Annotated in this window: 33 protein-coding genes; 1 reads left to right on the forward strand and 32 read right to left on the reverse strand. The window is 58.3% G+C overall.

All coding sequences use genetic code 11. From position 1 onward, the window contains the following. Window positions 1-82: 82 nt before the first annotated feature. The 12 genes from prmC to QGH30_08290 form a co-directional block, all read right to left on the reverse strand. Entirely contained in the window at window positions 83-940 is an 858-nt protein-coding gene (gene prmC, locus QGH30_08235) for a peptide chain release factor N(5)-glutamine methyltransferase (protein ID MDP7022324.1), read from the reverse strand. Further along, complete coding sequence (prfA, locus tag QGH30_08240; GenBank protein ID MDP7022325.1) at window positions 937-2,013, reverse strand: peptide chain release factor 1; 1,077 nt, start codon at window positions 2,011-2,013, stop codon at window positions 937-939. Before prfA ends, prmC begins: the two co-directional genes overlap by 4 nt. After that, window positions 2,010-2,957 carry a DUF1385 domain-containing protein gene (locus QGH30_08245; protein MDP7022326.1) on the reverse strand — a complete coding sequence of 316 codons (948 nt, stop codon included), beginning with the start codon at window positions 2,955-2,957 and terminating at the stop codon, window positions 2,010-2,012. The genes prfA and QGH30_08245 overlap by 4 nt, the downstream gene beginning before the upstream one ends. Before the next feature lie 86 nt (window positions 2,958-3,043). After that, entirely contained in the window at window positions 3,044-3,262 is a 219-nt protein-coding gene (gene rpmE, locus QGH30_08250; GenBank protein ID MDP7022327.1) for a 50S ribosomal protein L31, read from the reverse strand. Window positions 3,263-3,306: 44 nt separating this feature from the next. After that, entirely contained in the window at window positions 3,307-4,587 is a 1,281-nt protein-coding gene (rho, locus tag QGH30_08255) for a transcription termination factor Rho (GenBank protein ID MDP7022328.1), read from the reverse strand. Window positions 4,588-4,925: 338 nt separating this feature from the next. Continuing rightward, window positions 4,926-6,410 carry an FxLYD domain-containing protein gene (locus QGH30_08260; protein ID MDP7022329.1) on the reverse strand — a complete coding sequence of 495 codons (1,485 nt, stop codon included), beginning with the start codon at window positions 6,408-6,410 and terminating at the stop codon, window positions 4,926-4,928. 151 nt (window positions 6,411-6,561) lie between these two features. Continuing rightward, on the reverse strand, window positions 6,562-8,604 hold the full coding sequence (priA, locus tag QGH30_08265; GenBank protein MDP7022330.1) for a primosomal protein N': 2,043 nt from the start codon (window positions 8,602-8,604) through the stop codon (window positions 6,562-6,564). 131 nt (window positions 8,605-8,735) lie between these two features. Then, on the reverse strand, window positions 8,736-9,170 hold the full coding sequence (locus QGH30_08270) for a response regulator (protein MDP7022331.1): 435 nt from the start codon (window positions 9,168-9,170) through the stop codon (window positions 8,736-8,738). Next, complete coding sequence (locus tag QGH30_08275) at window positions 9,130-10,125, reverse strand: response regulator (GenBank protein ID MDP7022332.1); 996 nt, start codon at window positions 10,123-10,125, stop codon at window positions 9,130-9,132. Before QGH30_08275 ends, QGH30_08270 begins: the two co-directional genes overlap by 41 nt. A gap of 176 nt (window positions 10,126-10,301) precedes the next feature. Then, a complete protein-coding gene (tsaD, locus tag QGH30_08280; GenBank protein MDP7022333.1) occupies window positions 10,302-11,303 on the reverse strand; it encodes a tRNA (adenosine(37)-N6)-threonylcarbamoyltransferase complex transferase subunit TsaD in 1,002 nt (333 codons plus the stop codon). After that, window positions 11,300-12,862: an NAD(P)H-hydrate dehydratase gene (locus QGH30_08285; protein MDP7022334.1), complete on the reverse strand. Its 1,563-nt coding sequence runs from the start codon at window positions 12,860-12,862 to the stop codon at window positions 11,300-11,302. Before QGH30_08285 ends, tsaD begins: the two co-directional genes overlap by 4 nt. 6 nt (window positions 12,863-12,868) lie before the next feature. Beyond that, window positions 12,869-13,744, reverse strand: a complete 876-nt coding sequence (locus QGH30_08290) for a prohibitin family protein (GenBank protein ID MDP7022335.1) — start codon at window positions 13,742-13,744, stop codon at window positions 12,869-12,871. Window positions 13,745-13,853: 109 nt separating this feature from the next. Between QGH30_08290 and QGH30_08295 the strand changes: the two genes are divergently transcribed. After that, entirely contained in the window at window positions 13,854-14,651 is a 798-nt protein-coding gene (locus tag QGH30_08295; GenBank protein MDP7022336.1) for a type II CAAX endopeptidase family protein, read from the forward strand. 40 nt (window positions 14,652-14,691) lie between these two features. On the opposite strand, the gene QGH30_08300 is transcribed toward QGH30_08295, so the two are convergent. The 20 genes from QGH30_08300 to QGH30_08395 all read right to left on the reverse strand — a co-directional run bounded on the left by QGH30_08300 (window position 14,692) and on the right by QGH30_08395 (window position 41,365). Beyond that, the gene (locus tag QGH30_08300; GenBank protein MDP7022337.1) at window positions 14,692-14,880 is read right to left on the reverse strand and encodes a hypothetical protein; all 189 of its coding nucleotides are present in this window, start codon (window positions 14,878-14,880) and stop codon (window positions 14,692-14,694) included. Between the two features lie 231 nt (window positions 14,881-15,111). Then, on the reverse strand, window positions 15,112-16,845 hold the full coding sequence (locus QGH30_08305; protein MDP7022338.1) for an agmatine deiminase family protein: 1,734 nt from the start codon (window positions 16,843-16,845) through the stop codon (window positions 15,112-15,114). A 79-nt stretch (window positions 16,846-16,924) separates the two neighbouring features. Further along, window positions 16,925-18,169, reverse strand: a complete 1,245-nt coding sequence (locus tag QGH30_08310; GenBank protein ID MDP7022339.1) for an asparagine synthetase B — start codon at window positions 18,167-18,169, stop codon at window positions 16,925-16,927. Continuing rightward, window positions 18,166-20,004: a hypothetical protein gene (locus tag QGH30_08315; protein ID MDP7022340.1), complete on the reverse strand. Its 1,839-nt coding sequence runs from the start codon at window positions 20,002-20,004 to the stop codon at window positions 18,166-18,168. Before QGH30_08315 ends, QGH30_08310 begins: the two co-directional genes overlap by 4 nt. Beyond that, window positions 20,001-23,306, reverse strand: a complete 3,306-nt coding sequence (locus tag QGH30_08320; GenBank protein ID MDP7022341.1) for a hypothetical protein — start codon at window positions 23,304-23,306, stop codon at window positions 20,001-20,003. Before QGH30_08320 ends, QGH30_08315 begins: the two co-directional genes overlap by 4 nt. A 4-nt stretch (window positions 23,307-23,310) precedes the next feature. Continuing rightward, the gene (locus tag QGH30_08325; protein MDP7022342.1) at window positions 23,311-23,952 is read right to left on the reverse strand and encodes a DUF4159 domain-containing protein; all 642 of its coding nucleotides are present in this window, start codon (window positions 23,950-23,952) and stop codon (window positions 23,311-23,313) included. A 1-nt stretch (window position 23,953) separates the two neighbouring features. After that, window positions 23,954-27,358 (reverse strand): ATP-binding protein, encoded by a 3,405-nt coding sequence (locus QGH30_08330; protein ID MDP7022343.1) that lies wholly within the window; start codon window positions 27,356-27,358, stop codon window positions 23,954-23,956. A gap of 106 nt (window positions 27,359-27,464) precedes the next feature. Further along, window positions 27,465-28,415 carry a protein translocase subunit SecF gene (gene secF, locus QGH30_08335; protein ID MDP7022344.1) on the reverse strand — a complete coding sequence of 317 codons (951 nt, stop codon included), beginning with the start codon at window positions 28,413-28,415 and terminating at the stop codon, window positions 27,465-27,467. Window positions 28,416-28,422: 7 nt separating this feature from the next. Beyond that, window positions 28,423-30,060: a protein translocase subunit SecD gene (gene secD, locus QGH30_08340; GenBank protein MDP7022345.1), complete on the reverse strand. Its 1,638-nt coding sequence runs from the start codon at window positions 30,058-30,060 to the stop codon at window positions 28,423-28,425. A 51-nt stretch (window positions 30,061-30,111) separates the two neighbouring features. Further along, window positions 30,112-31,107, reverse strand: a complete 996-nt coding sequence (locus tag QGH30_08345) for a hypothetical protein (protein ID MDP7022346.1) — start codon at window positions 31,105-31,107, stop codon at window positions 30,112-30,114. Between the two features lie 100 nt (window positions 31,108-31,207). Continuing rightward, window positions 31,208-32,389 (reverse strand): divergent polysaccharide deacetylase family protein, encoded by a 1,182-nt coding sequence (locus QGH30_08350; GenBank protein MDP7022347.1) that lies wholly within the window; start codon window positions 32,387-32,389, stop codon window positions 31,208-31,210. Window positions 32,390-32,514: 125 nt separating this feature from the next. Further along, window positions 32,515-33,156 (reverse strand): hypothetical protein, encoded by a 642-nt coding sequence (locus tag QGH30_08355; protein MDP7022348.1) that lies wholly within the window; start codon window positions 33,154-33,156, stop codon window positions 32,515-32,517. 70 nt (window positions 33,157-33,226) lie between these two features. Then, on the reverse strand, window positions 33,227-33,793 hold the full coding sequence (locus QGH30_08360; GenBank protein ID MDP7022349.1) for a hypothetical protein: 567 nt from the start codon (window positions 33,791-33,793) through the stop codon (window positions 33,227-33,229). Window positions 33,794-33,843: 50 nt separating this feature from the next. Then, a complete protein-coding gene (locus QGH30_08365) occupies window positions 33,844-35,817 on the reverse strand; it encodes a hypothetical protein (GenBank protein ID MDP7022350.1) in 1,974 nt (657 codons plus the stop codon). Continuing rightward, window positions 35,805-36,623 carry a 16S rRNA (adenine(1518)-N(6)/adenine(1519)-N(6))-dimethyltransferase RsmA gene (gene rsmA, locus QGH30_08370; GenBank protein ID MDP7022351.1) on the reverse strand — a complete coding sequence of 273 codons (819 nt, stop codon included), beginning with the start codon at window positions 36,621-36,623 and terminating at the stop codon, window positions 35,805-35,807. The genes QGH30_08365 and rsmA overlap by 13 nt, the downstream gene beginning before the upstream one ends. After that, a complete protein-coding gene (locus QGH30_08375) occupies window positions 36,620-37,378 on the reverse strand; it encodes a TatD family hydrolase (protein MDP7022352.1) in 759 nt (252 codons plus the stop codon). Before QGH30_08375 ends, rsmA begins: the two co-directional genes overlap by 4 nt. Beyond that, a complete protein-coding gene (locus QGH30_08380; protein ID MDP7022353.1) occupies window positions 37,371-38,498 on the reverse strand; it encodes a hypothetical protein in 1,128 nt (375 codons plus the stop codon). The genes QGH30_08375 and QGH30_08380 overlap by 8 nt, the downstream gene beginning before the upstream one ends. Before the next feature lie 32 nt (window positions 38,499-38,530). Next, window positions 38,531-39,766 (reverse strand): dicarboxylate/amino acid:cation symporter, encoded by a 1,236-nt coding sequence (locus QGH30_08385; GenBank protein MDP7022354.1) that lies wholly within the window; start codon window positions 39,764-39,766, stop codon window positions 38,531-38,533. Window positions 39,767-39,857: 91 nt separating this feature from the next. Further along, window positions 39,858-40,730 carry a nucleotidyl transferase AbiEii/AbiGii toxin family protein gene (locus QGH30_08390; GenBank protein MDP7022355.1) on the reverse strand — a complete coding sequence of 291 codons (873 nt, stop codon included), beginning with the start codon at window positions 40,728-40,730 and terminating at the stop codon, window positions 39,858-39,860. Continuing rightward, window positions 40,730-41,365: a hypothetical protein gene (locus QGH30_08395; protein ID MDP7022356.1), complete on the reverse strand. Its 636-nt coding sequence runs from the start codon at window positions 41,363-41,365 to the stop codon at window positions 40,730-40,732. Before QGH30_08395 ends, QGH30_08390 begins: the two co-directional genes overlap by 1 nt. Window positions 41,366-41,770: the final 405 nt, after the last annotated feature.

Genomic DNA, 41,770 nt, shown 5'->3' on the forward strand with positions numbered 1-41,770 from the left:
AAGAAGGTATCTGCAGAGGTCTCCATGCCCGGAGGAAGGCAAAGAGGGAGCCAGGAACAATTTCCCGGCCAGAACTTACTTCTCAAACGCGGATGATCACAATCCGGTCCCGGCCAGCGTAGTCAGGCAAAAGCTCGGCACTTCCACTCAGGGAACTACGAAAGATGTTCAGAACCTCTTCGCCCTGATCTGCACCGATTTCCACGGCAAGAATCCCCCCCTGTTTCAGACGATCCGGAGCGACATCAGCCAGATAGCGATAGGCCTCCAGTCCGTCCTCTCCGCCGAAGAGGGCATCCCGGGGTTCATAATCAATGACCTCGGGCTCCAGGGTCTCGCTTTCTTCAAGGCGGATGTAGGGCGGGTTGCTCACGATGAGGTCTACGGCTTCGCCCTCTCCTGCGGGAAGCCCCCTGCACTCCTCAAAGTGGATTCGCTCAAGTAGGCCATGCCTCTCTGCGTTCTTTCTGCTGACCTGGAGTGCTTCCTGAGAGAGGTCGCTGGCCCAGATCTCCAGATCCTCTCGCTCTGCAGCAAGAGTCACAGAAATCACGCCACTACCGGAGCCCATCTCAAGAACAGAACGGGGGCCTTTCGGGAGCCGTTTCAGAACTTCTTCACAGAGGATTTCGGTTTCGGGGCGGGGAATAAAGACACCAGGCTCCATGAAAAAGGGGCGGGAGAAAAACTCCGTCTCGCCAAGAATGAGTTGAAGGGGTTCGCGGTCGCGTCTTCGGCGCAAGAACTGGCGGTAGGAGTCCAGAATCCCGGGAGACAGATCCTCCTCAAAGCGGAGGTAGAGATCGATTCTGCTCGATCCAAGAAGGTGGGCCAAAAGGAGTTCCGCCTGAAGGCGGGGGCTTTCCACTCCCGCAGCCTTCAGGTACTCCGTTGCCAGAGGAATCAACTGCAGGGTTCTTCTCGAAGATGAGGGCTTCAAGGGGAATCTACCGCAAGCAGACTCTCGCGGTAGTCGAGGATCAGGGCATCGATCATCTCGTTGATCTCGCCTTCCATGAAGCCGGCCAGACTGTAAAGGGTCATACTGATGCGGTGATCCGTGATGCGCCCTTGAGGAAAATTGTAAGTACGGATCTTGGCGGAGCGGTCTCCGGTACCGACCATGCTCTTTCGCTGGGCGCTGATTTCCGCTTCCTGTTCGGACTTCTTCAGGTCGTAAAGACGGGATGCCAGAATCTTCAGGGCCTTCGACTTGTTTTTGTGCTGGCTCTTTTCATCCTGACAGCTTACGACAAGCCCCGTGGGTTCGTGGGTGATGCGAACAGCGCTGTCGGTGGTATTGACACTCTGTCCCCCAGGCCCGGAGGAACGATAGACATCGATGCGAAGTTCATTCTCGTCGATATCGAACTCGACTTCCTCCACTTCCGGCATGACGACAACCGAGGCAGCGCTCGTGTGTATGCGTCCGCTGGACTCCGTAGCGGGGATTCTCTGGACACGATGCACACCGGACTCAAACTTCAGACGCCCATAAGCGCCTTCGCCGCTGATTCCGATGATGATTTCCTTGAGCCCCCCGGATGAGCCTTCCGTGGAAGAGAGAACCTCCATCTTCCAGCCCTGTTTCTCTGTGTGTCGTTGATACATCCGGTGCAAGTCTCCGGCGAAAAGAGCGGCCTCGTCGCCGCCTGTCCCCGCGCGAACTTCCAGAATGAGGTTGCGATCGTCGTCGGGATCCTTGGGAACCAGAAGGAGTTCCAGTTCCTTCTCCATGACGGGAAGAAGTTCCTCTACTTCGGCGATATCCTGCTGGGCCAGTTCGGCCAGTTCATCATCTCCGGCTTCCAGAAGCTCTCTGGCTTCTGCCAGTGAATTCCAGGACTGAAGCCAGCGGCGGCCCACTTCGGCCACAGCCTTCAGATGCTTGTACTCGCCCCCCACTTCCTTGGCCCTGCGGCGATCACTGAGAACGGCAGGATCCACCATATGCTTCTCCACCTCTTCGAGGCGATTCAGCACCTTGTCCACCTTCCCGCTCAGATCCTTCATTCCTCACCCTTCTCCATTTCGCCGTCGGCAGGAATCCACTCTTCTGCGATTTTTTCTTCTAGCTCATCAGGGGGCAGACAGGCGGCCAGAGAACAGAGGGCAACCTCGCACTGATCCAGGTCCGGCTCCTTCGTGGTCATCAACTGAAGACCGAGTCCCGGGTAGACCAGAGGTGCCAGCCAGTACTTCCAGCTTCCTTTCGCACTCAACTTGATCAGCTCATAGGAGATTCCCCCGATCAGGGGGATAAAGGCAAGGCGAATCAGGCGGTCACCAATTGTTTCCGGGCGACCAAGAAAGAGAAAAACCAGGATGGAGACCAGCATCACCAGAAGAAGGAAGCTCGTACCACAACGGGGGTGAAGGCGGCTGTAGCTCTGGATTACTTCGGGGCTGAGTTTTTCTCCGGCTTCAAAGGCGTTGATCGTCTTGTGCTCGGCACCATGATACTGAAAGACACGGCGCATGTCTTTCCAGAGACTGATAACCCAGATGTAGGCAAGAAAGATCAGCAGTCGAAAGAGACCGTCAACCAGATTGAAAGCCAGAGAACTCTCCGTGCCGGGAACCAGATCAGTGAGAATCAGCGGGATGTAGAAAAAGAGACCCAGGCCGGCCACAAAGGCAAAGATCAGGGTCAGGATCATCCAGAGGCGGTCCAGCCAGGCCCTACCCTCTTTCTTCTCCTCTTCCGGCATGGCGACTTCTGCGGAATAGGTCAACATGCGCATGCCGACGATCATGCTTTCGATCAGACCGATCCCTCCCCGGAGAATCGGAATCTTGTGAAGGCGGAACCGGACGAGAAAACTGCGAAAGGGTTCCTTCTTCAGAACCACCTCGCCTTCAGGACTCCGCACGGCACAGGCGATGTAGTCCTTTGCGCGCATCATCACGCCCTCGATGACCGCCTGACCCCCGACTGCATAGGATTCCCTGGACATGGCAGCAGACCTCTTTCTACAAGCTGAATTGGAGGACACAAGAAAAGGCGCGCCAATCCTGACGCGCCCCGTTCAATCGCAGGAATTTAACCCTGGCTTTTTTTCTTGTAGTCGCCGTAACGCTTCTGGAACCGCTCCACGCGGCCGGCCGTGTCGACCAGCTTCTGCTTGCCCGTGTAGAAGGGATGGCAACTGGAGCAGATTTCCACATGAATCTCCGGAAGGGTCGAGCGGGTCTCGATCACATTGCCGCAGAGACAGGTAATCTTGCTTTCAACATATTTCGGGTGGATTCCCTTTTTCATTTTACTCCTTTTCCTGCCCCCGAAAGCTGCGTGCTTCCGAATGGTCAGGCGTTCATGGATTCCAGGAACTTGGTGTTTGTTTTTGCCTTGGTCAATTTCTCCAGAAGGAACTCCATGGCTTCACCAATGGGCTTCTCGCTGAGGAAGCGACGCAGAATGTAGGACTTGCCGAGGACGGTTTCCCCGAGCAGTAACTCTTCCTTTCGCGTTCCGCTGCGGAAGATGTCGATGGCCGGGTAGATACGCTTGTCGCTGAGGCGACGGTCGAGAACGATCTCCGAGTTACCGGTTCCCTTGAACTCCTCGAAGATCACCTCGTCCATACGACTTCCGGTTTCAATCAGGGCCGTTGCAATGATCGTCAGGCTGCCGCCCTGCTCAATGTTTCTCGCAGCACCGAAGAAACGCTTGGGGCGCTGTAGCGCATTGCTGTCCACACCGCCGGACAGGATTTTGCCCGAATGGGGAACCACGGAGTTGTGAGCGCGGGCAAGGCGGGTAATGGAATCAAGAAGAATCACCACGTCGCGACCCGCCTCCACCAGACGCTTCGCCTTCTCCATGACCATGTCGGAAACGGCCACGTGACGGTCGGCCGGCTCATCGAAGGTTGAACTGACGACCTCGCCGTTTACCGATCGCTGCATGTCGGTCACTTCTTCTGGACGCTCGTCAATGAGCAGAACGATAAGGGCCACATCCTCGTGGTTCGTGGCAATCGCATTGGCGATGTTCTTCAACAGAACCGTTTTTCCCGTTCTCGGAGGAGCCACGATCAGGGCGCGCTGGCCGAGACCAATGGGCATGAGCAGATCCACCACACGAGTCGTAAGATCCTTGGGATCGTACTCCAGTTCCAGCTTCTGCTCGGGGTAAAGGGGGGTCAGGTTATCGAAGAAGATCTTGCCCTTGCCCAGAACAGGAGCCTCATGATTGATGGCCTCCACTCGCAGAAGCGCAAAATAACGCTCGTTGTCCTTGGGTGGGCGAACCTGGCCGGTAATCGTATCTCCGGTACGCAGGTCGAACTTCTTGATCTGGCTGGGGCTGATGTAAATGTCATCGGGCCCGGGAAGGTAGTTGTAGTCGGGGGAACGAAGGAAGCCATAGCCCTCGCCCAGGATCTGCAGCACCCCTTCGGCAAAGATAAAACCCTTGGCCTGAATCTGCGCTTCGATGATGCGGAAGATCAGTTCCTGCATCCTCATGGAACTGGCGCCCTCGATTTCGAGCTCGGCGGCCTTTTCGGAAAGCTCCTGAATCGTCTGCTTTTTCAGGTCTGCAATGTCCGTGACCTGCCCATTGGCCCCGTCGCGTGTGACGATATCCGGATCGGCGTCTTCGCCATTGGGATGTTCCCCGAGAGACTGGGGAGTGCGGGGAGAATGTCTGCGGGAGGGTCGCTTGGACGGGCGTCGCCGGGGGCGGCTTGTCTTTTCTTCGATATCGCTTTTCAAATTGTGTTGCTCCGGAAATGGTGCGTGCGAAAGCGGTTTGCTTTCGTAATCATGGATCTTGATTTGGAATCCAGGGAGCCGGAAAGGGCCCCTTCAGTACAAATCTACCGTATTCTGTGGTTCCTGTCAAGATCCGACAGTGCAAGGCCTTGTAAAGTCATTGTTTAGAAAAGCCCCCTGGGGAAGGCCTGCCCCGGGGGGTATTCCTATTCGATCAGGAGGTCGGTGACCTCAAAGCCGGCCACTTCTTCGGGATCGGCCGAGAAGAAGGCGGAAATCTCCACTTCCTGCTCGGACTCGATTTCCTCGACCTCGGCATAGGCGTTGTCGATGACCTCGCCCATCTCATCAAGAATGTCGATGGTAACTTCCACATATTCCACGAGATCTTCCCGCTTGTTCAGCAGGGTTCCCTTGATGAAGCGACCCTCGATTTCCGCGTCCAGAATGGCAACTTCATCCTTCTCATAGAGCGCGTTCTCACGACGCTCCTGCTCGGCAAGTTCCGCCTGGGAAAGGAGCAGGGGAGGAGTGTCATCGGCCAGACCCTTGTAGGTCGCAAAGGCCCGGTAGGAGTCTTCATACAGGGTGCGGTTGGCGAGGAAACCCTCATTGTCTCCGCCCTCGTCCGCGGCTACGGCGAGATCCTTGTAGCAGAGGAAGAGAATCTTGAAGACTTCCGGATCCGCACTCTTGAAGCTGTCCTGGAGCATCTTTGCCGCACGAATCGCTTCCTGGAAATTCAGGTTCTTGTAGTCGCAGAACTCCTTGTAGTACCAGAGCTGCTGGTCATTCGGATTGATTCCGAGAGCGATGTCGAAGTTGACAGAAGCCTGCTCGAAAAGCTGGGCTGTCATGAAGGCGACACCGGCGAACATGGCCACTTCACCTTCGGGATCCTGAGCCTTCTCACGAAGCTTGGCGGCCTGGGCAAGAGCCTGTCCCGCGAAGGGGTAGAAGGTCTTGTTCCTCTGTCCCTCTTCATAGAGGATGTAGCCGAAGGCCTCGTGAGTGCTGTAGTAATCGGGATACTCTCCGGTCACCTCACGGTAACGGGTGAGGAAGGGATCGCGATCCCCGTCGGAACTGTTCACATACAGGTTGCCGAGAACGGTGCAAAGCAGGCGTGCGGTTCCCTCACGGGCCTCTTCTTCGGTTTCCAGAGGAAGGGCCAGTTCCAGGTTCTCCAAGGAAGCCTGCAGGAGGGAGAGATACTCGAAGCGGTCGAGCTTCCGGATCTTCTCCGCCTTGGACCAGTAGGCCTTCGACAGGTTGCTGTAACCCTTGGGGTTCTCGGGATTCGCCTCCGTGGCCAGCGTGAAGAACTCGATGGCAACATCGAAGTTCTCATCGCGGGTGTAGCTCACCCCTTCATTATAAACATCGCGCCAGTTCTTCTCGATGTTCGCTTCGGCCAATTCCAGGCGCTCGGGCTTCATTTCGGAAGCCTTGCGGAAGTTGTCATAGGCGCTGCGGTAATCCTGAAGCTCGGATTGCGCGAGAGCCATATAGAAGAATGCCTCTCCGTCCTCGGAGTTCACCTTCAGGGCCTCCACGCAAAGGCTCTCGGCCATCTCGAACTCGCCCTGCTGATAGCGAAGAATCGCACTGGAGGTCTGCATGGAGTTGCAGCCCATCAGGAGAGCGAGGAGAGCCAGAATACCTGTCGTGAATAGGTTCGCGTACTTCATTCCAGACCAATCCTCCTTGGACCTTCGAAGAGTGCCGGCTGGCGGGAGGGAATCGAGCAATGCCAGTCCGTTTCAAGAATCCCTATCTTGGGGAACCATTGGACGGTACTTCGCAAGTGATGAAAAGTCAAGGCATCCGGAGGGGAAAGAGCTAGAGGAGAGCCTCCGGGTCCACATCGATTTCCAGTTGCAGGGCGCCACTTCTTCGCAGTTCTTTCTGGATCCCGGAGAAGGTCTCGGGGAACCAGGCTTTCTGCTCCCGACTGAGGTTTCCCTTGAAGAGAATCTGCTGCCGGAAACGCCCCTTCAGGCGGGGAAGAAGGGCTTCCACCGGCCCGAGAATGTCCAGACGATGTCGTGGCCACTGCTCATAGAAGCGTTGAATCAGGAGTTCTGCCGCCCTCAGTGCCAATGTCTCTTGCGGTGCGGAAACCAGCAGGCTGCTCAGCTTTTTCCAGGGTGGATAGGCCAGTTGCCGCCTTTCCTGAAGCTCTTCCTCCAGAAAAGAGGAGGCATCATCGCGGGAGAGGCTCCCGAGAACCCGGTGCTCGGGGTGCCAGGTCTGGATCATGACCCGACCAGGGAGATCCCCCCGGCCACTGCGCCCGGAAACCTGTTCAAGCAACTGCCAGCTTCGCTCCGCCGCCCGGAAGTCGGGAAGAAATAGACCCGTGTCCGCAGAGATCACGCCGACGAGGGTCACTTCCGGAATGTGGTGTCCCTTGGCGATCATCTGGGTGCCGAGAAGAAGGGAGGGCCCGGGCTGGGAAAACTCAGCGAGGATCGTAGCATGAGCTCCTTTCTTCCGGGTGCTGTCGAAGTCCATCCGCAAGACGGGATAGCCCGGGAAGCGCATCTTCAGATCCATCTCCACCTGTTCGATTCCCAGACCCGAAAGATTCCACTTCGTCTTGCCGCACTCCGGGCAGGCCTTCGGGAGAGCCCTCTCCTGTCCGCAGTAGTGGCAAAGCAGGCGATTGCGCCCCGAATGGTAGGTCAGGCTGATATCGCAACGACTGCACTTGAGTACCTCTCCGCAGGAAGCACAGAGACGAAGGCGGCTGTGTCCCCGGCGATTGAGAAGAAGCATGGCCTTCTCCCCCCTTGCGAGGCACTCCTCGAGAGCGCTCGCAAGGGGAAGTGAGAAAAGTCCATCCTCCTCGCCACAGAGATCCACAATTTCGATCCGGGGGCGGTGACCGCCGGCGACCCGGTGGGGAAGCTCCAGAAGGCGGAACTTGCCCTTGTCCACATTGTGCAGGCTTTCCAGACTCGGCGTGGCAGAGCCGAGGATCACCGGAACTCCCGCACGGCGGGCTCGCATCAGGGCAACGCTGCGTGCATGGTAGCGTGGCTTCTCGCTCTGTTTATAAGAAGAGTCGTGTTCCTCATCGAGAATCACCAGACCCAAATTGGAAAAGGGAGCGAAAACCGCAGACCGGGGGCCGAGAACCACCGACAAGTCCCCCTTGCGGGCCGCAGTCCAGACCCCGAATCGTTCGCTTGCACTCAGGCCACTGTGGAAGATGCCTACACGAGTTCCCAGCCGCTCCCGAAAGCGGCGAGCCATCTGCGGGGTCAGGCTGATCTCGGGAACCAGGACGATGGCCTGCTTCCCCCTGGCAATCACTTTCTCGATGGATCTCAGGTAAATCTCCGTCTTCCCACTTCCCGTGGTTCCATGAAGCAGAAAGGAGGCATAAGCAGCCTTGTCGAGAAAGGGATGAAGCTCGTCCATGGCAAGGGATTGCTCCCGGGTCAGGCGGGGAATCTTCGCCGCTTCTGGTTCGGGTATTTCCGGAACTGCGCGTGGCCGGATCAGCGGGCGCACCGGAACCATGGCACGAAGAGCCTCTCCCAGAGAACTTCCATAGTAGTCGGCAATCCAGCGGCCCAGAGACAGAAGTGATGCGTCCAGCCAGGGAAACGGATCCAGCACCTCTCCGATTTCACGAATGCGGTTCGGCTGGCGACGCAGCGCAGGATCCAGACTTCCGGCACTGCGAACGGAAATTACAAAACCTGTTTCTGTTCCGGATCCGAAGGGAATCCTTACCCGGCTGCCTGCTGCCGGGGTTTCCACACCCCCGGGAACCCGATAGCTGAAAACGCGACGCAGGGGAAGCACCGGCGCTATGTCCAAATAGCGAGGCTCCGGCTTGCTTTTCTTCGGGGTCGCGGCGGCCCGTGTCATGATCCTCCAGAGAAGGGGAAGTATGCATTCTAGCGGATTCCGGCAGGGGAAGGAAGGGGCGGGAAATCAGAAAATGCAATCCCCCCGGACTTTGTTCCGGGGGGATCGCGCAGGCCCGAGTAAGACCGGTACTAGCTCTTGATGCCCAGAATTCCACTGACCCGGCGGATCAGCTTGTTCGGGCTGAAAGGTTTCGTAATGTAGTCATCTGCGCCACAGTCAATACCCTTCTGCCGGTCTTCCTCGCGTCCCCGGGCAGTCAGAAGCAAGACCGGGATCTCGCGGGTTTCCGGATAGCTCTTCAGGCGGCGGCAGGTTTCATAGCCGTCGAGACGGGGCATCATGATGTCCATCACGATCAGGTCCGGTCTTTCGGCGCGAGCCTTGGCCAGGGCCTGCTCGCCATCGGCGGCGGTAATTACCTCAAAGCCCTCTGCACCAAGGCTGAAGTCAAGGATGTGGAGAATGTAGACCTCGTCGTCAACGACCAGTACTTTTCCCTGAAACACGATGGCTCCCTTCCGATCAGGTTCCTGCCCGAAGGTCCGGGCTTGCGTGGGTTTCACTCGATTCACTGTCCTGCGAATCCCTCTCGCCCCGGCGCTCGCATACCACGATGCTCTCGGCGAAACTCTTTCCGAACTTTTTCAATTCAAAGGCTGCATCACTCAACTGCCCGACATGCTGGAACTTGTCGTCCTGGTTCCTGAGCAGTGCGATGGTCAGCGTCATCAAGGGCACACGACGCTCCACTCCCTGTCGATCGAGAACCGAAAGGAAGCCGCGCTTGAGGTCGGCCATGCGGAAGAGTTCTTTCTTCCGCAGGTCGAAACGCTCGACAATCTCCTCGGCGATCTTCCCGCCGCTCTCCCTGTGGGCAATCATGACGAAATCATCGCCACCGACATGGCCCGTGAAGATGTCCTCTCCCTCGCGCTCCTGACTTTGCTCGCTGAGGATTTCCGCCAGGATCTTGATGGCCTGATCTCCCTTGGCGTAGCCGTAGGTGTCGTTGAAGCCCTTGAAGTTGTCGATGTCGATGTAGAGGAAAGCGAAGTCCTCTCCGGCCTGCATCCTGCGCGTCAGTTCCGACTCGATGGCCGGATTGCCGGGAAGGCCGGTCAGGGGATTGGCTTCCCGCTGGTTTCGGGCCAGCGCCAGGAGGTTGCGAATCCGGGCCAGGATTTCCACCTGATCATAGGGCTTGGAAATGTAATCGTTCGCGCCCTGCTCGAGCCCGGAAATCCGGTCCCGCAACTCACTGCGAGCCGTCAGCATGATGATCGGTGTCTGGGAGATCTTGAAGTCCCTGCGAATCTGGCGACAAACCTCATGGCCGTCCATGCGGGGAAGCATGACATCGAGAAGCAGCAGATCCGGCTGAAGGGATCGTGCGATCTCAAGACCTTCCTCGCCATTGTCGGTCGCGACAACACGGTATCCGGCGCGCTGGAGTTGAAACTCCATGATGCGCCGGATTGCAGCGTCGTCCTCGATTACCAGAATCGTTGGAGCTTCCATGCTTGTCTCCGGATTTGGCGGGAACCTCCCCGCCCTTTGCCACTGCAAAGCAAGGGATGTGCCCGCAGAATCCATATCGGCCTATCGGACAAGACCTTGAGGGCTTTCCCCTTCGAGGCGGCAAAAGAAAGGATGAGGCTTTTGGAGAAAGAAACGGGAAGGAAGGACCGGGAAGCCTAGGGAGCCCAGCTCTCAATGAGCCCCCGGCTGAATGGCTCCAGGTTTTCGGAGGCGGTAATCCCGGCTTCATGCCGGAAAAATCCTGCACAGGCAACCATCAGGCCATTGTCCGTACACCAGGCCGGGCGGGGGGCATAGACAGGAATATCCAGAGGGGCGAAACGTGATTCCGCTTCTTCCAGAAGGCGGCGATTTGCAGCCACGCCGCCTGCCAGATAGAAGGCTCGAAGCAAACGGCCCCGGGCCAATTCCAGAGAGCGGTCCATCAGTTGCCCGATCACGGCCGCCTGAAAGGAGGCAGCGAAATCGGCCATGCTCCCCTCCGAAGCTCCCCCCTCCCAGGCCAGGCGGGCCGCGGTCTTCAGTCCCGAGAAACTGAAATCCTGGCTTCTGTCCTTCATGCGAACGCGGGGAAAGGGAAGAGCGGCGGGATCTCCGCTGTGGGCAAGTTTCTCGATCTTAGGGCCCCCGGGAAATTTCAAACCCATCACCTTGGCCACCTTGTCGAAGGCCTCTCCGGCGGCATCATCACGAGTCGTGGCAAGAAGCTGGTACTGTCCCGGAGCCTTGGCGAGGATCACCTGGCTGTGCCCTCCGGAAACCAGAAGAGCCAGGGAAGGAAACTCCATGTCCCTTTCCAGATGGTTAGCCAGAAGGTGGGCTTCAATGTGATGAACATCGAGAACGGGAAGACCCAGGTTCTCGCCCAGGGCCCGGGCAAAGGAGACCCCCACCAGAAGAGAGCCCAGAAGACCGGGACCGCGGGTCACCGCAATGGCGTCGATGTCGGAGAGCTCCAGATGGGCATCTTCCAGACAGGCTCCCAGAACGGGAGGCAGGTTTTTCAGGTGGGCGCGGCTTGCGATCTCCGGGACAATTCCCCCGAACTCGCGGTGCTCCAGCTGCGTTGCCATGAGCATGGCAAGACCCTTGCGCTCGCTGCAATAGAGACCCACCGAGCTGTCATCACAACTGGTTTCGATGCCGAGAAAGATCATTCATCGTCCCAGGTGACCGAAAGAGGATTCTCCAGTTGATGCCAGGCAGCGGCGAACTCCGGAATCAGGTCTTCCGACTGCGCAGCTCTTCCCCGGCTGATTCCGGCTCGTCTTCCTGCCTCTCCGTGGATCCAGGCCGCAAGAAGTGTTGCATCAAGAGGCTCGGAACCCTGGGCCAGGATACCGGCGATCAGTCCCGTCAGAAGATCGCCGCTTCCCCCGCGTGCCATGGAGGGGTGTCCGCTGAGAAGTCCGTAAATCTCCGCCCCCCCGCCTCGAATCATCGTGGCGGCCCCCTTGTGCAGAAGCACCCGGTTCCCGGGATCCAGGGAACGCAGAATCTTCATCCGCTGCCGGTTCACTTTCTGGCTGCTTTTCCCCAGAAGGGCTCCCAGTTCTCCGCTGTGGGGAGTGAGAACCCGGGGGGCAGGATGCAGGGAGAGGGCATCGAAGTCCTCTTTCCAGGCAAAAAGGGCATCGGCATCAATGACTGCGGGAATCTCCACCGCTTCCAGCCACTGGCGAAGGGACAAGAGAGTTTCCGGAGAACGCCCGAGACCGGGACCGATGCCAAGAGCGTCCCAGCGAGGTTCCAGTCGGGACAGTTCCTCGAAGGCGGCTTCGCCAAGACTGCCATCCTCTTCTTCGGGAAGCGAATGGGCAATCACCGAAGGCAGGCGAGCCTGAAGAAGCGGAACCAGGGAAGCTGGCAGAGCCAATCGAACCATGCCTGCGCCACTGCGAAGCGCCGCTGAGGCCGTGAGCAGAGGAGCGCCGCCATAGGCAGTCGAACCCGCAACAATGAGTACAGACCCTCGCTGATACTTGTGTTCCCGGGAAGAGACCAGCGGCAGCCGCTTCCGGGCTTCCTCTGCATCGAGTGCCCGAAGATCCCCGGCTGTTTTTGCGGACAGGTCCGGCGGGAAACCGATGTCCACACGCAGGATTTCCCCGCAGCGAGGCTCTCCGCAAAGCCCCGTCTTTGCAAAGCCGATCGTGGCCGTCAGGTCGGCTTCCACACAGACCTCGACGCTCTCATCGTCCCCGGATAGCCCGCTGGGAAGATCCACGGACAGGACACGGGGGGCATGGCGGTTCAGGATGTTCACCGCAGAAAGACCCGGCTCCCGCAGGCCCCCCTTCAGGCCCGTGCCAAAGAGAGCATCTATGGCCAGATCGCATGCCTCCAGCTGTTGAGCGCAGAGGCTGCGGCCGGCATCGTCTGAAAGCGGGAAGATCTCGGGCTGAAGGGGAAGCAGTTTTTCAAAGGCATCCCTGGCATCTCCCTGAAGCTCCGCAGGGGGGGCGAGCAGGAAGAGCGTCACAAGGGCACCGGCCTCCATAAGGTGGCGGGCGATGACAAAGCCATCGCCCGCGTTGTTTCCCTTGCCGCAAAGCAGCACAATGCGACGGCGCTCCAGTCGCGATGAAAAACGCTGGCGGATGATGTCATAGACTCCCCGCCCCGCGCGCTCCATCAATTCCGTCCCGGAAACATGGCCGCCCTCGATCGTCTTCCGATCCAGTTCCCTCATTTCTGAGGCAGTCAGAAGAAACATGGCAGGCTATTTCCCCGTGTTGAAGATCAGGGGAAGACCGTCCTCGCCACCCACCACGACGATCTTCGCATTGGGACTGTTGGACAGTTTCTCCGTGGCCTCGATGCCCTTCCAGCGAAGAAGGTTCTCATTGATCCCCTCGCTGACGATCCGCTGGAAGTCCCGGATTCCCTTGGCCTCGATGCGCTTTCTCTCGGCTTCGCGACCTTCCCGATCAAGAACGAACTTCATGCGCTCGGCTTCCTGCTCGGCCTGAAGTTTCTGCTCGATCGCCTGGGCCACGGTGGTCGGCAAGGTGACTGAACGAAGCAGCACCTTTTCGAGAACAACCCCGCGGGCCTCAAAGACCGGGATCAGTTCCCCCAGAATGGAGGACGCGATCGCCTCGCGCTGAGAAGTGTAGAGTGCCTTGGCCTCGAAATTGGTCGTCGCACCTCTAACCTTTGCACGAAGCTGTGGAATGATGAAGACTTGGGCATAATCCATTCCGATGCCGCGATACACATCGGCAGTCATGGTGCGGTCCAGACGATAGAGGATGGAAAGATCCAGCCGGACATTCATCCCTTCCTTGCTGGGCACGGTCGCCGTTTCCGTAATCTCCTGGGTGCGGACATCCATGTGTCTTACGGTCAGCAGAGGGTTCACGAGGTGAATCCCCGGATTGAGAACCTCGTCGGAGACTTTTCCGAAGAGATCTTTCAGGCCGACATGGCCGGCGGGGATGGAAACCACACTCTGAACCACGATTCCGATCAGCCCGACAAGAGCCATCAGGCTCCCGACGGTCTTCGGACGACCCGCCTGCATTTGTGCAGAGGAGCCGAAGAAGACCAGGCCCAGGCCGGCCAGAAAAAGGAGAACAAAGAGAATCAGATTCATGGGGGCTCCTTGAGTGAAAGTAAAATCGTACCGGGTGGATTGTATCCCGACAGCCCGGGAAGTCAAAGCCCATCTTGCTTCTTTATGAAGCATGGGCGATACTTCGCCCATGAGTCGAAACTCACTGCTGGATTTCCATCGCCCCTGGTTCCTCCTGCTCTTTGCGGGGCTGTCCCTCTTTCTCCATCAGCTTCTGGCAGGGAGCATCCTGCTTGCGGGGAAGTCGGCCCTGTCGATGGGACTGGGACTCTGTATGGGCGTGGGTGCGGGCATTGTCCTGCCCTTCATCTTCCTCTGCTGGAAAGCGGGAGTGGATTTCCCGAGCTGCTTTGAGCTTCGCCTTCCTTCCTGGAAGGAGATGCTTCTCGTGGTCGGAGCCACCCTGAGCCTGGTTCCTCCTCTGGAAACTCTGAGCATCCCCTTCGCCAGACACTTCCCTCCGAATCCGGAGTACCTGAAGATGATGGAGTGGATGATTCCGGGGGGGATTCTTGAAGCTAGCCTTCTCTTTTTGGGAATCGCCGTGCTGGTGCCCCTGGGAGAGGAAATCCTCTTTCGGGGTGTCGCCTTCCGTTTGCTGGATCGCCGGATGTCGCTCTTTCCGGCAGCCCTGATCAGCGGCCTGCTCTTCGGAGTGATCCATCCCCTCTTCTCGGCACCGGCCGTGGCGATCCTGGGAGTCTGGTTTGCCCTGATCCTGGGGAAGAGCCGGAATCTGACACTTGCCGTCATTGCCCACGGTAGCTGGAACCTCGCCAATCTCATCGCATTGTGGAACTGGCCCGCCACGGAGTCTGCCGTGTTTCTCGACTCCCCCTTCGCTCTTCACCCTCTGCGCTGGATTCTTCTGGGGCTGACTCTCTTTGCCTTCTTCTCCTCCCTCCTCTTTCGGGAATTCCGGGCATAAAAAAACCCCCCGAAGAGGGGGGTTCGGGAAACCGCTTCATCTAGCGGTCGCGATCGCCCAGAGGCCTGCCAATGCTGAGCTCTCCGTTGTCGATGCGAATGTTGTGTCCGCATTCCGGATTGCTGCAGACCCAGGCCTTGTACTGGATGGTCGCACCATCACGGCCATAGTCACTGAGCGGCAGGAGATCACCGTTCTCACACTTGAGACATTGGGGAAATTTCTCCATGATTGGACCCGACGGGGTCCTCACCTCCCTTCAACCCAAAAGAAAGGCTGCGCACCCAGGGGGTTCGGCGGGTCCACAGCCTGTTTCGGATATCAGAATACATCCGACATCTCGGTTGGTCAAGCAGGAAAGCATGGAACTTGTTGAAACTTCGTGAATTAGGGTGCATGGATTCAAAACCCAAGCCCCCCTGACAGGCAGAAGGGCTTGGGTAAACAGTGTCTCGTCGGCTTACTTCGCCAGAACCACGGGGCGGCTGTACTGGATCCCCGCAGCACGCAGTCGGTAGTGATAGACCCCGGAGGCCAGACGGCGACCGGCATCATCACGGCCATCCCAGTCCACTTCTGTTGTCCCCGGCTGGCAGGGCCCGTCGATCAGACTGCGAATCAGGCGCCCGGAAGAATCAAAAACCTGAAGAAGTACCGGATCCGCATACTCCAGTTCGAAGGAAAAGGTGGTCTTCGGATTGAAGGGATTCGGGTAGGCCGCATTCAGTCTCGCTGGCGCAGAGGCGGGACCTGCGGAAGTCATGTCGCCGGCAAGGATGGAAAAGTTGTACCAGTGAGCAGGTTCCACGCGGGGCATACCCTCCACGCGGCCGCTGTTGTCTTCGGCGTGAATGTAGTAGTCCACGCTGGTGTCGGAAACCGGAGAGGGAATCTCAGCGGCATAGAGATCGCCGCCCTGTGCGCTCATGTTGATCGTCTGCCAGAACTCTCCGGCAAAACGGTAATGCAGTTCCACGACAGAAACACCGCTCTCACTTCGATCATCCACGAGGGCCGTGATCTCCACCGGCCCGGTCATTTCCTCCCGAAGCGGAACGTGCTCCACCCGCAACATCCCCGCATCGTAGGCACCCTTTGCGCGGCAGTGAAGAGCGTCGTCTGTGATGAATCCACTGTAGTAGTAGCCACTCACCGTGTAGCCCGGCATCGCATCTTCATAGGCCTGAAGAGCCTGATTGTCATAGGAGCTGTTGCCGAAGGTGGGCACATAGACACAGTCGTTGAGGATGAGGCTGTTCGTGTAACTGGCGGGATCACTCCAGCCGATGTCATGGCAATAGACCCGATGCACCTGATAGTTGCGTCCCGTGGAAGCCTGAAGGCTGGCGATCAGGGCCGCCCGCTGATTGAGCTTCGTGTAGGTGTGGTGGCTGGGCCAGACTTCCTTGACCAGCACGGTTTCCTCATCAAGGAACTTCGCCCAGGTGTCAATGTGATGGATGCCCCCGCTCTCGATGTAATCGAGAACCTCGTAATCCTCCACGCCGTAATAGTTGAACATGAGTTGATCGACCTGCGAGGAGTTCATGCCGTTGTTGCTGGACGCCTCGTTATAGACCAGTTCCGTGGACATGCTGATGTGGTGGCCATCGGTCATGTAGTTGCCGCCGGTGTGGAACATGTCGTGGCTAATGACGGGAATGCCCTGCTGCTGGCCGAAGTAGACGGGAATCATGTTGTCGTTCGGGCGCCAGGGGCGATTGTAGGTATGGTCGATGATGTTCACATCACCGTTTCCATCGAAGACATACCAGGGGCCGTAGTCGCGAGTCCAGATGGAGTCATTGCTCCGGATCAGGAACTCCACCCTGTCCATGTCCACGCCATTGTTCGTCAGGTTGCTGACCGCGCTGTTATAGGAGCCGTTCGAGACCACCACGTGCAGGGTGACATCATCGTCAAAATCGCGGAGCAAACTGTAGGGAAGTCCCAGGGGATAGCGAACGATCACGCCCGTGGCCGGTTCCCATTCGGCTACATTACGAACAGGAGCCTGGGGCGGCGGGTCGCTCATACGATCCCGGTCAGGCATCTCGTCTTCCCGGCCTTCCCACTTCAGGCGTTCGGCGCGGGTTTCATGGCGAGGCAGAAGTTCCTCAATCCCGTCAACATCCATTTCTGCGAGTGCGGTTAGAGAGAATAACACGAGAAGCAGAAGCACAAGATGACGCATGGATCCTCCCGAGTGCGCATACCGTAAGGCCATGGGGTGAAGAGTGATTATAACATAAACACCGACACCGAATCCAGACTCAGGTCTTGCGCTCCTTTTTCTCTGCTGCGGGAAAGAGAACGTTGTTGAGAATCAGGCGGTATCCGGGCGAATGAGGGTGCAGGGACAGCTCGGTGGAAGGATCTCCGACGCGGTGGAAATAGTCCTCCGGGTCATGGCCCCCGAGAAAGGTAAAGGTGCCCTGTCCGCTCTTTCCGTGCAAATAGCGAACCTCTTCGGCTCCCTCCACCTCTCCCATCACTGTCACATGATCTTTCAGGAAGCGTTTGTGATAGCTGGTAGTCTGGCCCATGAAACCGGAAACGACGGAAACATGATTCTGCACAAGCATGCAGGGAACCGGATCGAACTTCGCAGAGAACTCAAAGAGCGTAAACCAGTCACGCCCCTCTCCTCTTTGCGCAGCCTGCCCCGTCGCATCAATGTCGCTGAACTCGTAGACCATGGGCCCGGGAATCAGGTGAAAGTCCTCGAAGCAAAGTGATTTTCCGAAGTCGAGCTTCTCCTGAAAACCGATCCCGGGCGGATTGCCGTCAAAAGGGCTGTCCACGATGTCGATTCCTTCAGAGGCCAGGGATATGTCGAAGCTGTCCGTTGCCGAACACATGGCAAAGAGAAAGCCACCGCGATCCACGAAACCTCGAATCGCCCGGGCCACTGCCTTCTTGTGCTCGCTGACCGAAGGGAAGCCGGCCTCGGCGGCCAGTTTCTCGAAGAGGCGCTGCTGCTTTCGATACCAGACCTCCCTGCGATAGGAGGCGTAGAACTTCCCGTACTGTCCGGTGAAGTCCTCATGGTGCAGGTGCAACCAGTCAAAGTCGCTCAAATCACCACGGAGTACCTCCCCGTCATAGAGCAAAGTGTAGTCGATCTCCGCATACTCCAGAGCCAGCATCACGGCATCATCCCAGGGCTGCTTGGTCGGCGGGGCATAGATGGCCATCTCCGGAGCTTTTTCCAGCAGCACCTTTTCCATGTTGTTTTCTTCAATTGTGGCAAAGATGCCGACCTTCTCCCCCGCTCGCACTTCCTCCAGCTTGACCCCCATGCGGGAAGCCTCTCTTTTTGCGAATGTGGAAGAGGGAAGAAGAAAGGAACCTCCCCGGTAATTCAGAAGCCACCAGGCTTCCCCTTCTTCCTGAAGTACATGAAAGACCAGGCCATAGGCCTTCAGGTGATCAGTCTGTACCAGATCCATGGGGATCAGCAAGTCCGCCGAAAGGGGAAGTGCCCAGAGAAGGGGGATCCACAGCAGTCTCTTCATGACCATTCCTCCAGGGCTTCGGCAAGATCGCGTAGCGAGGGGCGGAAGAGACTCTCGGGATGCTCTTCCAGTAACTGATCCAGAATCCTACTGGCGGTTTCGCCGTCGCCCATGTCCAGACTGATACGGGCGGCGCGCTCAAGGGCGAGCGGGCGGCGCAGGTCTTCGGGAAAGTCGCGGGACAGGCGAAGCCAGGATTCCCGGGCGGCCTCCCCCCGGAGGGCAAGGCTCTGTAGATCCCCGATGCGAAGAAGGAGGGAGGGCAGGGGTTCCTCTTCGGGAAACTCCTCGCAAAAGCTATGGAGCAAGGCCGCCGCTTCGACAGGTTTTGCCTGAAGCTCCAGGCTCAGGCTTCGGAGTCCCAGTTCACCAAGAGCACGGGGCCAGGAATCGATTTCCGCAAGAAAGAGAGCGCGGGAAAGGCAGTCGTTCGCCAAAAGCGAGGAAGGATCCTCCTTGGCCAAAGCGGCCAGGCTGTCGCGAGCAGCAGACGCGGAGTCGAGAATCGCCCCCAGCTCGAAGGAATGAAAGCGGGCAAGCTGGGCAATGTTCGGGCGACTCGAATAGATGCGGGAAAGCCGGTCCCAGTGCTCCCTTGCCTCCTTCAGTTCGCCGAGAGCCATGAGATTCAGCCCTTCCTGCTCCTCGAGCAGGGGAAGTGTCCGGGCATTCCAGGGCCGTTTCTTTCGCAGGCGTTCTTCGGAGAGGCGAGCGTCTGCCTCCTGCACGCGACCCAAGCGCAGGCGAAGAAGTTCCTGTTCCAGAATCACAAGAGAAAGAGCGCCTTCGAGGGGCTGGCTCTCCTCGAGCAGTCCCCGGATTTCTCCGAGAATCCCGTCCATGGATTTCCTGTCTGCCGGGATTCCCTGCAAACGCTGCTGTCGGTCCAGGTTCAGGCGCATGAGCAGAAGCTGCTCCTGAGCCTCCATGGACAGCGAGTGATTCTTCTCTTCCACGAGGGCTTCCCAGAGAGGAGCCGCAGCGTCCCGGTGCTTCAGGCGAAGAGCCTCCCGATGGATCCAGCGGGCACGGCTTCCCCCCTCCGGATAAAACGAGCTTCGGAGAACCTCCCTCACATAGGACTCCCACTCTCCGGATCGAAAGTAGATCTGCCGAAGCGGGGCGGCGAGACTGCCGTCTTTATCAATTTCTGAAAGGCTGTCGGCGGGTGCAAGAAGGTCCCCGGATCTCTCGCTTTGAAGAAGAAGCTCGCTGGCCTTTCGCAGCACGAACTTCCATTGTCCGCCGGAAGTAAAGTGACTTTCCTCTTCCGACAAGAGTGCGAGGATCTCCTCCTCTTTCCCTGAAAGAAGTTCTTCCTCCATCAGGCGAACAAGAAGAAGGCCCCTCCCCGCCTCTTCCCCGATCGGAAGTTCCTGCAAACCGCGTTGTAGCGTGTTCCTGGACTTGTCGTAATGACCGGCCCGCTGCCAGACCTCGGCAATGTCCTGGTAGTCACGATAGTGCTTTCTCGTCTGGTAAAGCCCCTCGAGAAGTCCGGTCGCCTCTTCTTCCCTTCCTGCAGAAAGAAGAAGGCTCGCACGCTCAATGAGGTAGGCCCGGCTCTGGGGAGCCTCTTCTGCGAGAAGCTTCAGAAGGCTGTCGGCTTCCTCGTAGCGAGCCATGTTGCCAAGGCTCTTCGCATACTGAAAGCGAAGACGATCCTGATCCGGGTAAGCTTCCAGAAGCCCCTCAATGATCCCGAGAGCCAGGTCCGGCCTGCCACTTCTTTCGTAAAACTCGGCCTCGCGCAGGGAAGAGGAAATGGCTCTTTCCGGAGGAAGCTCACGAGCCAGCAGAGGCAGGGCGAGGAATAGTAAAACAAGAACCCTCATCGGAGCCGCTTCCTTTCACTCTCCAGAAGACTTCGATAGTAGTCGCGAATGAGCTCCTCGTACTCCGCAGGAGCTTCTTCCCGCAGACCGCGGCGAATGGCATCCCTCAGGGCGGCCATGGGATCGTCCGACTCCCGGTCACCGGGCCAGAGGGGCCGAAGATCCTCAGCGCTTCGGCTCTTTCTCTCTCGCTTGAAATCCCTCCGGTGAAGAGATCGCTGGGCGTCGAGCATGTTATCGAAAATCTTCTCCTGCCTTCGAAGTGTCTCGTCGCTGAGCCGTCCTTCGGCGAGATCCTTCTCCACCTGCTTCATGTCTTCGAGAATCCGGTCGAGGCGGCCCAGAGAGGACTCGCCTCCCTCCATCATCTCTCCCATGCCCTCGCGGATTTTTCCCTGCTCCGCCTTGAGACGCTGCAGGGCGGCCCGCTCGCCGGGGCTCAGTCCTCCGGGACCCATCTGCTCCTTCATCTGCCCGCTTTCCCGGTTCAGCTGTTCCTGTTTCTGGAGCATGGACTTCATCTGCCCGAGACTCCCCGGGGATGAGCAGGAACCCCCGCCCTGTCCTTCCATTTGCATTCCGTGAAGCAGTTCGATGGAAATCCGGTTGGCCGCATCGAGAGAGACATGAGTGGACTTCAGGGCCTGCATGGCCTTGCCGGCCTCCAGACCGGAGACACTTTCCTTGAGACCCTCCAGAAGGCGACGACCCAGGCGGTTGGCCAGAGGGGCCAGAGTCAGGGACTTCCGGGAAAGCTCCTGCATCGCCTCCTGAAAACGCTCGGCACTTCGAAGCAGGTTCATCTGCTGCCGGGAAGATTCTCTTTGCTGATCCTGCCCGGCGCGGAGCAGGCTTTGAACTTCCTGACTCCGGTTTTCAATGCGAAGAGACAGCTCCAGGCTCGCCGCCGTCAGTTTTTCAAAACCTTCCAGAGTCTCCGCATCCATCTTCCCCTGAATCATCGACTGTGCCCGGGCGATTCTCCAGTAGAGCTTCAGGAGTTGCTTTTCGGCCTCCTTTTGTGAACTGTCGGGCTGGCCGCCGGGGTTTTCCATCTCCTGGGCCGCATCTCGCATTGGCTCCGAGGGCGAAGGAGAATCCTCCTGCATCTTCTCGGAAGCATCCGGGAACTCCTCGCTCATTTCTGAAGCGGTTTCCCCGACATCCTCCATCAGTTCCTCGGTCTTCTCGGCCAGCCCTTCCTGTTCCCCGGCCAGTTCCCCGGACATCTTCTCATCTTCTGCGTCGGCGGTCTCCTTGCGAAGAGCCGACTGCTCTTCCATCAACTCATCGGTCCGCTGCAGGAGTTCGTTCATCTTCTGTTCCCGCATGACCTGTTCCAGAAACTCGCGGGTTCTTTCCAACTGTTCGAGAAGAGCCTCTTCATCAAGCCGGAGTTCCTGAAGCTCGTCGGCCAGTTCGCCGGGGTTCATTTCATCGAGCATCTCCTGGAAGCGCTTCAGGATTTCTCCGGCCTCGCTTCCCTCCAGTTCCTCCAGAAGCTCCTGGATCTGCTCCAGCTTGCGGTTCATGTCTTCGGAGAGAAGCTGGTTCTCCTGAAACTCCTCAAGACCCTCCTGCATCTGGCGGGACAGTTCCCCCAATTGTTCGGAGAGTTCCTTCTGTTTTTCGAAGGCCTTCTCCAGTTCTTCCTCGACTTCCCAGTCAAGCTCCGGATCCGCCCGGAACTCCTCTTCCAGACGCTTCAGATCCTCGGAGAGCTCGCGGCTCTCTTCGATCATGTCATCGAGAAAGTCATCTCGCTCGGCCCCCCGCTCCTCGAGACCCTCATAGACTTCGCGAAGAGAGGGAAGGCGAAGGCGATGCGCGGCACTACGACCACGACCTGCGGGAGCCGGGCGGTTGTCCCGCGCTTCAATCCAGTACTCCAGAATGTCTCCGGGAAGGAGATTGCGGCCTTCGAGTTTCCAGTCGAAGACCTCCGCGCGACGCGCAAGCGGCTTACCCTCCAGAGGGATCTTCATGGATACCGTGTCGGGGCGACCGAGAATCCGGGAGAAAAGTTCGAGAGAGTCCAGGCCGTAGTCGTCGATGGCCAGGACTTCCACCTGCACGCGCAGGTTCTGCTTCAGGGAGGACTCACTTGCCGGCGACATAATCCGGACCTCAGGATCCCTGTCCTCAAGGGCGAGAATCTCCACCGTACGCTGCCCCCGCTTCCAGCAATCATGAAGGTCGCAAAGGGAAAAATGAATCTTCAGGCTCTCCTCCAGATTCAACTTCGCCGAGAGCTGCCGATCTTCGATGTCAAGAGAGAGAGAATCTTCATTGAAATGGAGCCAGGCTTCTGAAAGTGAGGAAGAGGCTCCTCCCCGCAATTCCAGTTCGCTTCCCTGCGGCAGGGGAAGCTGCCCGAGAAGAAGATCGTGTTCTTCTTCGGGCAGACCGGTGTAGGCGGGCGGGCGACTCCGGATCTTCAGACTGTCGAGCAGGGGCGGGTAGTAGACTTCCACGGAAAAGAGCTCGCTCCGGCTGCGTCCCCTGCGGAAGCGATAGCGAAAGGAACGCTTTAGATCGCGAAGTTCATGGCTCCATCGGCCATCCTCTTCCCGCAGGGGAAGCTCGCGGAAAAGGTCTCCCGTTTCGTCAATTTCCAGTTTCACTCGACCTGGAAAACGCCAGGGAAGTCCCTCCTCCCGGGCCTCGAGCATAAGAGCTTCCCCGGCCAGAATCTCCTGGTCACCGGGGCAGACCAGCAGGAAGGCGCTTTCCTCGTAGTGCGAGATTTGGGTGGGATGAAGAAGGAAGTCCCAAGGGGCTATGCCTGCGGGCGTGGGAAGGAGGATCAGGACAATCGCTCCGAGAATAAAGGGCAGGCTCAGAAGCCAGGCCCGACGCAGGGACGAGGACTTCGCCTCCGGAAGGCCTGCACCCAGTTCCTCCAGGGAGCGGCGAAGAACCTCCGAAAGCAGTTCCGGCGAATAGCCCTTGCCGGCCATCTGGCCCAAAGACAACTCCCGGGCCGTTTCGAGCATCTGCCCGCTTCGCCCCTCTTCCTCATAGCGGCGAAGAAGGCGGCGGGGATCCGGAAAGTCCCGGACACTGCGAAGGAGAACTATCAACACCGGAAGAATCAGGGCCAGAATGAAAAGAAGCGAGAAGACTTGCCCTCCCTCCGGGTTCTCCGGCGGGAAGAAACGCAGAAAGAGAAGAAAGAGAATCGCCAGGCCGGCCTGAACCCGCTTCATCGGAGGCAGAAACTCCCGGATGCGACGCCAGCGGGCGCGACGAAGCTCCCGGCGAAGGAGGACAAGGACTTGCTTTCTTCCTTCCTGCTTCAATGCGTCAATCCCGGGTCAGGGCGTAGTAGAGAATGTTGATGGCCATCTTCATTGCCGCCTCGCGTTTTTCAGGGGAATCCCGGTGGACGGATGGATCCTCCAGCCCGTCCCCGATGTCCGCCTCCCGGGTATAGAAAATCACCAGACGACCGTCGAGAAAGAGCCCCCATCCCTGCGGGGGTTTTCCGTCGTGCTCATGAATCTTCGGGACACCGGGAAGATCATAGAAGGAATGATAGATGGCGTGGTCTGCGGGAACAAGGCGCAGACGCTCTTCGGGAAAGAGAGATTCGACGGCACGGCGAAAGCTCTCGTCGAGACCGTAGTTGTCATCAGCGTAAAGGAAACCGCCCCCGGCAAACCAGTCCCGAAGAGCCGCCTCCTCTTCTGCCTGAAAACGAATCTGTCCATGCCCGGTCAGGTAAAGAAAGGGGGTTCTCGCCAAGCCCGGATCGAGAGGGCGAAGAACGCGTTCCTTTTCTGCACAGGGTAGACCCGTGCGTTTTTCGAACTCGGCCAGCCAGTTGGGAAGGCTGCTCGGGTCGGAATACCAGTCCCCGCCTCCCCCGTAGTGAAGGCGGGCAATCGTAATTTCACCGGCCAGGGCGGGAAGGGCGAAACAAAGGAGCAGGAGAAAGCGAAGCATCCTAGTCCTCCGCCGGAGGAAGGTGCAGTCGGGTGAGCACCCCGCCACCCTCCTGATTGATCAGCTCCAGACCACCCTTCATTTCTTCCAGCAGTTGAGCGCAGATGGCAAGACCGAGACCCGTACCGGAGGTCTTCGTCGAAAAATAGGGTTCGAAAAGCCGCTCTCTCGCCTCTTCGGAGATCCCCGTCCCGAAGTCGCGAAGCAGCCAGACAGCCCTCTCCTCCTCCTGCTGCCAGGACACCTCCAGTAGGCCTCCACCTTCCATGGCTTCCCGGGCATTCTCGATCAGGTTGAGAAGCACCTTCCTCAGGGCTTCCGCATCAGCCATGACCCAAAGAGGGCCACTCGAATGCAACTGCACTTCCAGTTCGCCCTGATAGGGAAGGAGAATCTCCTCTGCCATGGAAGCAAGATCGACTTTCTGAATCTCCAGCGCACGACTTCTTCCGAAGCTGGAAAACTCCCGGGCAATCCTGCCCAGAATCTCCACCTGACTTCTCACGGTTCGCACCGTGTCCTCGAAGACGGAGGGGAAGCGGTCGCTCTTGTCCTTCCAGGCCCGCTCGGCGTGTTGAACGGACAACTGGATCGGAGTCAGTGGATTCTTGATCTCGTGAGCAACCTGCCGGGCCATCTCGCTCCAGGCCTCCAACTGTTTCTTTCGAACCAGTTCCTCCTGGGCTTCTTCCAACTGGCCGCTCATCAGATTGAAGGAATCCACCAGTTCGCCGATTTCATCGTTGCCGCTTGCGGGAAGCTTCTCGCTGAAGTCACCTTCTGCAATACGCCGGGTTCCGATCTGCAGACTGCGGATCGGGCCATAGACCCGTTCGGCAAGAAAACTACCGAGACCGAGAGCCAGAAGAACCAGAAGGGAGGAAAGGGCAAAGACACGGGACAGACCCTGCTGAAACACCGCACTCCGCTCGCTCACTCCGGGATAGTCAAGACTGGAAAGAACGGCCAGCGCACGAGCCCCGGGGTCGTGAAGAGCAATCCAGCTCTGCCCGTAACGCTCCTCGCCCGATACTCCCGTCCCCAGGAGCTCTTTTCTGCCCGAAATGAAAATCTCCCGATACTGTTCCGCTGCGAGATAGTCAGAGCAAAGTCGAAGGGCTCCGGGGCTGGCCTGCACCCTTTGCCCGTCCAGGTAGAGAGCCAGTTCCCCTTCAATCTCCCGGACTATTCTGGCAAGAAGATCCGACTGAAGCTGCTTGCGGTAGTAAACGGTGCAGGGAACTTTTCTTCCGTCGTGATCGAGCACGGTCCAGGGCAAAAGGTAGGCGGCAAAGAGCCGGGGGCGGTCCTGCCGGTCCCGCAGAAGTTCAAAACTCATCTTGCTTCGGGGAGTGGAGCGAAGGAAGGAATCCGCCTGGGCGGAAGTCCAGCCACGGAAGGTCTCGTCCAGTTTCAGTTGCCCCCCGCCATCGAAAATCATCAGTTCGTGCATTTCGGGAATCTTCGCATGCGCCTCATCGCTCAGGGTCGCCGGCAGAAGGAAGTCACGAACATACTCACCGGCCGCCAGAAGCGTGGCCTCCTGCCGAACCTCCTCTTCCAGAATCCGAAGTGCCGAATGTGCCCGCTCCAGGCTGCTTCGCTGCGAGGCGCGGTCCATTTGCCGAAGAACCTGCTCTGCGCCGAGAAAGGCGATCAGAGCCGTGGGCAAAAGAGCCACCAGAAGGAAACCCGCCAGCAGGCGATGGCGAAAGCCCGGGCCCCGGGGCATGAAGAGCGGGGGAAGGGTAGTCCTCAGAAAAGGCAGTCTCGTAAGACCCAGATCCAGCAGCAGAAGCAGAACCAGCGCCGTGAGGGAAAAGGAAAACTGGGCAAGAAGGCCCATCAGGCGAGCGGAAAAAGAGGGGCTTCCATCGGCGAGCGTGGAGATTCGGGACAGGGGAGGCAGTTCGCCCCAGGGAAGCGCCCCGCCTTTCTCCAGAAATGGAAGATACTGGAGCTGGACGATTTCCCGCCCGCCGAAGGCGAGCAAACCCGCTGTCAGGGCCAGAAGGAGAAGTGGAAAGAGCTTTCCGCTGCGACGCATCTGTCCCTCCTGAGTTCTTTGCGAGGCAAGAAGCATCAGGAGCGTTGCGGGAAAGAGGGTCCAGGAAGGCCCTGCAAGAGGCAGAAGCAGGGCCGCAAACAGGGCGGGGATGCGAAGACGGCGCAGATCCGGCACGCGGTTCCAGGCCATTCGCGAGAAGAAAAGAAAAAGGCCCAGAATCGTCAAAAGAAGCAGAAAGAGAGAGAGGTCCAGCAGAAAGGCAGGGCCCCCGGGGAGAGGATCCAGAAAGAGCCACTGCGGAGCCGCCGCCTGAAACAGTCCCCGGGAAAGGAAGTGCGCCAGAAGGGAAGCGAGAAAAGGCAGAAGAATCGCAGGAAGAAAGTAGTTTGAGGAGGGCGGACGAGTCTCTCCCTCCTCCGAATCGGCAAGGAGGCTGGGACGCAGCAGAACAAGCAGACCGAAAAGCAGGAACAGAGCCGTGAGAAAGAGTTCCCCGGGGCTCGACAGAAGGCCTCCCCAGGCGGGAATCGAAAACCAGGGAGAATGATCCCCGGGAATCCCGGAAGCATGGAGCAGTAGACGGAGAACCAGCAACGAAGGGAGCAGCCAGATCAGGCGATGCCACAGGGTGCTTTGCCCCCCCCGTCTTCTCTTCCACCATCTCTGAAGCAGCAGGGCCAGGACTGCCAGAACTCCCGCAAGGCTCGCGCCGGGCAGGCGGCGACTCTCTTTGGACTCTCCCGGTGACTGCTGGTCAAAGCGCAGATGGAAAAAGGGCGTTTCCCCCAGAAAGACCGTTCGCCCCTGATTCTTCTCCGAAGCCGCTTCGCTCCATTGCAGGCTCCAGGGCCCGGATTCCGGCAGAGGCAGTTCTCCCCTCTCCTGGGCAAAGAGGCGAAGGCTCCAGTTCGGACCGCTGGGCGCCCAGATCCCCCCGGACCCGGAATGCAGGGGAAACTGGATCTCGCAGGAAAGGCTCTCCCGTCCGAAAACAGGAAAGAGGATCCGAAGAAAGGCAGTCTCGCTGTCATCCTGAACCAGAATCCGGTTTCGATTCACAAGGGAGGAAGAACGATAGCTACTCGCACGGGGATTGCCCGCCCAGGCGAGAACGCGGCCTTCCTTACGAATCAAAAGACCGCAGTGGCCGCCGGACAGGACGCCCCGCTCAGGGAGAGAAGCCTCCAAAAGCTCAAAGAGAGCCTCCGCATCCTCTTCATCGTGAAGGGAACTTTGACGAATTGCCGACGCAAGCTGTTGGGCCTCTTCCATGGCCAGAGAGAGCCGCTCTTCTGCGTGTTCCTGCCAGGAAAGGGAGGGTTTCTCTGAAGCAGAAAGAGGCATTGCCGCCAGAATGCCGACAAGTAACAGAGCCCGGGCTAGAAAACGGTGCCTCATCGTCCTCCGCTAGTAGAATTCTGAACACGGGAACTATACACCAGTGCGGACGGAGAGTCACAAAAAAGGGGGGCCGAAGCCCCCCTGATTGCAATGTGCCAATTTGCTAGCCTTTTGCGGCCAGCTTCTTCTGTCTCCTTCTCTGCGAAGCCGCCTGCCATTCCACCAGCACGGGACTCGCGATAAAGAGCGAGGAATAGGTACCCACAAGAACACCCACGGTAAGGGCGAAGGCAAAGTCGTGGATCACGGGACCTCCGAAGAAGAAGAGAATCAGCACCACGATCAGCGTCGTGAGACTGGTGATCACCGTACGGCTGAGGGTCTGGTTCACACTGGTGTTGACGACCTCCGCGTAGGCCTCACTCCTGCTACGACCTCGCAGGTTCTCCCGGATCCGGTCAAAGACTACGATCGTATCGTTGAGCGAGTAACCGACAATGGTCAGCAGGGCGCCAAGAATGGTCAGGTTCAGTTCCTTGTCCAGGAGACTGAAAATGCCCAGTGTGATCAGCACATCATGCACCAGAGCCGTGATGGCTGCGATCGAGAACTTGAACTCGAAGCGCCAGGTGATGTAGGCGATGATACCGAGAAGCGAGTAGATGATGGCCCAGAAGGCATCATTCCTCAACTCGGCGCCGATCTTCGGCCCTACCTTTTCCTGGCTGATTTCCTGAACCGGGTTGCCCGGAAAGGCATTTCTCATGGTCTCGGCCAGACGCAACTGGACGATGTCGCCACCGGCGTTATCTTCGGGCAGATCCGCCACCTGGGAATCGAGCACCACGAGAACTTCGTTGCTGGAGCCAAAGTCCGAGACCTGTCCCCCCTCCAGGCCGTTTTCAATCAGGGCCTGTCGAATGGTGGAAAGCTCTACATCCTTTTCAAACTCCACAATGAACTTGTATCCGCCCCGAAAGTCGATTCCCATCTTCAGGCCACCATGCAAAACCATGCTGGCGATTCCTGTAAGAATGAGAAGGGTGGAAATCAGCATCATCATCCGCCTGCGGGGGATAATCCTGAAATTGGCATTGGTCAGTATCTGAAACATGTCCCCCCTAGATACTCAGGTTCTTGACCTGGCGCTTTGCGGTAAAGAGATCGAAGACGCTCCTGCTCACCAGCAGGGCCGTGTACATGCTCGCGATGATTCCCAGCGAGAGAGTTACCGCAAATCCCCGAATCGGCCCGGTGCCGAAAATGTACAGCACGAGAGCCGTGATCAGGGTGGTCAGGTTTGCATCAAGAATGGTCGAGAAAGCGTGCTCGTATCCGGACTGGATGGCCCGGCGAACCTTGCTCCCCTCCCTGCGAAGCTCTTCCCGGATTCTCTCGTAGATCAGAACATTGGCGTCCACCGCCATTCCGACCGTGAGAATCAGACCCGCTATCCCCGGGAGCGTCAGGGTTGCGTGTTTCGAAGCCATGATGGCCATGACAATCAGAAGATTCAGGATCAGGGCGCCCGTGGCAATCAGGCCACTTCCCCGGTAGTAGATCAGCATGAAGACAATCACGCTGATGAAACCCCAGAGTCCCGCCCTGAATCCCTTTTCAATGGAGTCTCGACCCAGGCTCGGCCCCACGGTGCGTTCCTCCACCACCTTCATGGAGGCGGGGAGAGCACCGGCACGAAGAACAATGGCCAGATCGTTTGCCTCTTCCGCACTGAAGCCGCCGGTGATCGTGCCGCGACCCTGTCCAATCCGCCCCTGAATCACCGGGGCAGAAAAGACCTGGTTGTCCAGCACGATGGCCAGTTGACGACCGACATTTCGCTCGGTCACCCGTGCGAACTGATTTGCACCGACGCGATCCAGATTGAAAGCCACCTGGAACTGTCCGGGGCGATCATTGTCCGGCTCATAGGAGGCGGTCGTCAGGTTCTTGCCGCTCAGATCCACCCGGGAACTGCAGTAGTAGAGCAGGCGGGCGCTGCGTGCGCCCCCGGCGTAACTGACATCTTCCGCACTCCAGATGAACTGGTAGCTGCGGGGTAGAGCGGCCAGCACCGCGGGATCCTCGAGGTAACGCTTCAGGCGGGGAATGTCATCGCTGTCCACCAGGACGGCCCCGTTCTGGAAGCTCTTGAGAAAGGCGGTAAAAGGATGCTCTTTCTCGGCATCCGCGGTCGCCACATCCTCTCCGAGAAAGGAGACGGCTTCCTCTTCCACGACACCCTCCACCTCCCTTTCTTCGGGAGTCAGGCGACTGAGAAGGATGTCGTCAATCTTCTGAAGCCCGGAAACCAGTTCGCCTTGCTGGCCCACCAGTTTCAGTTCCAGAATTGCAGTCTTGTTGATCAGGCGAGTTGCGCGCTCCACATCGGGAAGCCCGGGCAACTGGATGACGATGCGATTGTCGCCTTCCTGCTGGATACTGGGTTCGGAGACCCCGTACTGATCCACTCGGTTGCGGATCACCTTGAGAGCCTGATCAACGATGTTCTGCTGCTCGGCCGTGTCGATGCCCTCGAGGTCCACCTCGAGAACCAGGTAGGTTCCGCCCTGGAGGTCGAGACCCAGGCGGATCGACTTGTCGAGAAGTTCATTGTAACGGGCGGGGTCGTTGACCTTCAGGTCATCGATCGCCTCGTCGCTCATCCGCAGAAGCGTAATGGTGGGCCAGAGCAGCCAGACGCTGATCGCCAGCACCACGAATACGCTCGCGAATTTGAGTTTCTGGTTTCGGTTCATGAATTCCTCCGGAGCCTTCGGCTCCTGTTCTGATTCGGTCGCGGGGTCCACCTAGCGGGTCGCGCACCATCGTTTCAGATCTTCGAAAACTTCTTCGTGACTGCGGGGCATGTCTCCCCGCCTCCAGATCGTGGATCGGGCCACCGCCCAGGTGGAGTGGAGCCCCAGGGGCAAAGTCCACCGGGTCTCTCCTGCCGGGTTGCCGGGACCCTGTGAGGAAAGCGTGGGGTCCTTGTTCGCAAAAATCAGGATTCTGGAACCCTTGCGGAAGGTAGGGCGGGAAAGCGTGGCAATCGTCCAGCGATTGACATTGTTGGCCAGTTGCAGCGTGATCAGGCCTTTTCCGGGGTCTCCCTTGAAAACCCGGTCGGGACTCAACTGGACAAAAAGATGGTCAGAATTGGGGCCATCGCCCTGCCTGCTGTCTCCCACGATCCCGATCATGACGAGATCCGCCCGGCTTGCCTGGTCTTCCATGGAGATCCGGCGCTTAACCCGCTGTACCTGCTCGACGAGTTTGGAAAGGGGAAGTTGCTGAAGTTCCGGGGCCTCGGCCGTGGGCATATTCTTGAAGAAGCGCGTCGCAATTCCCTCTTCGCTGACCGGATAGAGATGCATTTCCGTGGGGATTACCAGCCCGCTGTCAGTGGTCGTATCGCGACGGAGAAGGAAGAGACAGCGATCGCCCTCTTTCAGGTTTTCCAGAAACTCCCCCACGGGGAAATATCGGACAAAGCAGGTCTTGGCCTTTTCCAGGGACGGTCGGTCGGCACGAACCATCCGCTCGATGCGGATGTCCGCAACCCACTTCATCTCCTTGTCCGTGCCCTCCAGTTCCCGGATCTGAGTAACTCGTCCCAGGAGGATGGCCTGCGCATGGGCCATGCGGTATTCATGCCCCGCGGTCGTGTAGTTGACCAGTTCGTAGGGAAAGACCTGATCAGGGTCACCTTCGCTGCGAAAGGGCGCCCCCACTCCGTCCAGTTGGGCAGAGGCCGAAAGGACAAAGAGCGAGAGCAGGAGAAACAGAGTTCGGATGATCTTCATTCCAGAGAATCCCATTCGTAAAGGAAGGCCCTCGCGGGCCTCAATAATGAAACAGGAATATAGCAGACAGCCTCGTGAGATTCAACGGCCCGGCCTGAACTCAAGGCTCAAGTTCCTTCTTTTTCGCAAGTTCCGAGATTGTGACAAAGCGGAAGTCATAGTCCTGAAGGCGGGGAATCATTCTTTCGAGCACCGCCAGGGTCTCCTTGCGGGGGTGGCCGATTCCCACAGCCCGACCGCGCTCCCGGGCCAAACTCGTGAGAATCATCAGGTTTTCTGCAATTCCGCTTTCCGTTTCCCCTTTCCCGTCGAGAAAAAGGTCGCACTTCAGGCTCCGCGCCCCCCGCTCCCGGGCCATGTCGAAAAGCTTGCTCTGGGGATGGGTCCAGGAATCGAGCACCAGAAGATCCTTCTCCTTCACCCAGTCCAGAAAATCCGCCATCAGCCCGGAATCCTGACAGGCACGGCTTCCCATGTGATTGTTCAGGCCGCTGACAAAACGGAAGGACTCGTAGTGGCTGTCAAGAAGCGAGTGCAGGGAGTCCCGGCTGATCCCCGTGAAAACCGCTCCGGGACCCGGATTATCTTCCGGCCACCCGAGGGGCTCCATGGGAAGGTGCAGGAAGATGTCGCGTCCCCGCTTCCTGGCCTCTCTTTCCACTCTCTCGCTTCGCCTTAATCCGGGAAGAATGCTCGTGGTCAGGGGAATATCCAGGTCCAGAAAACCCCGAACCGTCGGGCCATAGTTGTAGCCAAAGTCGTCAATCACGATGGCGAGAACCGGCTCCTGCTCCTGAAGAGCCGGATCGCCGGAGGGTGGATCCATGCGAAGGCGCAGGAAGAGATGGTCGCTGCCGGGCACGAAGAGCCGGTAGTGAAGGGTGGGGCGACCGGTCCGACCCTCCTCCCGGCATTCCAGAATCTCCAGACCCTCTTCCTGCAGGATTCGGCTCAACCAGCGATTGGCTGTGATCGGGTGCAGGTGGTCGGGACAGGGAAAGCGGAATATGGTCTCACCATCTGAAGCCAGGCCGCTGCGGATGTGCTTTTCGTTCACCCCGATTTCCCGAATCCCGCGAGCCAGGATGCCGACGGCCCAGGCGGGGCTTGCGGGACGGATCGCATCCGGCTCCTGCTGTCTATCCCACTCCGCCCGAAAGAGGGAGACAAGAAGGGCGGCAACCATGGCCAGAAACAGGAGAGAAGAAACCGTCAGGATACGCCCCTGGGCTTTCCTTGTCTTCTTTCCCTTCTTCTTCCGCTTCTTTCTCTTTCCGGGCAAGAATCCCACCTTTCGTCCTGAAACTCTCTACCCTCTTCTGTCTCTCCCTTCAAGGAGACTTTCCGGCAGGCACAAAAAAACCCCCCGGCCGAAGCCGGAGGGATCATCATCAGCTCTGGAAGAACCTAGTTGTTGATGTCACGCCACTTCCAGAGACGGTACTCCGTGCTGCCATCCGTGCTGACGGGGATGACATAGAGCTCGATCACATCGTTGATCAGGAAACCGTTGTATCCACCCTGATTCTCACCTTCGAGGGTGATCGTCATGTCGGTGCGATAGCGACGAGCCATCGTTCCGTCGGGGTAGGCATCGCCCTCGACCTGATAAGGATCGGAAGGAGCGTTCCAGGTTCCGAAGGGGGTCAGCTCAAGAGAAATACTCTCGACACCGGGGGTGCTGCCGTCGGCCGAGGGGTTTCCACTGAAAAGACCGGAAATGTGAGCCACTTCCTCGTCATAGCCCCAGGAATCGGGAAGCTCTTCGCCATTGGGATCCATGGCGTCAGGAAGCAGGTAAAAGACAAAGGAATTGTATTCCGTGCCTGGGTACAGGATGTTGTCGCGGTACTCGCTGATAACCATGTACTCCCAGGCGGTGACAAAGTTGTCAACCAGACCATCGGGGGTGGCATAGGATCCGAATTCCACGGTGGGGGGGGTGTTGTCGTCGTTCTTCTCGGGCGGGCTGAATAAGCAGCCGCTGGTGGCCAGAAGGGCAACCGCCAGGATGAGAAGCGTCGTAAGACGGGCTCGCTTGGTGGTCATGCTTCCATCTCTCCTCATAGGTTCCCGCAAAAGCGGGCGGTTCAATCGTCCAGATTCTTTGTTCGCTGCCCTAGTTGTCCAGAGTCACCCGAAGCTGACCCCAGTCAGGAAGGTCGGACGCGGTGCTGTTGCTTTCATCCCAAGTTTCCAGCACCCATTGACCATCCACAAGGCGGAGTGTCATCTCCGCACTGCCACTGTACTCGGTAGGCTCGCTTCCGCTGTAGGAGACAAAGAGCTGATAATCCTCCAAGGTGATCTGGGCTTCATCAGGCCCTTCGGTCATATCTTCCGAAGGATCGAAGTTCCATTCCACCCTGAGCGAATCTACCAAAGTGTACAGTTTTGCCAGGGCGTCCAGTTCCCGGGAATTCCTGTAATCTTCAAAGGAAAACCCCGCTTGGGCAGCGTCTTCCTCGGCCCGCCAACTGGGTAAGAACTGAAATTCTTCACCCAGACTGTTCTCGTAGTTCGTGCTGGTGAGCGACTCAAGAGCCGACTCCATATTTGCCAGCACATTCTGCGGATCAATCGGCAGGATCCAGGGAGCCGAATCCTCACTAGGAGTTTCCGGTTCCCGGGGCTGGAACAAGCACCCATTAGCCAGAACCGTACCGAACAGGAAAGAAAGAGCCATTCCTGCCCTAAAAAAGAAACCTGTACATTGAACTCGAAACACGTATCTCCTTAGAAATTATACTCGATAGACAGGGATGGAATCCAGAGACTCCGTTGATTTTTCCTCACAAATCGACCGAATTTCGCCTTGTGGACCAGCTCAAGGCGGACCTTCCCCCCCCCTCCAAAGTCACGATTATAGAGGATACCAAGGTCTAAATTGCCGTAGGGGGTCAATTCCTGACTAGCGTCGGCATACTCGTAGCTGACCTCCCGCCCCAGTTCCTCCTTGCAGCTTAACTTTAAGGAAGGAAAGAGGATATAGCTGAACCCAAAGCGAAATAGCTCTCGTTTTTTCCGCTCAGAGCGGAAGAAGGTCTCCGGATGCCCCGGAACATCGGGATCCGGCAAAAAACTCCCCAACTGCCTCAATTTGAACTCGTGGGCGAGATTCAGGGTAATGGCGCCAAAAAGAGGGATCGTGGCAGTACTCAGAAGCGTTGACTCGCGATTCAGGGAGTTCAGGTTCTGGGTGAAGACAAAATCTTCCTTGCTTGCCTTTACCTCCAGCATCTGCTTCAGCCGGTAGTGCCGGAAAAAGGTGTACTCCAGATTGGATCGCCAGGCGAGAGTCGTCCGGTCCTTGTTCGAGATGGACTTGATCGCCCGGATCATGATGTCGCGCTGGTGCTGATAGGTGAGCGTGTTGTCCGCCTTGAGCCAGGAAATCGGGCGACCGGAAACCGTAAACGTATAACGGTTCTTGAACTGGTCGCGATCGAGAGGATTCTTGATGGAGTTCTTGTAGAAATCCTGGTTCAGGAAGAAATAGGCCTCCGCGCTCAGTTTGAAGCCCGGGTTGAGGGTCTGGGAAAGCAGAAAGCGCACTTCCCGCTTCATCGTGGTCCTGTCGGAGATAAAACTCCGATCCTCGCTGTGGTCCTCCTTGTAGACCATGTCGAGAGTCTGTCCGGGCAGAACACGAAGCAGGGCAGAGAGCTTCAGCCCGTCAGCGCGATTGTCCTTGTCCTTGTCCGTGGTGTTGGTCACCCGTTTCATTGAACTGCGGGTGGACAGGGCCAGACTCAGGTTCAGGAACTTCCCGGGCTTCAGGTCGAAGTCCAGCCGCCCCCCCCAACTGTCCTGGTAGGTTTCCTCCTTGATCGGAATACTCTCGGGAAGGACCACATTGAAAATGTCCCGCTGGAAGTCCAGTCGCTGACTCATCTCCCCGAGCATGCCGCCACTGATGCTGAGTTTCAGCTTGGGGCCGGGAGCGTAGTTGACTTTCAACTGGATCGAGTCGTTCCGGCTCTGCACCCGGTCCTGAAGATCCAGCAGGGTTCCGGTTCCATTGACCACTCCCCCGGTCACGCCACTGACGATTTTCAGTTTCTCCAGAGGTTTGAGATCCATGCGCAGGGCCAGGTTGCTGTTGCCATTGAAGGTCGTTCGGTTCATGCCCTGGTTGTTGCGGTTCTCGTTCGTGGAGGCTCCCGAACTCAGGCTCGTGTTCATGCCCAGCCAGTCGGCGAACTGCAGGCCGCCACTGGACGAAGCGGTCAGGGTGGACAGGTCCCACTCGTCGAGCCGGTAATTGCTTTCCCCGGGATTCTGCTCCTGCAGGTTGCGCTTGCGACTGGCACTGAAGGAAACGGGAATGCGGCCGAGAATGCGCTTGGAGCTGCTGACGGTGAACCCGCGCTTGGTCGAAGTCCGGTTCGTGGTTCGTGACAGCTCCCGGTCAAAGTGAAGGCGGCTCGAAAGGATCCAGGAGGAAGGAAATCCCATCGAAAGGGCCAGAGAGTTTTTCAGGCCCATGCGGGTGTCCGTCGAGCGGGTCTCGGACTTGAAGACCGGGTGTACGCCGGGAGAGGGGGGAATCTCGAAGGCATCGGCCAGAGAGTCCGCAGCCGCCAGGGAATCGGGAATCTCCGCTCCTCCCGCAGAGTCCTCTCCCCCGCGGGCAGAGCCGGGCCAAAGCCCGGCAAGGAGCGCAAGGCTGAGGAGCAATCCGGGAACGGTTCTTCTTATGATGCGCATTCGGGGAGTTTTTCTGTCAAAAGAGCCAGTTCTTCCACTTCCATGGTTTCGGGACGGCGGCGAAAATCCAGCCCCGTCCTCTTTGTTAGCTCTTCGAGACCCGCATCATCGAGTCCGTAGTGCTTTTTCAGCGGGCTTCGCATCTGCTTTCGCCTTTCCGAGAAGAGGGCCTTGACCAGGGCCTTGTACGAGTCCCAGAGGGAATCATCTACCCGGGAGGTCTCGAGGGGCCGAAAGCAGAGCACCCGGCTGTGAACCTTCGGGGAAGGATAGAAAGCAGCGGGGGAGGCATCCACTACTTTTCTCACCGAAAGTCGAGCCTGCATAAGAGCGGGAAGGATGCCGTAGTCCCGCCCGCCGGGAGAGGCCATGACGCGGTGAGCGACCTCTCTTTGCATCATGAGAACCGCCCGGTCCAGAACCCCGGCTCCGTTGGCACAGTGGAAGAGTGCCGTGGAAGTGAGCTGATAGGGCAGATTTCCGAGAAGCTTGATGCTGGAAACTCCGTATTCGCAAGCCACGCTGAGGGGATCCAGCACTTCCAGACCTTCCTCCCGGAACTCGACATTCCTAAAATCCTCATCGCCACGAAGTTCCCGGAGCCGGGCACGATCTACCTCCACGCCCACGATGCGCGCCGGGCTGGAGGCAAGCGGACGGGTCAATGCACCGGTGCCGCATCCGTACTCCAGCACGAAATCGCCCTCGGAGGCCTCCAGTGCTTCGAGGATCCTTTCAATGACCCGGCGATCATGAAGGAAGTTCTGCCCGAGACGCTTGAGCGGAGGAATGCGTCCCTCTTTCATGCCATCCCCAGAAAGGCCGCATAAGAGGCCTCATTGATCTCGTCCATTCTCTCTTCACTGACTCCGTAAATTTCCGCCAGTTTCTCACGCACATGAATCAGATGAGACGGTTCATTGCGCTTTCCCCGAAGCGGCTGCGGAGAAAGCCAGGGGCAGTCGGTTTCAGGCAGGATGCGCTCGGGGGAAAGTTCCCGGAGAATCTCCGGAAGACGGCTCTTGGGATAGGTCAGGATGCCCCCGATGCCGAGATAGAAACCACGATCCAGGCAGTCGCGAGCGAAGTCGGCCTCGTGGCTGAAGGCATGAAGGACGGCCCGGCGAGGCGGGCCGATCTCATCGACTATGCGAAGGAAGTCGGACTCGGCCGCCCGGACATGAAAGATCACCGGCATGTCGAGCTCGTGGGCCAGCTTCAGTTGGTCCCGAAAGCAGGCGTCCTGCAGATCCCGGGGAGAGTAGTCGCGGAAGTAGTCGAGTCCCATCTCCCCGAGAGCCACGCAGTTCTCGTCTTCGATCATGTTCCGAAGTTCTTCGAGAATCGCGGGAGACCATCGGGATGCCTCGTGGGGGTGAAAGCCGAGAGCCACCTTGAGGAAGTCGTGTTCGCGGGCCAGTGCAAGCGCCTTCCTGCCGCCCGCTTCATCAATGCCCACTTCCAGGACCTGTCGCACTCCCGCAGCTTTCAGGCGCGCCACGACCTCTTCGCGGTCTGCGTCGAACTCCTCGCGATGAAGGTGGGCGTGGCTGTCAAGCATGGAGGCTGCTCCGGATACTGCGAAGACGGAAAAACAGGGCCAGAAAGGTCAGGTTCGCATTGGCATAGCGGAGAATCTGGTCGCGGGCTTTTTCCACGCTCTGGATTCTATCGGCCAGCGCCCCGGCATCGAGATTTTCGTAGCGGGGCAGCCTGTCCTCCTGATCCACATGAACGCGCAGGCTGCTCTCGCCACCACGCAGGCCGAGAAGATCACGATACCAGTCGATGGCCAGAGACAGGAAGTCCGCACGGCTCTGTGTCAGGTTGCCCTGCCCCGCTTTTGTACGGGTAAAATCCTGAACGGCATCCATCATTTCGACCTCAGTGCCGAACTCGCAGCAGTCCAGAAACCGGAACCATTCCTTTCGGCGTTCCAGAAGCGGGTTCCCGTCCTCGCTCTCGGACGCTTGCAGCTTGGCGGCTTCCTCCAGATCGCCAGCGCTGAGGGAGGCAAAGAAGCGGGCACGCTCTTCGGCAAGCCCCCGCTCCCGGAGAATCCCTTCCACGGTTTCCTTTTCCAGGGCTTCGAAGGGCAGGCGCTGGCAACGACTGAGAATGGTGGGTCGCAGGGCTTCCGGGCGATAGGAAATCAGAATGATCAGGCTTCCCGGCGGAGGCTCCTCGAGAGTCTTGAGCAGGGCATCCTGGGCGGCTGCGTCCAGAGTGTCTGCTCCCCGGATAATCAGGGCACGACCCTCGCCTTCAAAAGGCTGACTGCTCAGTTCCTTCCTCACGGCCCGCACCGCCTTGATCGAAATGTGCGGCTTGCCCGAAAACGCGGGCTGAAGGAGAGGGTCTTTCTGTTTGCGACCCTGATACTCGCGGATAAGGCCCAGAAGTTCTTCCTCGTTCATGGCGCCGAAGCTCTTGCCCGTAGGTGCGACCATGGGCTGCACAAAAAGAAGGTCGGGATGGGCGAAACGGAGAACCCGCTGAAACTGATCGTCGTCGCGGGCCATGCTCCCGGAGATCCGGCAGGCGGCCAGTTCCAGGGCGGCCAGCTCCTGCCCGCTTCCGGGGCTGCCTTCAAAGAGATAGCTCCCCGCGAGGCTCCCGTTTTGCAGAGCCAGCTCCAGCAGCGCTTTCAGGCGCGGATTTCCAGGGAAATTCAGTTGCATGGCCGGAAGATAGCAGAAGCCGGCATTCTTGGCTATGCGCTCTTGCCCTTTCTTCCCATGAGAGCTTCCACAACAGCGGCCCCCACGGCATCGCCCCAGACATTGATGCTCGTGCGACAGCGGTCGAGGAACCAGTCCACGGCGAGGATCATGCCGATGCCCTCTGCGGGAAGTCCCACGGAGTGAAGGACCATGACCATGGTCACCAGACCGGCCTGCGGAATCCCGGCGGCGCCGATGGCTGCTAGAGTGGCGGTCATCACCAGGGTGATCTGGGCGGGCAATGTCAGAACGATGCCATAACTCTGCGCAATGAAGACCGCGGCAATGGCCTCATAGAGAGCCGTTCCGTCCATGTTGACCGTGGCCCCGAGAGGCAGGACAAAGCCCCCCACCCGTCGATCCACGCCGGCCTTTTTTTCCAGGGTTTCAAGGGTCACCGGTAGCGTGGCACTGCTGCTGGCCGTAGAAAAGGCGAGGACCAGCGGCTCGGCCACCTGTTTCAGAAAGACAAGAGGATTGCGGCGGGCGATGAAAAAGAGAATGGCCGGCAGGGTTACAACACCATGCAGCATAAGACCCAGAAGCACCGTCAGGGAGTAGAGGCCGAGGGACTGAAGCACGGGAAGAAAGCCCGACCATCCTCCGGCGCGCCCCATCTGGCTTGCGACCAGAGCAAAGACGCCCAGAGGCGCGGTGGCTACCACCAAATGCGTCATCTTCATGCTCACATGAAAAAGACCCTCAAAGAAATCCTGCACCACTTTTCCGCGACCCTCAATCAGGGTCAACGCGCTTCCCAGAAAGAGCGAGAAGAAGATCAGGGGCAGAACCTGCACCCGGGTGAAAATCACGCCAAAGAAGTTGTTCGGGATGATGCCGCGAATTACATCGAGAAAGGAATACTCGGCCACTTCCCGGGCCAGGGCCGCATCGGTCGGCATTCCCACTCCGGGGCGGATCAGGTTGACCAGAATCAGTCCCAGGATGACTGCGAGAACGGTGGTCGAAAGATAGTAGGCAAGGGTGCTGGCTCCGATTCTACCCAAGTTCCGCACATTGCCCAGCCCGGAAACCGCCACGATCATGCTTGAGGCGATCAGCGGAATGATGAGCATCTTCAGCGCAGAGAGAAAGAGATCCCCGACCAGGGTGATCAGGGCGAACTCCCGGGCGGCCAGCGAGCCGAAGACGGCACCGAGGATCATTCCCAGAAACAGGTATAAAATGAAACGCCCGCTGCTTTTAGAGCCTGAGGAATCCTTCATGCTGTCTCCCTTGTCCGAGGTCGGCTGATGATAGTGGGAAAGGCAGGTTTTGGCATCAGAAAAGAGGGCTTCCTCGGGTCGGGATCTGCATTCAAACCCCGCTGATTGTCACCCGCCGGGAAATATCATGAAAGAAGTCTTGCGACCAGAGCGCAAGGGCATCCTGATTCCTCAGAAAGCGCCGCACTTCATTACGAGCCTGATCGACATCAAGGTCCCTGATCACCTTTTCCAGAGCTTCAAAAAGGTCTTCGGGCATCAGTGCTTTGCTCCCCTCCCAATCGCCAGTCTGGCGCATGCGCTGCTCAAGATGCGAGAGGTTCACCGGCGTCCCCCGGCCCACAAACCAGACGAAGTCATACCAGTCGCGCCCCTTGACCCGGCTTTTCCAGCGGCGAAAAAGAAGGGCGTGCAACTTCCCCGCGAAGAGGTCGGGCGGGCTGCACACGCGAACCGCAAAGGGAATCGGTTGAAGCAGGGTTTGCATCTCGCTGGAAAAGGAGGGGGGAGGATCGGTGTCAATCTCAAGCTTGACCTTCAGCTTTTGACCGGAGTGAACCAGGCTGGCCAGTTCCCGGGGAATCCCGATCTCCAAAAGTTGATGCCGAGTGTTTCCCTTCAGGAAGGCCGACTGAATCGCCGTGTCTACCGCCTTTTTGCGAGTTGTGACCTCAAGCTCGAAACCAAAGCCCTGGAGTTCCCGGGAAAGGCTGTCGGTAAAGCGAGCAAGCTGAAAGTCTGGGTCCTGCTTGAGGAGAGTGAAATCAAGATCCTCGGAAAAACGGTCCAGGCCATGGAAGATCCGCAGCGCCGTGCCGCCATAGAAAGCGGCATGCTCGAAGAACCTGGCTCGCCATAGCCCCAGCAGGGCAAGCTCCTGGGTAAGCTCCCGTAGCGCATTGACCCCTTCATCGACCGTCCCCAGTGGGTAACGGCTGAGCATCTGCTTGATGGCTTCGTGCATTATTCTGCCTTTCGATGGGCCGCCAGGACCTCTTTCGCCAAGAAGCGAGCAAGACGGGACTTCGCGCGGATTGCGATTTCATTGATCAGCTTTGCATCCAGTCTTCCCAGATCCTCGAAGTCGATTCGCAGATCATCGCTCAAGTACTCTCGCAACTCTGCCCGGGAGCGCAGGCCAAGACCCCGCCCCTCATGAAGCTTGTCGATCAGGGCCTTTTCGGGCGTCGCCAAGAGATAGGCTCGACCATCGGGCAGCCTGGATCGCAGGATGCCTCCCTGATACCTCGACAGGGATAATCGGTGATATGAAAATCGCCCCAAAGGGGTATCGAAGGCGCGGGAACGACCCAGACAGACCGAGGTAAGCTCCTCGACCCGCTCCGAAATCAGACCATGGAGTTGAAGCGCATAGTCCAGGGAAAGATAGGAAGGGCCGTAGAGAAGGTTCGCCAGAATCTCCCGCGAGACCGGGCCCCGGCGATAGTCACGGCCAAAGACATAGATCCCCTTCTTGACCCTCGTGACAATTCCGCTTTTCAGAAGAGCGCTGATCTTCGCCCTTGGCTGTCGATACTCCCCCAGACAATCGAGGAGTTGCTGGTAATCGAACTCTTCGTGCGGAATCCGCTTTCGCAACTCTGCGCTGTCCACAAGTCAGACCTCGGGGTACGGGAACAATCGGGAAAGCCCTGTTTTAGTATAGTATATACACCGCTTCTGCACATACTATGCCAACTGTGTGAAAAATGCAAGCACTTCTTGATCTTGAAGATCAGGGCAGCGCCCTTGGTGGTGCGTGGGCATAGAGTGGCCGGGGATCGCTGGAATCAGGGGGTGAGAAGTGAGGTGCCGTTTTTTGCTCCGGCTTCGCCGGCGCGGAGGGAGATCCCCGCCGCTTCGTGATTTCTTGCCCCCTCCAGATTCCTCTCTCGCGCGGGGGGCTTGGCTGGCGCCTCTCGCCCTACCCGCGCAAGAGAGGACAAAGGGTCCAAGGGTCCAAGGACCAAGAGCCTAAAAGGCCGACCTCATAAAGCGGAAGCC

This window comes from Candidatus Krumholzibacteriia bacterium, from assembly GCA_030748535.1.
GTDB lineage: Bacteria > Krumholzibacteriota > Krumholzibacteriia > JACNKJ01 > JACNKJ01 > JASMLU01.

Excerpts from the sequence above, each read along its gene's own strand:
- QGH30_08380 (MDP7022353.1), bottom strand. The coding sequence starts at position 38,498 with ATGCAACTGAATTTCCCTGGAAATCCGCGCCTGAAAGCGCTGCTGGAG.
- prfA (MDP7022325.1), bottom strand. The coding sequence starts at position 2,013 with ATGAAGGATCTGAGCGGGAAGGTGGACAAGGTGCTGAATCGCCTCGAA.
- QGH30_08295 (MDP7022336.1), top strand. The coding sequence starts at position 13,854 with ATGAGTCGAAACTCACTGCTGGATTTCCATCGCCCCTGGTTCCTCCTG.
- QGH30_08300 (MDP7022337.1), bottom strand. The coding sequence starts at position 14,880 with ATGGAGAAATTTCCCCAATGTCTCAAGTGTGAGAACGGTGATCTCCTG.
- tsaD (MDP7022333.1), bottom strand. The coding sequence starts at position 11,303 with ATGATCTTTCTCGGCATCGAAACCAGTTGTGATGACAGCTCGGTGGGT.
- rpmE (MDP7022327.1), bottom strand. The coding sequence starts at position 3,262 with ATGAAAAAGGGAATCCACCCGAAATATGTTGAAAGCAAGATTACCTGT.
- QGH30_08385 (MDP7022354.1), bottom strand. The coding sequence starts at position 39,766 with ATGAAGGATTCCTCAGGCTCTAAAAGCAGCGGGCGTTTCATTTTATAC.
- secF (MDP7022344.1), bottom strand. The coding sequence starts at position 28,415 with ATGTTTCAGATACTGACCAATGCCAATTTCAGGATTATCCCCCGCAGG.
- QGH30_08375 (MDP7022352.1), bottom strand. The coding sequence starts at position 37,378 with ATGCTTGACAGCCACGCCCACCTTCATCGCGAGGAGTTCGACGCAGAC.
- rsmA (MDP7022351.1), bottom strand. The coding sequence starts at position 36,623 with ATGAAAGAGGGACGCATTCCTCCGCTCAAGCGTCTCGGGCAGAACTTC.
- priA (MDP7022330.1), bottom strand. The coding sequence starts at position 8,604 with ATGACACGGGCCGCCGCGACCCCGAAGAAAAGCAAGCCGGAGCCTCGC.
- QGH30_08260 (MDP7022329.1), bottom strand. The coding sequence starts at position 6,410 with ATGAAGTACGCGAACCTATTCACGACAGGTATTCTGGCTCTCCTCGCT.
- QGH30_08310 (MDP7022339.1), bottom strand. The coding sequence starts at position 18,169 with ATGAAGAGACTGCTGTGGATCCCCCTTCTCTGGGCACTTCCCCTTTCG.
- QGH30_08360 (MDP7022349.1), bottom strand. The coding sequence starts at position 33,793 with ATGGCTCTTTCTTTCCTGTTCGGTACGGTTCTGGCTAATGGGTGCTTG.
- QGH30_08325 (MDP7022342.1), bottom strand. The coding sequence starts at position 23,952 with ATGCTTCGCTTTCTCCTGCTCCTTTGTTTCGCCCTTCCCGCCCTGGCC.
- QGH30_08345 (MDP7022346.1), bottom strand. The coding sequence starts at position 31,107 with ATGAAGATCATCCGAACTCTGTTTCTCCTGCTCTCGCTCTTTGTCCTT.
- QGH30_08330 (MDP7022343.1), bottom strand. The coding sequence starts at position 27,358 with ATGAGGCACCGTTTTCTAGCCCGGGCTCTGTTACTTGTCGGCATTCTG.
- QGH30_08285 (MDP7022334.1), bottom strand. The coding sequence starts at position 12,862 with ATGTTTCTTCTGACTGCCTCAGAAATGAGGGAACTGGATCGGAAGACG.
- QGH30_08245 (MDP7022326.1), bottom strand. The coding sequence starts at position 2,957 with ATGTCCAGGGAATCCTATGCAGTCGGGGGTCAGGCGGTCATCGAGGGC.
- QGH30_08290 (MDP7022335.1), bottom strand. The coding sequence starts at position 13,744 with ATGAATCTGATTCTCTTTGTTCTCCTTTTTCTGGCCGGCCTGGGCCTG.
- QGH30_08355 (MDP7022348.1), bottom strand. The coding sequence starts at position 33,156 with ATGACCACCAAGCGAGCCCGTCTTACGACGCTTCTCATCCTGGCGGTT.
- QGH30_08275 (MDP7022332.1), bottom strand. The coding sequence starts at position 10,125 with ATGGAAGCTCCAACGATTCTGGTAATCGAGGACGACGCTGCAATCCGG.
- secD (MDP7022345.1), bottom strand. The coding sequence starts at position 30,060 with ATGAACCGAAACCAGAAACTCAAATTCGCGAGCGTATTCGTGGTGCTG.
- QGH30_08365 (MDP7022350.1), bottom strand. The coding sequence starts at position 35,817 with ATGCGCATCATAAGAAGAACCGTTCCCGGATTGCTCCTCAGCCTTGCG.
- QGH30_08315 (MDP7022340.1), bottom strand. The coding sequence starts at position 20,004 with ATGAGGGTTCTTGTTTTACTATTCCTCGCCCTGCCTCTGCTGGCTCGT.
- QGH30_08305 (MDP7022338.1), bottom strand. The coding sequence starts at position 16,845 with ATGCGTCATCTTGTGCTTCTGCTTCTCGTGTTATTCTCTCTAACCGCA.
- QGH30_08390 (MDP7022355.1), bottom strand. The coding sequence starts at position 40,730 with ATGCACGAAGCCATCAAGCAGATGCTCAGCCGTTACCCACTGGGGACG.